The 56918-nt window shown below is 58.7% G+C and carries 53 protein-coding genes, 1 pseudogene and 1 riboswitch (2 of these 55 running past the window's edge); of the genes and pseudogenes, 23 read left to right on the forward strand and 31 right to left on the reverse strand.

What is annotated here, in order from left to right; genetic code table 11:
- Positions 1 to 73, forward strand: a riboswitch (molybdenum cofactor riboswitch); it begins 66 nt to the left of the window's first position.
- The 6 genes from moaA to ABLU50_RS02215 all read left to right on the forward strand — a co-directional run bounded on the left by moaA (position 61) and on the right by ABLU50_RS02215 (position 3523).
- A complete protein-coding gene (moaA, locus tag ABLU50_RS02190; protein WP_004886137.1) occupies positions 61 to 1050 on the forward strand; it encodes a GTP 3',8-cyclase MoaA in 990 nt (329 codons plus the stop codon). It overlaps the preceding riboswitch by 13 nt.
- Before the next feature lie 23 nt (positions 1051 to 1073).
- Positions 1074 to 1586 carry a molybdenum cofactor biosynthesis protein B gene (moaB, locus tag ABLU50_RS02195; protein WP_004886139.1) on the forward strand — a complete coding sequence of 171 codons (513 nt, stop codon included), beginning with the start codon at positions 1074 to 1076 and terminating at the stop codon, positions 1584 to 1586.
- A 3-nt stretch (positions 1587 to 1589) separates the two neighbouring features.
- Positions 1590 to 2078: a cyclic pyranopterin monophosphate synthase MoaC gene (gene moaC, locus ABLU50_RS02200; RefSeq protein WP_004886142.1), complete on the forward strand. Its 489-nt coding sequence runs from the start codon at positions 1590 to 1592 to the stop codon at positions 2076 to 2078.
- Complete coding sequence (gene moaD, locus ABLU50_RS02205; protein WP_004886145.1) at positions 2071 to 2319, forward strand: molybdopterin synthase sulfur carrier subunit; 249 nt, start codon at positions 2071 to 2073, stop codon at positions 2317 to 2319. The genes moaC and moaD overlap by 8 nt, the downstream gene beginning before the upstream one ends.
- Position 2320: 1 nt before the next feature.
- Entirely contained in the window at positions 2321 to 2773 is a 453-nt protein-coding gene (gene moaE / locus ABLU50_RS02210) for a molybdopterin synthase catalytic subunit MoaE (RefSeq protein ID WP_004886150.1), read from the forward strand.
- 45 nt (positions 2774 to 2818) lie between these two features.
- Positions 2819 to 3523, forward strand: a complete 705-nt coding sequence (locus ABLU50_RS02215; RefSeq protein ID WP_087832394.1) for a Bax inhibitor-1/YccA family protein — start codon at positions 2819 to 2821, stop codon at positions 3521 to 3523.
- Positions 3524 to 3703: 180 nt separating this feature from the next.
- Here ABLU50_RS02215 and ABLU50_RS02220 read toward each other — a convergent pair whose 3' ends face one another.
- Genes ABLU50_RS02220 through ABLU50_RS02230 form a run of 3 tightly spaced genes read right to left on the reverse strand, consistent with a single transcriptional unit; the run spans position 3704 to position 6668 of the window.
- A complete protein-coding gene (locus tag ABLU50_RS02220; protein WP_017900169.1) occupies positions 3704 to 4669 on the reverse strand; it encodes a YbhN family protein in 966 nt (321 codons plus the stop codon).
- Positions 4666 to 5910, reverse strand: coding sequence for a cardiolipin synthase ClsB (clsB, locus tag ABLU50_RS02225; protein ID WP_004886156.1), 1245 nt, complete (start codon positions 5908 to 5910; stop codon positions 4666 to 4668). Before clsB ends, ABLU50_RS02220 begins: the two co-directional genes overlap by 4 nt.
- Entirely contained in the window at positions 5907 to 6668 is a 762-nt protein-coding gene (locus tag ABLU50_RS02230) for an endonuclease/exonuclease/phosphatase family protein (RefSeq protein WP_087832393.1), read from the reverse strand. The genes clsB and ABLU50_RS02230 overlap by 4 nt, the downstream gene beginning before the upstream one ends.
- Positions 6669 to 6799: 131 nt before the next feature.
- On the opposite strand from ABLU50_RS02230, the gene ABLU50_RS02235 reads away from it, so the two are divergent.
- Entirely contained in the window at positions 6800 to 7210 is a 411-nt protein-coding gene (locus ABLU50_RS02235; protein WP_049153250.1) for a YbhQ family protein, read from the forward strand.
- Here the strand turns inward: ABLU50_RS02235 and ABLU50_RS02240 are convergent.
- From ABLU50_RS02240 to ABLU50_RS02265, 6 genes are all read right to left on the reverse strand, one after another.
- Positions 7172 to 8278 carry an ABC transporter permease gene (locus tag ABLU50_RS02240; RefSeq protein ID WP_087832392.1) on the reverse strand — a complete coding sequence of 369 codons (1107 nt, stop codon included), beginning with the start codon at positions 8276 to 8278 and terminating at the stop codon, positions 7172 to 7174. The two genes, ABLU50_RS02235 and ABLU50_RS02240, sit on opposite strands and share 39 nt — an antisense overlap.
- A gap of 130 nt (positions 8279 to 8408) precedes the next feature.
- Positions 8409 to 9542 carry an ABC transporter permease gene (locus tag ABLU50_RS02245; RefSeq protein ID WP_048294414.1) on the reverse strand — a complete coding sequence of 378 codons (1134 nt, stop codon included), beginning with the start codon at positions 9540 to 9542 and terminating at the stop codon, positions 8409 to 8411.
- Positions 9532 to 11271 carry an ATP-binding cassette domain-containing protein gene (locus ABLU50_RS02250; RefSeq protein WP_032455747.1) on the reverse strand — a complete coding sequence of 580 codons (1740 nt, stop codon included), beginning with the start codon at positions 11269 to 11271 and terminating at the stop codon, positions 9532 to 9534. Before ABLU50_RS02250 ends, ABLU50_RS02245 begins: the two co-directional genes overlap by 11 nt.
- Complete coding sequence (gene hlyD / locus ABLU50_RS02255; RefSeq protein WP_087832391.1) at positions 11264 to 12259, reverse strand: secretion protein HlyD; 996 nt, start codon at positions 12257 to 12259, stop codon at positions 11264 to 11266. The genes ABLU50_RS02250 and hlyD overlap by 8 nt, the downstream gene beginning before the upstream one ends.
- Positions 12259 to 12933: a transcriptional regulator CecR gene (gene cecR / locus ABLU50_RS02260; RefSeq protein ID WP_085956527.1), complete on the reverse strand. Its 675-nt coding sequence runs from the start codon at positions 12931 to 12933 to the stop codon at positions 12259 to 12261. The genes hlyD and cecR overlap by 1 nt, the downstream gene beginning before the upstream one ends.
- 57 nt (positions 12934 to 12990) lie before the next feature.
- Positions 12991 to 13914: a LysR substrate-binding domain-containing protein gene (locus ABLU50_RS02265; protein WP_064183020.1), complete on the reverse strand. Its 924-nt coding sequence runs from the start codon at positions 13912 to 13914 to the stop codon at positions 12991 to 12993.
- Between ABLU50_RS02265 and ABLU50_RS02270 the strand changes: the two genes are divergently transcribed.
- The 8 genes from ABLU50_RS02270 (at position 13906) to ybiB (ending at position 23242) form a co-directional block, all read left to right on the forward strand.
- The gene (locus ABLU50_RS02270; protein ID WP_032431308.1) at positions 13906 to 14043 is read left to right on the forward strand and encodes a hypothetical protein; all 138 of its coding nucleotides are present in this window, start codon (positions 13906 to 13908) and stop codon (positions 14041 to 14043) included. The genes ABLU50_RS02265 and ABLU50_RS02270 overlap by 9 nt on opposite strands.
- A 288-nt stretch (positions 14044 to 14331) precedes the next feature.
- Positions 14332 to 15666 carry an MFS transporter gene (locus ABLU50_RS02275; protein ID WP_087832390.1) on the forward strand — a complete coding sequence of 445 codons (1335 nt, stop codon included), beginning with the start codon at positions 14332 to 14334 and terminating at the stop codon, positions 15664 to 15666.
- Between the two features lie 50 nt (positions 15667 to 15716).
- A complete protein-coding gene (locus ABLU50_RS02280) occupies positions 15717 to 16466 on the forward strand; it encodes a glucose 1-dehydrogenase (RefSeq protein ID WP_348864513.1) in 750 nt (249 codons plus the stop codon).
- A gap of 13 nt (positions 16467 to 16479) precedes the next feature.
- Positions 16480 to 17325, forward strand: coding sequence for a transketolase (locus ABLU50_RS02285; protein WP_062914585.1), 846 nt, complete (start codon positions 16480 to 16482; stop codon positions 17323 to 17325).
- Entirely contained in the window at positions 17325 to 18317 is a 993-nt protein-coding gene (locus ABLU50_RS02290) for a transketolase C-terminal domain-containing protein (protein WP_323083960.1), read from the forward strand. The genes ABLU50_RS02285 and ABLU50_RS02290 overlap by 1 nt, the downstream gene beginning before the upstream one ends.
- A 215-nt stretch (positions 18318 to 18532) precedes the next feature.
- Positions 18533 to 19888, forward strand: coding sequence for an ATP-dependent RNA helicase RhlE (gene rhlE / locus ABLU50_RS02295; protein WP_004886179.1), 1356 nt, complete (start codon positions 18533 to 18535; stop codon positions 19886 to 19888).
- Positions 19889 to 20080: 192 nt separating this feature from the next.
- On the forward strand, positions 20081 to 22249 hold the full coding sequence (gene dinG, locus ABLU50_RS02300; protein WP_060656365.1) for an ATP-dependent DNA helicase DinG: 2169 nt from the start codon (positions 20081 to 20083) through the stop codon (positions 22247 to 22249).
- Positions 22250 to 22276: 27 nt separating this feature from the next.
- Positions 22277 to 23242 carry a DNA-binding protein YbiB gene (ybiB, locus tag ABLU50_RS02305; protein ID WP_004886183.1) on the forward strand — a complete coding sequence of 322 codons (966 nt, stop codon included), beginning with the start codon at positions 22277 to 22279 and terminating at the stop codon, positions 23240 to 23242.
- 109 nt (positions 23243 to 23351) lie between these two features.
- Here ybiB and ybiJ read toward each other — a convergent pair whose 3' ends face one another.
- The 4 genes from ybiJ to ABLU50_RS02325 all read right to left on the reverse strand — a co-directional run bounded on the left by ybiJ (position 23352) and on the right by ABLU50_RS02325 (position 25200).
- Positions 23352 to 23612: a DUF1471 family protein YbiJ gene (ybiJ, locus tag ABLU50_RS02310; RefSeq protein WP_004176772.1), complete on the reverse strand. Its 261-nt coding sequence runs from the start codon at positions 23610 to 23612 to the stop codon at positions 23352 to 23354.
- 285 nt (positions 23613 to 23897) lie between these two features.
- Complete coding sequence (locus tag ABLU50_RS02315; RefSeq protein WP_002895824.1) at positions 23898 to 24164, reverse strand: DksA/TraR family C4-type zinc finger protein; 267 nt, start codon at positions 24162 to 24164, stop codon at positions 23898 to 23900.
- A 20-nt stretch (positions 24165 to 24184) separates the two neighbouring features.
- A complete protein-coding gene (locus ABLU50_RS02320) occupies positions 24185 to 24445 on the reverse strand; it encodes a DUF1471 domain-containing protein (RefSeq protein WP_129550446.1) in 261 nt (86 codons plus the stop codon).
- 140 nt (positions 24446 to 24585) lie between these two features.
- The gene (locus ABLU50_RS02325) at positions 24586 to 25200 is read right to left on the reverse strand and encodes a flavin reductase family protein (RefSeq protein WP_023320023.1); all 615 of its coding nucleotides are present in this window, start codon (positions 25198 to 25200) and stop codon (positions 24586 to 24588) included.
- Between the two features lie 96 nt (positions 25201 to 25296).
- On the opposite strand from ABLU50_RS02325, the gene rlmF reads away from it, so the two are divergent.
- Entirely contained in the window at positions 25297 to 26211 is a 915-nt protein-coding gene (rlmF, locus tag ABLU50_RS02330; RefSeq protein ID WP_087832386.1) for a 23S rRNA (adenine(1618)-N(6))-methyltransferase RlmF, read from the forward strand.
- On the opposite strand, the gene ybiO is transcribed toward rlmF, so the two are convergent.
- The 6 genes from ybiO to rhtA form a co-directional block, all read right to left on the reverse strand.
- Positions 26212 to 28407 (reverse strand): mechanosensitive channel protein, encoded by a 2196-nt coding sequence (ybiO, locus tag ABLU50_RS02335; protein ID WP_087832385.1) that lies wholly within the window; start codon positions 28405 to 28407, stop codon positions 26212 to 26214.
- A gap of 110 nt (positions 28408 to 28517) precedes the next feature.
- Positions 28518 to 29240, reverse strand: a complete 723-nt coding sequence (gene glnQ, locus ABLU50_RS02340) for a glutamine ABC transporter ATP-binding protein GlnQ (RefSeq protein ID WP_004212183.1) — start codon at positions 29238 to 29240, stop codon at positions 28518 to 28520.
- Positions 29237 to 29896 carry a glutamine ABC transporter permease GlnP gene (gene glnP, locus ABLU50_RS02345; RefSeq protein WP_002895837.1) on the reverse strand — a complete coding sequence of 220 codons (660 nt, stop codon included), beginning with the start codon at positions 29894 to 29896 and terminating at the stop codon, positions 29237 to 29239. Before glnP ends, glnQ begins: the two co-directional genes overlap by 4 nt.
- Positions 29897 to 30021: 125 nt before the next feature.
- Positions 30022 to 30768 (reverse strand): glutamine ABC transporter substrate-binding protein GlnH, encoded by a 747-nt coding sequence (gene glnH / locus ABLU50_RS02350; RefSeq protein ID WP_004886198.1) that lies wholly within the window; start codon positions 30766 to 30768, stop codon positions 30022 to 30024.
- 415 nt (positions 30769 to 31183) lie between these two features.
- A complete protein-coding gene (dps, locus tag ABLU50_RS02355) occupies positions 31184 to 31687 on the reverse strand; it encodes a DNA starvation/stationary phase protection protein Dps (RefSeq protein WP_004886200.1) in 504 nt (167 codons plus the stop codon).
- A 237-nt stretch (positions 31688 to 31924) separates the two neighbouring features.
- Complete coding sequence (gene rhtA, locus ABLU50_RS02360; protein WP_087832383.1) at positions 31925 to 32818, reverse strand: threonine/homoserine exporter RhtA; 894 nt, start codon at positions 32816 to 32818, stop codon at positions 31925 to 31927.
- Between the two features lie 351 nt (positions 32819 to 33169).
- Here rhtA and ompX point away from each other — a divergent pair, with 351 nt between their 5' ends.
- Positions 33170 to 33682, forward strand: coding sequence for an outer membrane protein OmpX (ompX, locus tag ABLU50_RS02365; RefSeq protein WP_004886207.1), 513 nt, complete (start codon positions 33170 to 33172; stop codon positions 33680 to 33682).
- 96 nt (positions 33683 to 33778) lie between these two features.
- Here ompX and ABLU50_RS02370 read toward each other — a convergent pair whose 3' ends face one another.
- Positions 33779 to 35359 carry a phosphoethanolamine transferase gene (locus tag ABLU50_RS02370; RefSeq protein ID WP_087832382.1) on the reverse strand — a complete coding sequence of 527 codons (1581 nt, stop codon included), beginning with the start codon at positions 35357 to 35359 and terminating at the stop codon, positions 33779 to 33781.
- Between the two features lie 268 nt (positions 35360 to 35627).
- Positions 35628 to 35753, reverse strand: coding sequence for a manganase accumulation protein MntS (mntS, locus tag ABLU50_RS02375; RefSeq protein ID WP_004886214.1), 126 nt, complete (start codon positions 35751 to 35753; stop codon positions 35628 to 35630).
- A gap of 185 nt (positions 35754 to 35938) precedes the next feature.
- On the opposite strand from mntS, the gene mntR reads away from it, so the two are divergent.
- The 4 genes from mntR (at position 35939) to ABLU50_RS02395 (ending at position 39852) form a co-directional block, all read left to right on the forward strand.
- Positions 35939 to 36412 carry a manganese-binding transcriptional regulator MntR gene (gene mntR / locus ABLU50_RS02380; protein WP_004886216.1) on the forward strand — a complete coding sequence of 158 codons (474 nt, stop codon included), beginning with the start codon at positions 35939 to 35941 and terminating at the stop codon, positions 36410 to 36412.
- Entirely contained in the window at positions 36409 to 37521 is a 1113-nt protein-coding gene (locus tag ABLU50_RS02385; protein WP_004886219.1) for an anion transporter, read from the forward strand. The genes mntR and ABLU50_RS02385 overlap by 4 nt, the downstream gene beginning before the upstream one ends.
- Before the next feature lie 170 nt (positions 37522 to 37691).
- A complete protein-coding gene (locus ABLU50_RS02390; RefSeq protein WP_004886222.1) occupies positions 37692 to 39068 on the forward strand; it encodes a glycoside hydrolase family 1 protein in 1377 nt (458 codons plus the stop codon).
- Between the two features lie 67 nt (positions 39069 to 39135).
- Positions 39136 to 39852, forward strand: coding sequence for a GntR family transcriptional regulator (locus ABLU50_RS02395; RefSeq protein ID WP_065802257.1), 717 nt, complete (start codon positions 39136 to 39138; stop codon positions 39850 to 39852).
- A gap of 131 nt (positions 39853 to 39983) precedes the next feature.
- On the opposite strand, the gene ldtB is transcribed toward ABLU50_RS02395, so the two are convergent.
- Positions 39984 to 40898 carry a L,D-transpeptidase gene (gene ldtB / locus ABLU50_RS02400; protein ID WP_004886230.1) on the reverse strand — a complete coding sequence of 305 codons (915 nt, stop codon included), beginning with the start codon at positions 40896 to 40898 and terminating at the stop codon, positions 39984 to 39986.
- Positions 40899 to 41075: 177 nt separating this feature from the next.
- Positions 41076 to 41991, reverse strand: a pseudogene (locus tag ABLU50_RS02405) (tyrosine-protein phosphatase).
- A 48-nt stretch (positions 41992 to 42039) separates the two neighbouring features.
- Here ABLU50_RS02405 and ABLU50_RS02410 point away from each other — a divergent pair.
- On the forward strand, positions 42040 to 43632 hold the full coding sequence (locus ABLU50_RS02410) for an ABC-F family ATPase (RefSeq protein WP_004886235.1): 1593 nt from the start codon (positions 42040 to 42042) through the stop codon (positions 43630 to 43632).
- Between the two features lie 375 nt (positions 43633 to 44007).
- On the opposite strand, the gene ABLU50_RS02415 is transcribed toward ABLU50_RS02410, so the two are convergent.
- Together ABLU50_RS02415 and ABLU50_RS02420 are read right to left on the reverse strand one after the other, a co-directional pair.
- A complete protein-coding gene (locus ABLU50_RS02415) occupies positions 44008 to 46371 on the reverse strand; it encodes a glycoside hydrolase family 31 protein (protein WP_087832381.1) in 2364 nt (787 codons plus the stop codon).
- A 15-nt stretch (positions 46372 to 46386) separates the two neighbouring features.
- Positions 46387 to 47688: an MFS transporter gene (locus ABLU50_RS02420; RefSeq protein WP_004886240.1), complete on the reverse strand. Its 1302-nt coding sequence runs from the start codon at positions 47686 to 47688 to the stop codon at positions 46387 to 46389.
- 300 nt (positions 47689 to 47988) lie between these two features.
- On the opposite strand from ABLU50_RS02420, the gene ABLU50_RS02425 reads away from it, so the two are divergent.
- On the forward strand, positions 47989 to 49062 hold the full coding sequence (locus ABLU50_RS02425; protein ID WP_004886244.1) for a LacI family DNA-binding transcriptional regulator: 1074 nt from the start codon (positions 47989 to 47991) through the stop codon (positions 49060 to 49062).
- On the opposite strand, the gene ABLU50_RS02430 is transcribed toward ABLU50_RS02425, so the two are convergent.
- From ABLU50_RS02430 to moeA, 6 genes are all read right to left on the reverse strand, one after another.
- Positions 49059 to 50324, reverse strand: a complete 1266-nt coding sequence (locus tag ABLU50_RS02430) for a DUF1479 domain-containing protein (protein ID WP_087832380.1) — start codon at positions 50322 to 50324, stop codon at positions 49059 to 49061. The genes ABLU50_RS02425 and ABLU50_RS02430 overlap by 4 nt on opposite strands.
- Positions 50325 to 50464: 140 nt before the next feature.
- Positions 50465 to 51280 (reverse strand): Cof-type HAD-IIB family hydrolase, encoded by an 816-nt coding sequence (locus tag ABLU50_RS02435; RefSeq protein ID WP_023320030.1) that lies wholly within the window; start codon positions 51278 to 51280, stop codon positions 50465 to 50467.
- Between the two features lie 179 nt (positions 51281 to 51459).
- Complete coding sequence (locus ABLU50_RS02440) at positions 51460 to 53892, reverse strand: formate C-acetyltransferase/glycerol dehydratase family glycyl radical enzyme (RefSeq protein ID WP_348864520.1); 2433 nt, start codon at positions 53890 to 53892, stop codon at positions 51460 to 51462.
- 4 nt (positions 53893 to 53896) lie between these two features.
- The gene (locus tag ABLU50_RS02445) at positions 53897 to 54796 is read right to left on the reverse strand and encodes a glycyl-radical enzyme activating protein (RefSeq protein ID WP_004886257.1); all 900 of its coding nucleotides are present in this window, start codon (positions 54794 to 54796) and stop codon (positions 53897 to 53899) included.
- A gap of 154 nt (positions 54797 to 54950) precedes the next feature.
- Positions 54951 to 55706 (reverse strand): molybdopterin-synthase adenylyltransferase MoeB, encoded by a 756-nt coding sequence (moeB, locus tag ABLU50_RS02450; protein WP_064178099.1) that lies wholly within the window; start codon positions 55704 to 55706, stop codon positions 54951 to 54953.
- Positions 55706 to 56918 carry the 3' portion of a molybdopterin molybdotransferase MoeA gene (gene moeA / locus ABLU50_RS02455; protein ID WP_087832379.1) on the reverse strand. The gene runs 23 nt beyond the window's last position, so 1213 of the gene's 1236 nt are visible here — the last part of the coding sequence; its start codon lies off the right edge, out of view; the stop codon is at positions 55706 to 55708. The genes moeB and moeA overlap by 1 nt, the downstream gene beginning before the upstream one ends.

The raw sequence follows: 56918 nt of genomic DNA on the forward strand, positions 1-56918 counted from the left end.
CCGGTTGTCGCCAGGGCGTGGGAAGAAATGACCGCGTCTCCCGTATTTGGAAAGGTGTATATGGCCTCACAGCTTACCGATGCATTCGCGCGTAAGTTTTATTACCTGCGTCTGTCGATTACCGATGTGTGCAATTTCCGTTGCACCTACTGCCTGCCGGATGGCTACAAGCCCGGCGCCGTCAATAACAACGGCTTTCTTAGCGTAGACGAAGTGCGCCGGGTCACGCGCGCTTTCTCCGCGCTGGGCACTGAAAAAGTTCGCCTCACCGGTGGGGAACCCTCCCTGCGCCGTGACTTCACCGAGATCATCGCCGCCGTGCGTGAAAACCCGGCGATCCGTCAGATTGCCGTCACCACTAACGGTTATCGCCTGGCGCGCGATGTCGAACGCTGGCGCGATGCCGGGCTGACGGCGATCAACGTCAGCGTCGATAGCCTCGACGCCCGCCAGTTCCATGCCATCACCGGCCAGGATAAATTCCACCAGGTGATGGACGGGATTGACGCCGCCTTCGCCGCGGGCTTTGACAAGGTGAAGGTGAATACCGTACTGATGCGCGATGTTAATCATCACCAGCTTGATACCTTCCTCGCCTGGATCCAGCCGCGTCGTATTCAGCTGCGTTTTATTGAGCTGATGGAAACCGGCGAGGGCAGCGACCTGTTCCGCCGTCACCATCTCTCCGGCATGGTGTTGCGCGACGAGCTGCTGCGTCGCGGCTGGATCCACCAGATCCGCCAGCGCAGCGATGGTCCGGCGCAGGTCTTTTGTCATCCGGACTACGCCGGCGAGATCGGCCTCATCATGCCGTACGAAAAAGACTTCTGCACCACCTGCAACCGTCTGCGCGTCTCCTCCGTCGGCAAATTGCACCTGTGCCTGTTTGGCGAAGGCGGCGTCGACCTGCGCGACCTGATGGCCGATGATCGGCAGCAGGCCGCGCTGGAAGCGCGGATCGCCGAAGCCTTAACCCATAAAAAGCAGACCCATTTCCTGCATCAGGGCAACACCGGTATTACGCAGAACCTGTCCTATATTGGCGGATAATCGTTTTCGAAAGGAGCATTCAGATGAGCCAGGCTAGCGCTGAGTTTATTCCGACCCGTATTGCTATTCTTACCGTTTCCAGTCGTCGCGGTGAAGCGGACGACACTTCCGGCCACTGGCTGCGTGAGGCGGCGCAGGAGGCCGGGCACCATGTCGTCGATAAGGCGATAGTCAAAGAGAACCGCTACGCCATCCGCGCCCAGGTATCGGTGTGGATCGCCAGCGATGAGGTACAGGTGGTGCTGATCACCGGCGGGACCGGGTTCACCGAAGGGGACCAGGCGCCGGAAGCGCTGCTGCCGCTGTTTGACCGTGAGGTGGAAGGTTTTGGCGAAGTGTTCCGCATGCTGTCGTTCGAAGAGATCGGCACCTCGACGCTGCAGTCCCGGGCCGTGGCCGGCGTCGCTAACCACACGCTGATCTTCGCTATGCCGGGCTCGACGAAAGCCTGCCGCACGGCGTGGGACAACATCATTGCCCCGCAGCTGGATGCCCGCACCCGTCCTTGTAATTTTATTCCTCACCTGAAGAAATAATGTATGTCACAACTGACCCATATTAACGCCGCGGGCGAAGCCCATATGGTGGATGTCTCCGGCAAAGCGGAAACGGTACGCGAAGCGCGCGCCGAGGCTTATGTCGAGATGCAGGCGACAACCCTGGCGATGATTATCGACGGCAGCCATCATAAAGGCGACGTTTTCGCCACGGCGCGGATCGCCGGGATCCAGGCGGCCAAGCGCACCTGGGAGCTGATCCCGCTGTGCCATCCGCTGATGCTCAGCAAAGTGGAAGTCAATTTGCAGGCGCAGCCGGAACATAACCGGGTGCGCATCGAATCGCTCTGCCGCCTGACCGGCAAAACCGGCGTCGAGATGGAAGCCCTTACCGCCGCCTCGGTTGCCGCGCTGACCATTTACGATATGTGCAAGGCGGTGCAGAAGGATATGGTGATTGGCCCGGTGCGCCTGCTGGCGAAAAGCGGCGGCAAGTCCGGCGATTTTAAGGTGGACGAACGCCATGATTAAGGTTCTGTTTTTTGCCCAGGTGCGCGAGCTGGTGGGGACTGATTCGCTGACTCTCGACGCCAGCGAGCTGGCCACCGTTGAGGCTGTGCGTCAGCAGCTTGCCGCTCGCGGCGATCGCTGGGCGCTGGCCCTGGAGGAGGGCAAGCTGCTGGCGGCGGTTAACCAGACGCTGACCGCCTTTGACCATCCTGTCGCCAGCGGGGATGAAGTGGCGTTCTTCCCACCGGTCACCGGAGGCTGATATGACGCAAACTCGTATCGTCGTTAGCCCGGCGCGCTTTAGCGTTGGCGAGGAGTATCTCTGGCTGGCCGAACGCGATGAAGACGGCGCGGTGGTTACCTTCACCGGCAAAGTGCGCAATCACAACCTCGGCGACAGCGTGAAAGCGCTGACTCTTGAGCACTATCCGGGTATGACCGAGAAATCGCTGGCGGAGATTGTCGACCAGGCGCGCGAGCGCTGGCCGCTGGGCCGGGTGACCATTATCCATCGCATCGGCGAAATGTGGCCGGGGGAAGAGATTGTGTTTGTCGGCGTCACCAGCGCCCACCGTGGCAGCGCCTTCGCCGCCGGCGAGTTTATGATGGACTACCTGAAAACCCGCGCGCCGTTCTGGAAACGCGAGGCGACACCGGAGGGCGAGCGCTGGGTCGATGCCCGCGACAGCGATCGTCAGGCGGCAGAGCGCTGGTAGTGTGATACGCTTACAGAGTGAAACTTTGTTAATCAGGAGAGAGTCATGGACAGATATCCGCGTTCCGATTCAATAGTGCAGGGCCGCAGCGGCCTGCAGACTTATATGGCGCAGGTGTACGGCTGGATGACGGTCGGCCTGCTGCTGACGGCGTTTATCGCGTGGTTTGCGGCGAATACCCCGGCGGTGATGATGTTCGTCTTTTCGAGCAAAATCACCTTTTTCGGGCTGATCATCGCCCAGCTGGCGCTGGTGTTTGTGCTGTCGGGGATGGTGCAGCGGCTGAGCGCCGGGATGGCGACCACCCTGTTTATGCTCTATTCGGCGCTCACCGGGTTGACGCTGTCGAGCATTTTTATCGCCTACACCTACTCCTCCATCGCCAGCACCTTTGTGGTCACCGGCGGGATGTTCGGGGCGATGAGTCTGTACGGCTACACCACCAAGCGCGACCTGAGCGGCTTCGGCAGCATGCTGTTTATGGGGCTGATTGGCATCGTGTTGGCGTCGCTGGTTAACCTGTGGCTGAAGAGCGAGGCGCTGATGTGGGCCGTGACCTACATCGGGGTGGTGCTGTTTGTCGGCCTGACCGCCTACGATACCCAGAAGCTGAAAAACATCGGCGAGCAGATTGATATCCGCGACAGCGCCAATCTGCGTAAATACTCGATCCTCGGCGCCTTAACGCTGTATCTGGATTTCATCAACCTGTTCCTGATGCTGCTGCGTATTATGGGCAACCGCCGCTAACCTATTTATATCAAAAGGTTGCATCCCCGATCGCCCGGCAAGCGCAGCGCCGCCGGGCGAGATGTCAGGCACGGTACCCGTGGTATCGCCGGATGGCGGTTGCGCCTTACCCGGCCTACAGGATCCTCTCGCAGGCTCACACCCAGTAGGCCCGCGCAAGCGCAGCGCCGCCGGGCGATTTCATTCGCGGGCCAGCTTGCGCTGGTTCTTTTGCCGCAACTTTTTCGCCCGACTCTCCAGCAGCAAATAGGCCACCGTCGCCAGCAGCAGCGGCAGAAAGTAATAGAGCGCGCGCCAGGCGAGGAGAGCGGCGATGATCGCTCCCTTCGAAATCTCTTCCCCGGAGAGCATGGCGATGAACACCGCCTCCAGCACGCCAATCCCGGCCGGAATGTGGATAATCACCCCGGCGATACTGCTCACCAGCAGTACCCCCAATACAAGGAAATAGTTAATCTCGCTGCCCAACAGCAGCCAGATGATCGCCCCCATCGCCATCCAGTTCGCCGCCGAGACCCCCATCTGCAGCAGCGCGAATCGCCAGGAGGGCAGCACCAGCCGCTGACCTTTGATCGTCAGGTGACGGCGTTTGGCGAAGGCGCAGCCAAACAGATAGCACAGCGTGAGAAACAGCATCACTCCGCCGATAATGCGCAGGGTGGTCTGGCTGATGTACCAGTGCGGCGGCAGCTTCACCAGATCCGCCGTAAATATCACCCCACCGAGCAGGATATAGCCCAGCCAGTTGGTGGTGATGCTTAAGGAAAAAATACGGGTGATGGTGCCGCCGTTGAGCCCCAGCCGCGAGTACAGCCGGTAGCGCATGCCGATGCCGCCGACCCAGGTGCTGAGGGTCAGGTTGAAGGCATAGCAGATAAACGACACTAGCATCACCTGGCGTTTCGCCAGCTTATGCCCACAATAGGCCCGGCCAAGCAGATCGTAGCAGCCGTAGATCAGATAGCTGACGATGACCAGCGCAATGGCGCTGAACAAGGCCAGCCGATCGTAACCGCGGATCACCTTCCATACTTCCTGCCAGTCGACCTTCTGCGCGTAAATCACCAGCAGGACGATCACGGCGATAAAAAAGAGTACGGTCAGCACTCTTTTTGCCATCCGCCAGCGAGGGTGCGATTTGCTCATAGTGGATTATCCCTGGTAGGTGACTCGACGCGATCCTGAGTTTCAATCTCCGGCTGCACCGGCGGGCTGACCCTGGCCAGCCGCGGAGTATGGGCCGGCAGCCAGCCGACCCACGCCGGAAAGTGGCGCAGAAAGTGGAAGGCCATCACGCTCACCCCCAGCCGCCACCAGTTGCGTTTCGGCAGCATCGTTTTATCGATCCGCTGACAATCCCGGGCGATAAGCCCGTTAAGATTATCGCGCAGCGTCTGGTTAAACACCCGGTCGTGGATGATCAGATTGGCTTCCAGATTCAACGACAGGCTGAGCGGATCGAGGTTGCTCGACCCGACGGTGGCCCAGTGGTCGTCCGCGAGGGCGACTTTGCCATGCAGCGGACGGCGGCGATATTCGTAGATCTGCACGCCGCCTTTGACGAGGTAGTGGTAGAGCAGGTGGGCGCCAAACTTCACAATCGGAATATCCGGTTCGCCCTGGACGATCAGCTTCACCCGCACCCCGCGCCGCGCGGCATTGCGCATCGCATGCAGCAGACGGTAGCCGGGGAAAAAATAGGCGTTCGCGATTATCACCTCCCGGCGGGCGCTGGTCAGCATCTTCAGGTAGTGGCGTTCGATATCGTCGCGGTGATCCTGGTTATCGCGCCAGACGAACAGCGCCTGCGCCTCGCCGGGGGTCTGGTTGATCTCCGGCTGATGGCGACGACGGCGCCACCAGCGGCGGGCGGTTTCGCTGTTGGGCAGATTCTCCAGTTCGAACTGCAGAATATCGAGCACCACCGGCCCCTCGACCTGCACCGTGTAATCCTGTTTGGCCTCCGGTCCATAGTCGCTCATATGTTCGGCGGAGTAGTTGATGCCGCCGACAAAGGCGGTGGTGTCGTCGATCACCACGATTTTACGGTGCATGCGACGGAAAAGGTTGGTACGCATTCCCATCAGCTTAGGGCGCGGGTCGTAATAGCGGAAAATCACCCCGGCGGCGGTCAGTTCACCGACAAACTCATCGCTAAGATCCGGCGAGCCGTAGCCGTCAAGCAGCACTTCCACCTGGATGCCGCGGCGGGCTGCCTTCAGCAGAACCGCGTGCAGCCGCCAGCCGACCTCATCTTCAAACCAGATAAAGGATTCGAGGATCACCCGCCGGCTGGCGCGACCGATGGCCGCAAACAGCGCCGGATAGTACTGGTCGCCGTTCTCCAGTAGCGTAATGCGGTTGCCTTCCTGCCAACGACATTTCACAAATGAATCTCCACGCTAAGGGGTGCATGATCGGACAGATGCCGCCACTGTTTGAGGGCCAGCGCCTTCGGGCGGCTGGCGTGGGCGTTCTTGACGTAAATGCGATCGAGGCGCAGCAGCGGAAAACTGACCGGAAAGGTGCGCGCCGGCCGTCCGCGGGCGCGGGTAAAGATCTCTTCCAGCCCTGCCTGGGCCTTTAACGGCTGGTTAGCCTGCTGACGCCAGTCGTTAAAATCTCCGGCCACCACCACCGGCTCGCCGGCGGGTAGGGTATTGACCCACTCCGCCAGCATCGCCAGCTGCGCCTGCCGCTGGTTGGCACGCAGTCCGAGATGGACGCAAATGACGTGAATCGTAACGCCGCTCTGCGGCGGTACGATGCGGCAGTACAGCAGGCCGCGTTTCTCCCCGTTGCCGACCGAGATATCGCGATTTTCATAGTATTCAATCGGGAAGCGCGACAGCACGGCATTCCCGTGGTGACCTTCCGGATAGACCGCGTTGCGCCCATAGGCGTAGTCGCTCCACATGGTATCGGCAAGAAATTCGTAATGGGTCTTATCTGGCCAGTTTTCGATATGCAGCGGGTGAACTTCGTGAGCGCCCATCACTTCCTGCAGGCAAACTATGTCAGCGCTGACGCTGCGAACGGCTTCGCGCAGCTCGGGCAAAATAAAACGCCGATTAAACGCCGTAAAGCCTTTATGGGTGTTAATTGTCAGCACGTTCAACGAAAATCCCGACGTTGGCTCAGCCATAATTCTCCAGTAAATGTCACTTTCCTGAATAAAATAGTGTAGTAGACGTCACAAAAAGATGCGGTGATACGGAATTTTCCGTAAAGTGCGGTACTCTGAGTAGCAGAGAAAAATCCTTCAGGAGAGAAGCCATGAAGTGGCAACAACGTGTACGCGTCGCAACAGGTCTTAGTTGCTGGCAGATTATGTTGCATCTACTGGTCGTGGCAGTGCTGGTGATGGGATGGATGAGCGGCGCGCTGGTGCGCGTCGGATTAGGGCTGTGCGTCCTCTACAGCGTCACGCTGCTGGCGATGCTGTTTCTGCAGCGTCACCATGAGGCGCGCTGGCGCGATGTGGGAGACTTCCTTGAGGAGCTCACCACCACCTGGTACTTCGGCGCCGCCATGATAGCGCTGTGGTTGCTGTCGCGCGTGCTGCACAACAACCTGCTGCTGACCCTCGCCGGGCTGGTGATACTGGCAGGCCCGGCGGTGGTCTCGCTGCTGGCGAAAGATAAAAAATTACGCAATCTTTCTTCGGAACATCGCATACGCCGCTGAGCCGGTGGTGGCCGCTATGACCAGTAGCGGCCACAAACTTCCCCACACAATCTCCAGACTCGCATCCTTCAAATAAATTTGCTTGGTGATATCGGTAAAGTGGCGGATCGGGTTTATCCACGTCAGATCCTGCAGCCACTGCGGCATGTTTTCCACCGGTGAAACATAGCCGGAGAGAAGAATCGCCGGCATCATAAAGACGAACACGCCAATAAACGCCTGCTGTTGCGTTGAACATAGCGATGAGATCAATAAGCCAAATCCCACCAGCGACAGACCGTAAATCACCATGGTGAAATAGAACAGCAGCAGCGAGCCGGCAAACGGGATCTGATAGGCCCAGATACCAATCGCCAGCACGATAGTCGCCTGCAGGGTGGCGACGATCAGCGCCGGTACCGCTTTACCGACAAAGATTTGCCAGGTGGCGAGGGGCGAGACCAGCAGCTGATCGAGGGTGCCCTGCTCGCGCTCGCGGGCCACCGACAGCGAGGTGACGATCATCACTCCGATGGTGGTGATCATGGCGATGAGCGACGGCACCACGAACCATTTGTAGTCGAGATTCGGGTTATACCAGTTGCGCACCACCAGTTCGCTGTTGTTCGGCTTCGCTTTGTCCTCCAGCAGTTCCTGCTGATAATTTCTCACGACCTGTTGCAGATAGTTGGCGGCGATTTGCGCGCTGTTGGAGTTGCGCCCGTCGAGCAGAAGCTGCAGCGGGGCGGTTTGATAGTTGTCGAGGTTGCGAGAGAAATCCGCCGGGAAGCGCACCACCAGTAGGGCTTTTTGTTCATCGATGGTCGGCTGGATCGCCTGCGGGCTTTTCAGCAGCAGGACATGGGTAAAGGCTTTGGCGCGGGCGAAGCGCTGAGTGAGCTCCACCGCGTGGCGACCGCTGTCTTCGTTGTAGATGGCGATGGTGGCGTTGGTCACCTCCAGCGTCGCGGCAAAGGGAAACAGCAGCACCTGAATCAGCACCGGCATGATTAAAATTGCCCGCGTCTGTGGTTCGCGCAGCAGCGACTGCAGCTCTTTGCGGATCAATGTCCATAAACGGTGAAACATAATAGCTCCTTTGGCCCATTCAACAACGCCGGGCGGCACTGCGTTTGCCCGGCCTGGGGGGATCGGCGAACCGTATAATCGATGTTGGTCAAACCGTAGGTCCGGTCAGCGCAGCGCCACCGGGCAAAACCTAATCCAGACGCCGCTTGGTTTTCAACCATGTCAGACCGATAAACATCACCGCCGAAGCAATCAAAAACAGCACATTCACCAGCAGTACCACCGGAATATTGCCCGCCAGAAACAGGCTTTGCAGGGTGTTGACGAAATAGCGCGCCGGGATCACGTAGGTCACGGCGCGGATCACCGCTGGCATACTATCTATCTGGAAAATAAACCCGGACAGCATAATCGACGGTAAAAACGCGGCGTTCAGCGCCACCTGCGCGGCGTTAAACTGGTTGCGGGTAATGGTTGAGATAAGCAGCCCCATCCCCAGGGTGCTGAGCAAAAACAGACTGGTGATGACAAACAGGATCGGCAGCGAACCGCGATAGGGCACGCCGAGAATAAATACTGACACCAGCATACACAGCAGCATCGCCAGCATGCCGAGGAAGTAGTAGGGAATGAGCTTGCACAGCAGCAGTTCGGCGCGGGTGATCTCCGTCGACAGTAGCGCCTCCATAGTGCCGCGCTCCCATTCCCGCGCCACCACCAGCGAGGTCAGTATCGCGCCGACTACGGTCATGATAATGGTGATCGCCCCGGGGATAATAAAGTGCTGGCTGATAGCCGCCGGGTTAAACCAGTAGCGCATCTGCACGTCGATCAGCGGTTCAAAGGTCTCGCCGCGATCTTCCGCCCGCTGCTGCTGCCAGATCTGCCAGATCCCCTCCACGTAGCCCTGGGCGAAGTTAGCGGTATTGGGCTCGCTGCCGTCGGTGATGAGCTGGAGCGGCGCGCTGGCGCCGGGGCGGGCCATCTGGCGGTCGAAGTCCACCGGAATGACCACCATGGCGCGGATGCGACCGGCCTGCATCAGCTGAATTAACTGCTGGCGATTATCGCTGACGGTGGCGTCGATGTAGGGTGAGCCGGTCATGGTATGGACGAAATCCAGCGCCTCTTCGCTCTGCTGCTCCAGCAGAACCCCCACCCGCAGCTTGCTGGAGTCGAGGTTAATGCCGTAGCCGAAGATAAACAGCAGCAATAGCGGGATCACCACCGCAATCAGCCAGCTGCTGGGATCGCGGACGATCTGCCGGGTCTCTTTCACGCACAGGGCGCGGACCCGTCGCCACGAGAGAATGCTATTGCTCATGGCCATTCTCCTTATCCCAACGGTTAATCAGGGTAATAAACGCCTGCTCCATGGTCGGGTCCGTCTGGTTGTCATCCGCCGCCTGGGCCTTCAGCGCGTCCGGGGTGCCGCTGGCGATAAGCTTGCCGTGATAGACCAGCCCAATGCGGTCGCAATACTCCGCCTCATCCATGAAGTGAGTGGTAACCATCACCGTCACCCCTTTATCCACCATGCTGTTGATATGCAGCCAGAACTCGCGACGAGTGAGGGGATCGACCCCGGAGGTGGGTTCGTCGAGAAACAGAATGTCTGGCTCATGCATCAGCGAGCAGGCCAACGCCAGCCGCTGCTTATAGCCGAGCGGCAGCTCGTCGGCGGCGTGGCGGGCAATGCTGTTCAGACCGAAGGCATCGCTCATGCGGGCGATTTTGTCATTTTGCGCCCGGCCGCGCAGGCCGTACACGCCGGAGAAAAAGCGCAGGTTCTGCTCGACGCTGAGGTTGCCGTACAGCGAAAATTTTTGCGCCATATAGCCCAGATGCTGACGCGCCTTGCCGGAGCTGACCTTAAGATCCATCCCCAGCACCAGCGCTTTGCCGGAGGTGGGCACCAGCAGGCCGCACATCATTTTGAAGGTGGTGGATTTCCCGGCGCCGTTGGGGCCGAGCAGGCCGAAGATCTCGCCGCGCTTGACCTGGAAATCGACGTGGTCGGTGGCGGCGAAATCGCCAAATTTTTTCGTCAGCGACTGCGCCTCAATCACCGTTTCGTCTTTACTGCCGTCAACGCGATGGATAATCGCCCCCAGCGGCGATTCGGCGGTGCCGGCGCCGCCAAGCAGGTCGATAAAGGCGTCTTCAAAGCGCGGCGCGGTGTCGGCCACCTGCAGCGGCGGCATATCGTCATGTTCCTGAACCTCATCGATGCGGGCCTCCTTTTTCAGGATCAGACGCACCGATTTGCCCTGAATCACGCCGTCGCTAACCTGCGGCAGCTTCAGCGCCCGCTGCAGCAGGCGGCGGTTGTTCTCCTGCGGGCTGGAGACCAGAAAGCTGCGCCCGGCCATAGTTTGCGTCAGGGCCGTCGGCTCTCCTTGATAAAGCAATTTGCCTTCGTTCATCAGCAGCACATCGCGACACTGCTCGGCTTCATCGAGATAAGAGGTGCTCCACAGGATCAACATGCCGTCGCCGGCCAGCTCGTGCACCATCTGCCATAGCTCGCGGCGGGAGATCGGGTCGACGCCGACGCCGGGTTCATCCAGCAGCAGCACCTTCGGGTCACCCACAAGGGTACAGGCGAGCCCCAGTTTTTGCTTCATACCGCCGGAGAGCTTGCCCGCCAGCCGTTCGGTGAACGGGCCAAGGGCGGTAAAATCCAGCAGGCGGTCGAAAATTTTCTTCCGTGCCTCGCCGGTGACGCTGCGCAGGTCGGCGTACAGGGTCAGGTTTTCCATCACCGTCAGATCTTCATACAGGCCGAACTTCTGCGGCATATAGCCGAGCACCGCGTGCAGAGCGCTGTCGTCTTTTAGCGGATCAAAGCCGATCACCCTGGCGCTGCCCTCATCAGGCTTGAGCAACCCGGCGAGCATCCGCATCAGGGTGGTTTTCCCTGCGCCGTCGGGGCCCACCAGCCCGGTGACGTAGCCGGCGCGGATCGTACAGGTCAGCGGCGCCACCGCTGGCCTGTCCATCCCGGGGAAACGGCGGCTCAGGCCGTTTAAGGCGATGACGGCCTCACTCATGTCCGTTCCCGTGGTTAAAGGAGACGGTCACCGGCATCCCCTGGCGCAGGGCGCCGTCGGCATCGGTCACCACAATACGCAGACGATAAACGAGGTCGGTACGCAGATCCGGCGTTTCAACGGTCTTCGGCGTGAACTCAGCGCTTGGCGAGACAAAGCCGATTTTGCCGTGATAGGGCTTATCCGGCCGGCTGTCGGTATAGATCAGCACCTCTTGTCCCGGCTGCGCCTGGCCGAGGTTTGTCTCATCAACGTAGGCCCGGACCCATACCGGATGGGTTAATGACAGCGTCAGCACCGTGCTGCCGGCGTTGAGCATGGTGCCGGGCTCGACGGCGCGGGTCATCAGCGTGCCGTCGGAAGGGGCGGTCAGCACCGTATCGTGCAGGTCCAGTTTGGCCTGCGCCAGCGCTGCCTGCGCCTGTTCGAGGCTGGCTTTGGCCTGGGCTATCTCCTGCGGACGGTTGCCGGCGCGGTATTGACGCAGTTTATCCTGCGCTGACTTCAGCGTTGCCTGCGCCTGGTCGCGCGAGGAGCGGGCGTTCTCCAGATCGTTGGCGGAAATGGCGCTGCTGGCGCGTAAACCCAGCTGGCGCTGATAAAAGTTTTGCGCGTAGTCGTAAGCGGCCTGCGCCTGGTTTACCGCCGCCGCGGCCTGGGCAATCTCTTCCGAGCGGTAGCCGGCCATCATCAGGTCATACTGCGCCTGGGCGGTGGAGACGTTGGCCTGCGCCTGCAGCAGGGCGTTTTCATAGGGAGCTCGGTCAAGCGCGCCGAGGGTTTGCCCGGCGCGGATGCTGTCGCCTTCGTCGACGGTCAGCGAGGCCAGCCTGCCGCCGACGCGGAAGCTCATATTGACGGTGCGGATATCGACATTGCCATACAGGGTCAGCGGCTGCAGCCGGCTGCTCTGGTACCACCACCAGCCGCCGCCCAGCGCGGCGAGAAGAATCACGATCAGCAGAATGACGACGACGGATTTTTTCATCAGCCCAAACTCCTTTGCGATAACCCATGCAGGATGAAATCGATATGACAGGTAATGACCTCAAAAATCTGTTCGGTTTTTTGCGCGTCAAACTGCGTCCAGCCGGTGCGCAGCAGGATAGTTTCACGCCCGAGACGGAAAGCGAGCACCTCGCCCAGCAGGGCGTGGGTATGAAGGATCATTTGCGTATCACCGGCATCGCGGCCGGTCCAGGCGGCGATTAGCCGGGTGAGATAGTGGTGCAGGGGGGCGATCACCTGCTGGTGGATCAGATGGTACGCGGCGGTGGGCGCCAGCTGTTCCCGGGAAATAAATTTGCTCAAGTTGACCGTATCCTCCTGGGTCAGCAGCAGGATCATGTTATGGCAGGCGCTGAGGATAAGGGCGCGGATCGCCTGGCGATCCGGCGACTCTCCGGCGAGCAGGGCCTCCGCCGCTTCGGCGTGCGGGCGAAAATTGTCACCGATAAAATCGGCGATCCACTGGCCGCAGGCGAGATACAGGTCGTCTTTCGAGCCAAAATAGTAGGTGATAGCGGCGATATTCTGCCCGGCCTGGGCGGCGATGTCGCGGGTGGTGGCGTGCTGGCCGTACTCGCCAAACTGGGCGATAGCGGCCGCGATAAGCTGACTTTTTGCCTGTTCGCCTTTACTGGTCATCGCGCTCTTAAAAATTAATCAATCGATTGATTAACTTTAGGCGTCGACTGGCGCTTTGTCCACCCGCCAGGGCTAAATATGAAAGCCGTCTTCCTCTAGCTCACCGGCGACCCAGGCGAAGAAGCGCTGGACCTTCTCCTTCTGTTCATTAGCGTGGGGAAGGACGAAGTGGTGCGCGCCGACCGGCATGCTCCGCTCGTCGGCAAACACCGGCGTCAGCTGTCCCTGGCGCACATGGCCGCCGGCCAGCAGATTGCTTTCCAGGATCACCCCCATCCCCATCCGGGCCGCCTCGATGCTCATGTACGACCGGTCGAAATTAAAGATAAAGTTTTTGTGCCAGCCGCGGACCTTGTGCCACGACAGCCAGTTGCTCCAGTTAATTAAGGTGCTGTCGGAATGGATCAGATCGCAGGCCAGCAGATCTTCCGGGGCGCGAACCGCATGGCGGGTTAAATAAGAGGCGGCGCTGTAGGGCAGGACGCACTCATTTTTAATGGTTCTGACCAGCAGCGTCGGCCACTGCGACAGCCCGTGGCGAATATCGATATCAATATTATCCCGGGAAAACTGGATGCTTTCGTAAGAGCAGGTGAGGCTGATTTTTAACTCCGGCCACGCCTGACGGAATTTATCCAGCCGCGGCATTAGCCACAGCAGGCCGAAGCTCGGCGCCGAGTGAATGCGTAAATAATCCTGATGAATATCGTTAATCACCTGGCTGGTGGCCTGGCCAATCATATTCAGCGCTCCGGAGACCTCTTTGAGATATTTTTCTCCCACCGTGGTTAACATCACGCCTTTGCTGCTGCGGGAGAACAGTTTTTTTCCCAGCAAGTGCTCCAGACTGGCTATCTGATGGCTGACCGCCGAGGCGGTAATGTTGAGATTCTCTGCCGCCAGGTTGAGGCTGCCGGTCGCGGCGACTTCAATAAAAGCCTGGATATTGCGTAAAGAGGGCATCGGCAGATTTTTATTAGGCAGTGGTTGACTCATGGCGGCATCCTGCGCGGGGCGCGAATAAAAGAAAATGGCGAACAGCGTGGCGCAGCCGTGATGAACAGCCCAGGGAAAAGCGAAAAAACCATTTTAATTTGTGATGGGCTTAACAATTTATCTCGTTAAAAGCACGCCTCTCAGTAAACGCTAAAAATTTGCGGGGAGTCACTAACTCAATTTTTCTCAATCATAATTGAGCTTTTTTGAATACCTTTTCATTTTTGGGTTGTTATATTCCCCTCACAGGCCTGATCACAAACTGCGATGCGCTTGGATCGCAATAATAAAACACCTAACCACCTGTTTCGCTGTGCAAAAAGACATGTCTCTCTTGTTGCGCCGGGGCGCGTGAAACGCGGCGACCCAGACGGCAACCTACGGCGAAGTGGATGAGGTATAAGATGAGGAAACCCTATGTCACGTATAGATACGCTGGTCTGTACTGACGCCAGGAAAACAAAATATCGTTTTGTGGTTTTGACGATGATTTTCCTGGTGTATGCCATCAATTACGCCGACAGAACGAATATCGGCGCGGTACTGCCGTTTATCATTGATGAATTTCATATCAATAATTTTGAGGCCGGGGCGATTGCCAGTATGTTTTTCCTCGGCTATGCGGTCAGCCAGATCCCGGCCGGCTTTTTCATCGCCAGACGCGGCACCCGGGGGCTGGTTTCACTATCCATTTTCGGCTTTTCCGCTTTTACCTGGCTGATGGGCACGGTGAGCTCCGTGTTTGGCCTGAAGCTGGTGCGGCTGGGCTTGGGGCTGAGCGAAGGTCCCTGCCCGGTGGGGCTGGCGTCGACGATAAATAACTGGTTTCCGCCGAAAGAGAAAGCCACAGCAACCGGCGTTTACATCGCGGCGACCATGTTTGCGCCGATTATCGTGCCGCCGCTGGCGGTGTGGATTGCGGTGACCTGGGGCTGGCGGTGGGTCTTTTTCTCCTTTGCCATTCCCGGGATCGTGGCGGCGATAGCGTGGTACCTGTTGGTCAAGTCAAAGCCCGCGGAGAGCGGATTTGTATCTCAAAGCGAACTGGCAGAGATTAACGCCGGGCGCGACAGCCATCATAACGACGGTGTACGCGAAAATATATTAATCGCCGATCGCTTCACCTGGCTGGATAAAATTATTCGGGTGAAAAAAATGGCGCCTGTGAATACGGCGAAGGGCTTATTTACCTCAAAAAATATTCTCGGAGACTGCCTGGCCTATTTTATGATGGTCAGCGTGTTATATGGGTTATTAACCTGGATTCCGCTGTATTTAGTGAAAGAGCGCGGTTTCGATGTGATGAGTATGGGCTTCGTGGCCAGTATGCCGTGCATTGGCGGCTTTATTGGCGCGATTGGCGGCGGATGGATTTCGGATAAATTATTAGGCCGCCGGCGAAAACCAACCATGATATTCACAGCGGTATCAACCGTAGTCATGATGTTAATTATGCTAAATATACCGGCAAGCACCCTGGCGGTCTGTATTGGTTTATTCTTTGTCGGTTTCTGTTTGAATATCGGCTGGCCGGCTTTTACCGCCTACGGTATGGCGGTTTCGGATACGAAAACTTATCCCATTGCCTCTTCTATTATAAATAGCGGCGGTAACCTCGGCGGATTTGTAGCGCCGATGATGGCCGGTTTCTTACTGGATAAGACGGGGAGCTTTAATTCTGTATTTACCTATTTTGGTATCTGCGCCGCATTGGGTTTGGTGGTGATTCTTTTCCTCGATGAGCCACAATAACGAAAATAGATCCTGTTAATTAATATGACGTAATGTTATGGAGTGAAACTATGTTATTAAAAGATAAAGTCGCCATTATTACTGGCGCGGCCTCCGCACGCGGTTTGGGTTTTGCGACTGCAAAATTATTCGCCGAAAACGGCGCGAAAGTGGTCATTATCGACCTCAATGTCGAAGCCAGTAAAACCGCAGCGGCGGGACTGGGCGAAGGCCATTTCGGCCTGGCGGCGAACGTCGCCGACGAAGTGCAGGTGCAGGCGGCCATCGAACAAATTTTGGCGAAATACGGCCGGGTCGATGTGCTGGTCAATAACGCCGGGATCACCCAGCCGCTGAAGCTGATGGACATCAAACGCGCCAACTATGACGCGGTGCTCGATGTCAGCCTGCGCGGCACGCTGCTGATGTCGCAGGCGGTGATCCCCACGATGCGGGCGCAAAAATCCGGCAGCATCGTCTGCATCTCGTCCGTTTCCGCCCAGCGCGGCGGCGGTATCTTCGGCGGTCCGCACTACAGCGCGGCAAAAGCTGGCGTGCTCGGCCTGGCGCGAGCGATGGCGCGCGAACTTGGCCCGGATAACGTCCGCGTTAACTGCATTACCCCAGGGCTGATTCAGACCGACATCACCGCCGGCAAGCTGACGGACGACATGACGGCCAATATTCTTGCCGGCATTCCGATGAACCGCCTCGGCGACGCGGTGGACATCGCCCGCGCCGCGCTGTTCCTCGGCAGCGACCTCTCTTCCTACTCCACCGGTATCACCCTGGACGTTAACGGCGGCATGTTAATTCACTAAGCGAGGCACAGAGATGAAGATCACCGAATCACAAAAAGTCGCTGCGGCGGCGTGGCGTATCCGCCGCTACGCCCTGCAAATGGGGGAAGTGCAGGGGCAGGGCTATATTGGCCAGGCGCTGGGGTATGCCGATGTGCTGGCTACCGCCTTCAGCCACGCCATGACCTATCGCCCGGAAGATCCTGAGTGGGAGGGGCGCGATCGGTTCCTGCTTTCTCATGGCCATTACGCTATCGCTTATTATGCCGCGCTGCTGGAGGCGGGCATTATTCCGGAAGCGGAACTGGAAACCTACGGCTCCGACGACAGCCGCCTGCCGATGTCTGGCATGGCGACCTACACCCCGGGGATGGAGATGTCCGGCGGCTCGCTGGGGCAGGGGCTGTCTATCGCCGTCGGCATGGCGCTTGGCCTGCGGCAGAAACAGAGCAAGGCCTGGGTCTACAACTCGATGTCCGATGGGGAGCTGGACGAAGGTTCGACCTGGGAAGCGGCGATGTCGGCGGCTCACTATGGCCTGACCAATCTGATTAACCTTGTCGACGTCAACAAACAGCAGGCCGACGGCGATTCCCGCAAAATCCTCGGCTTTGAGCCGCTGCAGGATAAATGGGCCGCCTTCGGCTGGTACGTACAGCGCGTAGACGGTAACGATCTGCCGGCGGTGATGGCCGCCTTTGACAACGCGAAAAGTTATTCCGGCAACCAGCCGCGGGTCATTTTATGCGACACGCTGATGGGCAAAGGGGTGCCGTTCCTCGAAACCCGCGATAAGAACCATTTTATTCGCGTCGATGCCGACGAATGGCAAAAAGCGATTGCGGTGCTGGACGCTAACAAACCGGAAGGAGTGCTGTAATGAGCCAGAGTAAACCCCGTTTAAAAACGTCGGCGATGATTGCTTCGATTGCCGATGAAGGCCAGGCGACCATCTCTGCGCCCTTTGGCGTCGCGCTGTCGAAACTGGCGGCGCAGCGCCCTGAAATCGTCGGTATGACCGCGGACCTGTCAAAATATACTGACCTGCATATTTTCGCCCAGGCCTTCCCGGATCGTTTTTTCCAGATGGGCATGGCGGAGCAGCTGCTGATGGCGGCGGCGGGAGGCATGGCGAAGGAGGGATTTATTCCCTTCGCCACCACCTATGCCGCCTTTGCGACCCGTCGCGCCTATGGTTTTATTCATCAGGTGATCGCTGAAGAACATCTGAACGTCAAGATCTGCGCGGCGCTGCCGGGCCTGACGACCGGCTATGGCCCCAGCCATCAGGCCACCGAAGATCTGGCGATCATGCGCGGTATCCCTGGCATGGTCATCGTCGATCCCTGCGATGCTCTGGAGATTGAGCAGGCGGTACCGGCCATTGCCGATCACCAGGGTCCGGTGTATATGCGTCTGCTGCGCGGGAAGGTGCCACTGGTGCTGGATAAATACGACTATCAGTTCGAACTGGGCAAAGCGAAGCTGCTGGAGGACGGCAACGACGTGCTGATTATCTCCTCCGGGCTGATGACCATGCGCGCCCTGGAGGCGGTTGAAAAGCTGCGGGCCGATAATATCAGCGTGGCGGTCCTGCACGTGCCGACCATCAAACCGCTGGATGAAAAAGCGATTATTGAACAGGCGTCGAAGCCGGGTCGGCTGGTGGTCACCGCCGAAAACCACACCGCTGTCGGCGGGTTAGGGGAGGCGGTGGCCGCCCTGCTGATGCGCAAGGGGGTTCGCTGCGAGATGGATACCGTTGGTCTGCCTGACGCGTTTCTGTTGGCCGGCGCGCTGCCGACCCTCCACGATCGCTACGGCATCTCCACCGCGAAGATCGTCGAAAAGATTAAGTATCGTCTGCGTTAACCGCGCTGCGGCGACGCGCCTGGCCGCTGAGCACTCTCAGCGGCCTTCTTCCTCCCGCTAGCCAGGCGCGGCATTCTTTTACAGATTTTATGCGGCCTGTCACAAAATCTGCTAGACTGCGCCCCTTCATGGCATTGTGGTTTTTGCCATCTCTTATCGCAATAATCTCCCTGAAAACTACGCCCTTCACCGGGCCGGGGCGGTTCGGAGTTGTTATGTCTTTTGATTCCCTTGGCCTGAATCCCGATATCCTGCGCGCTGTCGCTGAGCAGGGCTACGTTGAGCCGACCCCTATCCAGCAGCAGGCGATCCCGGCGGTACTGCAGGGCCGCGACCTGATGGCCAGCGCCCAGACCGGCACCGGTAAAACGGCGGGCTTTACTCTGCCGCTGCTGCAGCGCCTGATCCAGAACGAGCCGCATGCGAAGGGCCGTCGTCCGGTGCGCGCGCTGATCCTGACCCCGACCCGCGAGCTGGCGGCGCAGGTGGGCGAGAACGTGCGGGATTACAGCAAATATCTGAATATTCGCTCGCTGGTGGTGTTCGGCGGCGTGAGTATCAACCCGCAGATGATGAAGCTGCGCGGCGGCGTCGATATCCTCGTCGCCACCCCGGGCCGTCTGCTGGACCTCGAACATCAGAACGCCGTCAGCCTCGATAAAGTGGAAATCCTCGTACTGGATGAAGCGGACCGCATGCTGGATATGGGCTTTATCCATGACATCCGCCGCGTACTGGCGAAACTGCCGCCGCGTCGGCAGAACCTGCTGTTCTCGGCGACCTTCTCCGACGAGATCAAAGGCCTGGCGGAGAAACTGCTGCACAACCCGCTGGAAGTGGAAGTGGCGCGTCGCAACACCGCCTCCGAGCAGATCACCCAGCACGTCCATTTTGTTGATAAGAACCGCAAGCGCGAACTGCTGTCGCAGCTTATCGGCGAAGGCAACTGGCAGCAGGTGCTGGTCTTTACCCGCACCAAGCATGGCGCCAACCACCTCGCGGAGCAGCTCAACAAAGACGGCATCCGCAGCGCGGCGATCCATGGCAACAAGAGCCAGGGGGCGCGTACCCGCGCGCTGGCCGACTTTAAATCCGGCGGCATTCGCGTGCTGGTGGCGACCGATATCGCCGCCCGCGGACTGGATATCGAAGAGCTGCCGCACGTGGTGAACTACGAGCTGCCGAACGTGCCGGAAGATTATGTCCACCGTATTGGGCGTACCGGTCGCGCGGCGGCCACCGGCGAAGCCTTGTCGCTGGTGTGCGTCGATGAGCACAAGCTGCTGCGCGATATCGAGCGCCTGCTGAAAAAAGAGATTCCGCGCATCGCGATTGCCGGCTATGAGCCGGACCCGTCGATTAAAGCCGAACCTATCCAGAACGGTCGCCAGCAGCGCGGAGGCGGTCGTGGTCAGGGTCAGGGACGCGGCGGCCAGGGGCAGGGGCGCAGCGGACAGCCGCGCAGCCAGAGCAGCGCCCCGCGTCGTCAGGACGGCGAGGCGCCGAAAGCGCGCACTCAGGACGGCAAACCGCCGCGCCGCCGTCGCCCGCGTAAACCGGCTGGCGAATAACAGGCTGATGCCCGGGCCGCGATAACGCGGTTAAGCACGGCTCAGGCCCGTCTGTCCGCTACGCGGCGGCGGGCCTTTTTCTTTCCATTACACTATTTGTCGAGCACGCTTCCACACACAGCAGAAAGCAATACCTCCGGACGGGTAAAAATGGCACAATAGTGGCTGTTTATACAGTATTCAGGTTTTCTCATGGCTTTGACCGCTGCGCTGAAAGCGCAAATCGCCGCCTGGTATAAGGCGCTTCAGGAACAGATCCCGGACTTTATTCCCCGCCCCCCGCAGCGGCAAATGATCGCTGATGTGGCGAAAACCCTCGCCGGGGATGAGGGCAGGCATCTGGCTATCGAAGCGCCGACCGGCGTCGGTAAAACGCTGTCATACCTTATCCCTGGCATTGCCATCGCCCGTGAGGAACAAAAAACGCTGGTGGTCAGCACCGCCAACGTCGCCCTGCAGGATCAAATCTACAGTAAAGACCTGCCGCTGCTGCGCAAGATTATCCCCGACCTGCGCTTCACCGCCGCCTTTGGTCGCGGACGCTACGTCTGCCCGCGCAACCTGGCGGCGCTGGCCAGCACCGAGCCGACGCAGCAGGATCTGCTGGCTTTCCTCGACGACGATCTCACCCCGAACAACCAGGCGGAGCAGAAACTGTGCGCGACGCTGAAGCAGGACCTTGACAGCTATCGCTGGGACGGCCTGCGCGACCATACCGACAAAGCCATCGACGATGGACTATGGAGCCGGCTGAGCACCGATAAGGCCAGCTGCCTGAACCGCAACTGCCACTATTATCGCGAGTGTCCGTTCTTTGTGGCGCGGCGGGAAATTCAGGAGGCGGAAGTGGTGGTAGCCAACCATGCGCTGGTGATGGCGGCGATGGAGAGCGAGGCGGTGCTGCCGGAGCCGAAAAACCTGCTGCTGGTCCTTGATGAAGGCCATCATCTGCCGGACGTCGCCCGCGACGCGTTGGAGATGAGCGCCGAGATCACCGCCCCCTGGTTTCGCCTGCAGCTGGATCTGTTCTGCAAGCTGGTGGCTACCTGCATGGAGCAGTTCCGCCCGAAAACTACGCCTCCGCTGGCCAATCCGGAGCGGCTCGCCGGCCATTGCGAAGAGCTGTTCGAGCTGATTGCGTCGTTGAATAATATTCTCAATCTCTACATGCCCGCCGGCCAGGAAGCGGAGCATCGCTTCCCGATGGGCGAACTGCCGCAGGAGGTGATGGAGATCTGCCAGCGGCTGGCGAAGCTCACCGAGACGCTGCGCGGGCTGGCGGAGCTGTTTCTTAACGATCTCAGCGAAAAGACCGGCAGCCATGACGTGGTGCGTCTGCATCGGGTGCTGCTGCAGATGAACCGCGCCCTCGGCATGTTTGAAAGCCAAAGCAAGCTGTGGCGTCTGGCGTCGCTGGCGCAGTCCTCTGGCGCGCCGGTGACCAAATGGGCGACGCGGGTAGTGCGAGACGGCCAGATCCACGTCTGGTTCCACTGCGTCGGCATCCGCGTCAGCGATCAGCTTGAGCGGCTGCTGTGGCGCAGCGTGCCGCATATCGTGGTGACGTCAGCGACGCTGCGCTCTCTTAACAGCTTCTCGCGCCTGCAGGAGATGAGCGGCCTGAAGGAAAAAGCGGGTGACCGCTTCGTGGCGCTGGATTCGCCGTTCAACCACGTGGAGCAGGGGAAAATTATTATTCCTCAAATGCGCTATGAACCGTTGATAGATAACGAAGAGCAGCACATTGCCGAGATGGCGGCCTATTTTCGCCAGCAGGTGGAGAGCAAGAAGCATCTCGGGATGCTGGTGCTGTTTGCCAGTGGGCGAGCGATGAATCGCTTCCTGGAGCATATGACCGACCTGCGTCTGATGCTGCTGGTGCAGGGCGACCAGCCGCGCTATCGGCTGGTGGAGCTGCATCGCAAACGGGTGGAAAGCGGCGAGCGCAGCGTGCTGGTGGGCCTGCAGTCCTTTGCCGAAGGTCTCGATTTAAAGGGCGATCTGTTAAGCCAGGTACATATCCATAAAATCGCCTTTCCGCCCATCGACAGCCCGGTAGTGATCACCGAAGGCGAATGGCTGAAAAGCCTCAATCGTTATCCCTTCGAGGTACAGAGTTTGCCCAGCGCCTCCTTTAATCTTATTCAGCAGGTGGGGCGTTTGATCCGTAGCCATCACTGCTGGGGAGAGGTGGTGATTTACGATAAGCGTCTGTTGACCAAAAACTACGGCGCGCGTCTACTGAACGCGTTACCTGTTTTTCCCATTGAGCAGCCGGGCGTTCCGGAGGTTATAGTAAAACGGAAAGCAAAACAGACAGCAAAACAGACAGCAAAACAGACAGGCCGCAAACGTCGCTGACGACGGCGCGTTGCACCAGGGGGAGCCATGGAGTACAGCAAAATTATAAAAGAGGTGGGCCGCGGTAAGAATCATGCCCGCGACCTGGATGAAGAGACCGCCCGTGCGCTCTACGCGCGGATGCTGAACGGCGAGGTGCCGGAGCTGGAGCTGGGAGGAATATTAATCGCCCTGCGCATCAAAGGCGAAGGCGAAGCGGAGATGAAAGGCTTTTACGCCGCGATGCAGCAGCATACGCTGCGCCTGACCCCGCCGGCAGGCAAGCCGATGCCGATCGTTATCCCCAGCTACAATGGCGCGCGCAAGCAGGCGAACCTGACGCCGCTGCTGGCGATGCTCCTGCATAAGCTGGGGTTTCCGGTCGTGGTTCACGGCGTCAGTCACGATCCGACCCGGGTGCTGACCGAGACCATTTTTACCCTGCTGGACATTCCGGCTACCCGGCATGCCGGTCAGGCGCAGGCGCAGCTGGAGGGGCATGAACCGGTGTATATCCCGGTGGGCGCCTTCTGCCCGCCGCTGGAGAAACAGCTGGCGATGCGCTGGCGGATGGGCGTACGCAACAGCGCCCATACGCTGGCCAAACTGGCCACGCCGTTTGGCGAAGGGGAGGCGCTACGCCTCTCCAGCGTGTCGCATCCGGAATATGTTCCCCGGGTGGCGGGCTTCTTTCGCGAGACCGGTGGCCGCGCGCTGCTGATGCACGGTACCGAAGGCGAAGTGTACGCCAACCCGCAGCGCTGCCCGCAGATCAGCCTGATTGATGACCAGGGCGTGCGGGTGCTGTGCGACCGCCAGACCGAGGCTGCGGCGGAAGTTATTCTGCCGGCCTCGAAAGATCCCGAAGTGACCGCGCGCTGGATCGAGCGCTGCGTCGCCGGCGTCGAACCGGTACCCCACTCGCTGAAGATCCAGCTCGCCTGCTGTCTGCTGGCCTGCGGCGAGGTCTCAACCCTGGAGCAGGGTCTCAGCCGCGTCAACGACTGCTGGTGATCGGATCGGCAGGATAAAAAAAAGCCCGTCCGGTGGCTCGGACGGGCAAGGCAAGGGTATTAAAGGTCTTTTCAGGGTTAATTCAGTGGCTTACAGGGTTGAGTTGCGATTATTTATAGATAACCGCGGTACCGCTCAGTTTGTTGTTGGTGTTAGCGGAAGTGATGCTATAGCCGGTTGCGCCAGCGGCTTCGGCTTTAGCAGCCAGTTTCGCTTCCAGACCATCTAACGTGGTTGCGCCTTGCGCAGACACCACACCGATCTTATTCATGCTTTCAGCCTGAGCGGGGGTAACCGGCTCGGCGGCAAAGGCGCCGAAGGAAAGGGCGGTCAGAGCGATGGCAGCGGCAGCATATTTGATGTTTTTCATAGTTAATCTCTCGCAGGTTGTTCTGTTCAGGGGACGATGTTCCGTCGATGTGATAAGTATCACGCTTTTTTGCGGGAGATAAAATCGAAGGAAATTCACAGTCTTCATCGATTTTTTTGAATGACTAATAATTTACTGATTATTAATAAATTATTTATGATTCTTTTTGTCTGATGGCGGAGCGAGGGAGACCGGCACGCTTAAGGGCACATATTGCGACATTTATCGCCAAAAAGTGTGCGCGAAAAGATAATGCGAAAAGCTGTCATGAACGGTAAAGGAAAGTCAGCGTAGCTGGCTATCCTTGGAGCCACGGCGATTATATCCTGAAAATGTATTGTTATGTAAATCTTTCTCCTGTTGGCACTTCACGCAGTATCTGACGCCAGGAATAGCCTGTCGACGAGCCTCCGGAATCGGTTCTCCGCATTCATCACAAAATTTGTTGCTTTCGCCGCGTGGAAGCTCGCGGCGGGCGCGAGCCACCGCATCGTCAATGGTGCTGTCGATCTGATCCTGAACGGCGCCGTCGCCTGCCCAACCTGATGCCATCGTCTGCCTCCTGTAAAAGGTTATTGATAAATTATAGCTGAACCGTACAGCCGGTTACCGCTGCTGGCGGCATTGACCCGCCAGGCTATCGCCCCACGGCGGTGGGCCTTATCCGCGAGGGCTGCCACCAGGTCGTCAAGGGTACGGGCGCCGGAAGCGGAGACGGTGCCGACAGGGCGCAGCGGCCCGTCATAGGGCAGTTCAGGTGTCAGCGGCAGGGAAGAGGCCGAGTTGGCCTGAGCGGCAAGCGCAGCGGCAAACAGCAGCGAGGTGATTTTCATCAGCATATCCTCATAAACAGCATGGGACATAGCTTAAGTGTAGGCCTTTCCAGACCGCGCAGCAGGGAATTTTTTATGCAAAAACAAGGCGTTTTGCATGCTACCGGCGCAGGGTAGCGATACTCTGGCCGGTAAATTATTTAGCGGGCGTCCGGGCGGATCATGTCAAAACGCAGGCTGTCATCAATACTGTAATAGGCGCTCGGACCTCCGGCGCGCAGGATCGGCTGAGCGCGGGCGGTTTGATAGATGCCGTTATCCAGCAGTGATTCATCGATATGCACGGCGACCACTTCGCCGAGCACCAGCCATGTATCGACAAGATTGCCGTCGGCGGTGGCGAGCTGAATACATTGCGACAGGCGGCACTCAAAGTTCACCGGGCTCTCCGCCACCCGGGGGGCCTTGACCAGGCGGCTGGCGGCGGCGGTGAGCCCGGCGCGCACGAATTCATCCTCATGGTGCGGGATCGAGGCGGAGGTTTCGTTCATCGCTTCGGCCAGCGGGCGCGTCGCCAGGTTCCAGACGAACTCCTTCGTTTCGACGATATTTCGCACGCTGTCTTTCCAGCCGCTGCTGGCGAAACCAATGATCGGCGGACGATAGTTAAAGCAGTTAAAAAAGCTGTATGGCGCCAGATTACGCTGGCCCTCGGCGTCCTGCGAGGCGATCCAGCCTATCGGGCGAGGCCCGATTATCGCGTTCAGCGGGTCATGCGGCAGGCCGTGGCCCTGCGAAGGTTGATAAAAGTACATGCTGCACCTGTCACGGATAAAGGAGATATCCAGACTCCCTTATTTACCGCGCCGCCGTCAACGGGTATCTTACGCGGCTGTTCAAAGGAGATTGTCATGAAAGCCCAGAAACCGGGGTTACACCCGCGTAACCGCCACCATCAACGCTACGACCTGCCCGCGCTCTGCCAGGCACATCCTGACCTGCAGGGATACATTACGCTCAATCCGCGGGGTGAGCAGACCATTGATTTTGCCAATCCGCAGGCGGTTAAGGCGTTGAATAAAGCGCTGCTGGCGCATTTCTACGCGGTCAAATACTGGGACATTCCTGACGGTTTTCTCTGTCCGCCGGTGCCCGGGCGGGCCGATTATATTCATCATCTGGCAGATCTGCTGGCCGGGGACAGCGGCGAAGTGCCGAAGCAAGCCACGATCCTCGATATTGGCACCGGCGCCAACCTCATCTATCCCCTGATCGGCGTTCACGAATATGGCTGGCGCTTTACCGGCAGCGAAATCAGCCCGGAAGCCTTCGCCAGCGCGCAGGCGATTGTCAATGGCAACCCAGGATTGACCCGGCAGATCCGTCTGCGTCGGCAAAAAGAGAGCCAGGCCATCTTCCACGGCGTGATCCACAAAAACGAGACCTATGACGCCACCCTGTGTAATCCGCCGTTCCATGACTCCGCAGAGAGCGCCCGGGCGGGTGGCGAGCGCAAGCGACGCAATCTCGGACTCGGCGCCGACAGTGGGCTTAACTTTGGCGGTCAGCAGCAGGAGCTGTGGTGCGAGGGGGGCGAAGTGGCCTTTATCTCACAGATGATCCGCGAAAGTCAGGCCTTCGCCCGCCAGGTGAAATGGTTTACCTCGCTGGTGTCGCGCGGCGACAATCTGCCGCCGCTCTACCGCCTGCTGACCGAGGTCGGGGCAGTGAAAGTGGTGAAAAAAGAGATGGCCCAGGGGCAAAAGCAGAGCCGCTTTATCGCCTGGAGCTTTATGGACGACGCCAAACGCCGCCGTCCGTTCTAACTACTCCACGGCCGGGCTGTCGGCGCCCGGCATCGGCAATTGCTGCCAGGTCTGTACCGGGGCGCGAACCCCGGCGCGGTCGAAGTGCTTTTTCACCTGGGTATCAAGGGCAAAGCGCACCGTCCACTGCTTCAGCGGCAAGGTGGTGAAGCTGACGCGCAGCGTAAAGGCGGTATTGCTCAACCCCACCAGCCCGGCGAACGACGGTTCGCCAATGATCAGGCCGCGGATCTCCTCCTGGGCCAGCAGATCGTCCACTGCCGCCTTCAGCGCCTGGCTGGCTTTATCCAGATCCTCATGGCGATCGACGTCATAGTTAGCCACCACCGAGCCAATGCCGCGCACGAAGTTGGCAAAGGTGGTGATCGAGGACCAGGGAATAATGTGATAGGCGCCGGTATCCTGGCGCACCCCCACTGAGCGAATCGACATTCGTTCCACCGTGCCGGTCAAAGGCCCGATGGTGACCAGGTCGCCGGTATTCATCCCGTTCTCAAACTGGATAAAAATGCCGGTGATAATGTCTTTAACCAGGGTTTGCGCGCCAAACGAGATGGCCAGCCCTAACGCCCCGGCGCCCGCCAGCAGCGGCGCGATATTGACCCCAATCTCCGAGAGCAAAATCATCACCGTGATGGTGCTGATCACCACCGCCAGCGCGTTGCGAAACAGGGTTAGCAGCGTACGGGCCCGCGCGCTGGGCAGCGGACGGCCATGGATATCCGAGGCCAGACGGTTTTCGATCAGGCTGGCCAGCACCGTCCAGCCGATAGCGGAAAAGAAGAGGATAAGAGCGATACGGATCAGCACATCCACCGTTTTTTGCCCGGCATCGTTGTGCAGCCATTCGCGGAAGTCAAACAGCCCCCAGGCGCTCAGGAGCAGCATAATGGCGACACAGACGGTGAGAATGCGCGCTGCCTTCAGCGAGGCGGAGATCCAGCCGTTCAGCCGCTTTTGCAGCTCAGGATAGTTGCGCTGGGTGGCAGGGGAGAGAGTGATGGTTTTGGCTATCCAGCGCGACAGGATGCCGGACACCAGCGCCGCGCCGCCGATAATCGCCAGGCTGCGCAGGGTGGCGCCCATCATAAATTTCAGGCTGTTGCCTGGGTCGAACAGGGAAAAGAAGAAGAGCACCACAAAGTAGGCGCAGGCCAGCCAGTGCCAAATCAGGGCGAAGGCGCGGATAAACAGGCTAAAAAAGGAGAGCGAGCGGTCAGCCAGATGGATCAGCCCCTGCGTAATCACCGCTTTGTTATGAAAAATCAGATACAGCGCCCACAGCGTAATGCACAGCATGATGATGACGTTAGCCAGCGCGCCGACCTGAACATTCACCTGGTTAGAGATAATCGGCACCGCGACGATCAGGCCGTAGCCGATCAGGCTGCTGAGGGCGCTCAGGCGCAGACTCCAGTAGGAGGCGGCCTCGTCGCTGAGGTTAAAGGGCCTGAGCGCTGGAATGCGCGGGCAGAAAATGAGCCGCAGGATGGCTTTAAAGAACTCGATCAGCGCGAAGGCGTTGAGGAAAAGGCTCTGCTGAAAGGCGATAGTGGGGTTGTTGCCATCCAGACGATCGCTCAACAGCTGACCGACAAACAGGGTCAGCGCCAGCAGCAGCAGATCGATAATAAACGCCCCTGCGATGGTCAACGGCAGCTGGAGCCAGTTTCCGCGATCGCGGTTTTTATGCCGTCCCCATTCGCCCATTTTACGATACAGCGGCAGCGCCGCGAGGCGTACCAGCCACCAGAAGGCAAACACCAGCCCGGCCAGCAGTAAAAAATGCCAGGCGGCGCTGGTAAAGGTTTGTGGATTAAAGGGCTTATGCGGCGAGCCGGTAATATTGCGCCACAGCTGGGAAAAGCGCGATGAGAGCTCATCGCCATATTCCCGGCTGATCTGCGTGACGTTATCCAGCACGGTGGTCTCTTCTTTCACCGCCGGCGGCGTCAGCGTCGGGGTGCTGTCGGGCGGCGGCGTGGCGGCCGCTTTACGCAGCTGGTCAATGAGCTCCTGGCGGGCGGCGTCGTTGGCCAGCACGTCGGCCAGCGCGGCATAGGCCGCTCTTTTCTGTTCTACATCGGGTTCGCTGGCGCTGGTTTTATCGGCGTTAGCGGTCGGCACGCCGGGCAGGGCGGCGGCGGAAAGCGGGGCAGTAAACAGCGCAGCGAGCAAAAGCAGGATCCACGGCATGGGCACCTCCGTTGCAACGTAAACGGGTAAGTATAGAAGCCGCTGGCGGAAGGGGAGGGAAGAGGAATCTGGAAAGCGGCTCTCTCCGCGAGGGAGAGAGCCGTTGTGGGTCAGGCGACGTGCTGCAGGAATTCGCGCAGACGCGGGCTTGGCGGGTTGTTCACCAACTCCTGTGGATTGCCGTCTTCGGCAATTCGTCCTTTGTCGATAAAGATCAGTCGCGAGGCCACTTTTTCGGCAAAGCCGATTTCGTGGGTCACAATCACCATCGTCATACCCTCTTCCGCCAGATCCTGCATCACCTTGAGCACTTCATGGCGCAGTTCCGGGTCGAGCGCGGAGGTGGGCTCATCAAACAGCATCATCTTCGGCTTCACCGCCAGCGCGCGGGCGATGGCCACACGCTGCTGCTGGCCGCCGGAGAGTTCAGACGGATAGTGATGCGCGCGCTCAGCCAGACCGACTTTCGCCAGCAGATCTTTCGCCAGCTTCTCCGCTGCCTGTTTGCTGGCGCCGCGTACCCGCAGCGGGCCAAACATCACGTTTTCCAGCGCCGTCAGGTGCGGGAACAGGTAAAACTGCTGGAACACCATTCCTGCTTCCTGACGAATCAGACGTTCGTCCACCTTTGGATCGTTGACCTTCAGGCCATCGACAATCAGATCGCCGCTGGTGATCTCTTCCAGTTTATTGATACAGCGCAGCATCGTCGATTTACCGGAGCCGGACGGGCCGATGATGACCACCACTTCACCCTGATTGATTTTCAGAGAGATATCGTGCAGCACCTGGGTTGGGCCAAAGTGCTTGGAGACGTTTTTAAATTCAATCACAGGATTTTCATCCTTCTTTCAAGACGACGCAGAATAAAGCTCAGGACCAGGGTGATGATCAGGTAGATCACGGCAACGGCGCTCCAGATTTCCAGCGCGCGGAAGTTGCCGGCGATGATCTCCTGTCCCTGACGGGTCAGTTCGGCGACGCCGATGACGATGAACAGCGAGGTATCCTTGATGCTGATGATCCACTGGTTGCCCAGCGGCGGCAGCATGCGGCGCAGCGCCAGCGGCAGGATCACGTGGCGAATGGTTTCGCGACGCGACAGGCCGAGAGCCAGGCCCGCTTCGCGGAAGCCTTTATGAATGGAGAGCACCGCGCCGCGGGTAATTTCCGCGATATAGGCGCCCGAGTTAATCATGATGGTCACTACCGCCGCGGAGAAGGGGTCAATGCGCAGATCGCTAAAGGCCATCGGCAGCGCAAAGTAGATGAACATAACCTGCACCACAATCGGGGTGCCGCGAATGATTTCAATAAACACCAGCGCGATGTGGTTGGCGATCCAGCCGCCGAAGCAGCGGGCGAAACCGGCCACCAGACCGATGATCAGGCCGCCGGCCAGGCCGAGGACGGAAATCCACAGCGTCATTTTGGCGCCTTCCAGCAAAATCGGAATGGCGGGCCAGATGGCACTCCAGTCAAACTGCATAATACGTTCCTGTTACCGTGTCGAGAGCAGAGGAAAGCCTCCGCCAAAATACGGTCTCCCGCAGCGTCTGTGCCGGAAGACCGTTGTGATGTCGCCGGGCCTGCGCCCGGCGAAGGACATTTTTATTATTTTGGTTCAGTGCCGAACCATTTTTTATAAATTTCGTTGTAGGTGCCGTTCTCGCGCAGCGTTTTCAGCGCACCGTTCACTTTCTCACGCAGCTCGTCGCTGCCTTTCGGGAAGGCGATACCGTAGTTTTGCGCTTCCAGTGATTCACCTACCGCTTTGAATTTGCCGTTGCCCGCAGTTTTGATGAAGTAGAGGATGTTCGGCGTATCGTGCAGGACGGCATCCGCGCGGCCGGTACCCAGCTCCATATAGGCGTTATCGATGTTCGGGAACTGACGCAGATCTTTGGTTTTGATATTAGCTTTCGCGTAGTCAACGGAGCCGGTGCCGCTCTTCACCGCGACCACTTTGCCGTTCAGATCTTTCACATCTTTGATGTCGTTATTATTGGCGTTGACCATCACCAGCAGGCCGCTTTTGTAGTAGCCGTCAGAGAAGTCGATGGCTTTTTTACGCTCGTCGGTAATGGTGATCCCCGCCAACGCCAGATCGATATTTTTGGTTTGCAGCGCCGGGATAATGCCGCTGAAGTCCATCGGCTTCAGGGTGTAGTCGAGCTTCAGCTCTTTGGCGATTGCCGCCCACAGGTCAACGTCAAAACCCACATACTTATCGCCTTGCTTAAATTCGAACGGGACGAACGCCGTATCGGTGGCGACAACCAGGGTCTTATTGGCGGCATGGGAAGAAACCGCAAAAGCCAGGGTCAGTGCAGCCAGTGAAACTTTAAATACAGACTTCATAGCATTTCCTTTTATATCCACGGGACGATCCCCTGCGAGAACGACTAGCCTAATGAAAAAATCGTGCCACTTTTACAACCTGTTGTTTTTAAACAAACGAAGCGGTAGCCGCTGCACAATATCGATCATTTCAGGCAAAGAGTGCACCATAACGGGGCGTTATTTTGGTGCATCCTGAGGTCGCTGAATAACGAGCCCATTTTTAGCGCAAACCCTGATGGGAAAACAATCTCGGTGTAACGATTGTGTGAGGTGATTATTACAATTGTTTTACTTTTGTGCGCATTTTCATCAATTTGACGCCCTGAAATGGTGCAAGGACAGCGGGTGAGGGAAAGGCGGAGGGGAAAAACAGCAAGGGTTGGGATGGGAAAGCAAAGGCGCCGTCGACCGCGCTGCGGCCGACGGCAAAGCCTTACTCGATGTTCGCTTCAATAAACCACAGGAATTTATCCAGGTCGCGGGAAGCGGCGGTGAAGATATCTGCGGTATCTTCGTCTTTGGCTTCACCGATCGCTTTGCGCACATCGTTCGCCACTACCGCGTAACGGTCCGCCAGCGCTTTCAGGTGATCCTGAACATGATGGATATCCAGCGGATAGCTCTGCAGCGGGGTTTTGCTGTTGATCACCTGAGTGGTGCCCAGGGCGACGCCGCCCAGCTGTACGGCGCGCTCCGCCATGGTATCCAGATGCTCAGTGAGCGCGGTACGGAAGCCATCCAGCATTTCGTGCACGGCGATAAAGTTCGCACCGCGCATATTCCAGTGTGCCTGCTTGGTGATAAGGGACAGGTCAATGAACTGGATCACCTGGCGATTCAACAGCTCAATGGTCGCTTTCTTTTCGCTGTCAGCGACATCGTTGCGGGTATAGACCAGATTAGATGCTTTTGATTTAACCAGTTTAGCGGTACTCATCGTTTCATATCCTCTTGATATTGATGCTCGTCACACTTCAAAGCTGAATGATGTGGAGCGTTGTCCCAGGTAACTTCGGGACTAAGTATAGCAAGGGTTTTAAAGTATGAGGCATCGGCAGGCCATATTACTCCGATAGCGTAAAGTGGTTGGCTATTTGAAAAAGCAAGCTAAGTCAGAATGTTAGCGGAGGCTGGCGGGCCCGTAACTCGCGCGGGCCGCCGCCGTAACAGAATGTTAATTGATATCGACTTGCTTAATTTTGCTCTGCCGCTGCATGGTCAGCGTGGCGCCCATTGAGGCGATGATAATAGCGCCCAGCGCCAGGGTCTGGGAGAGATTCAGGGTTTCGCCGAGGAAGACCATACCGGACAGGGCGGCTAGCGCTGGCTCGAGGCTCATCAGTGTGCCGAAGGTGCGCGTCGGCAGGCGCGTCAGGGCCATCATCTCCAGGGAGTAGGGGAGTGCAGTGGAGAGAATGGCAATCCCCAGCCCCAGGGGCAGCAGCGACCATTGCCACAGCGTATCGGTAGCTTGCGCCATGCCTAACGGGACAAAGACCAGCGAGGCGATAAGCGACCCCATCGCCACCGTGGCTGGACCATGCTCCTCGCCCGCGCGCTGGCCGGTCAGAATATAGACCGCCCAACAGGCTCCGGCGCCGAGAGCGAACAGCGCGCCGGTTAAATCCACCTGCGCCACGTTCTGGCCCAGCGGCAGGAGATACCACAGCCCGAGGATCGCCAGCGCCACCCAGACAAAATCCAGCGGGCGACGCGAGCCGAAAAGCGCCACCGCCAGCGGGCCGGTAAACTCGAGGGCTACCGCCACGCCGAGCGGAATACGCTGCAGGGATAAATAAAACAGATAGTTCATCGCCCCGAGCGCCAGGCCGTACAGCAGCAGCGGCACGCGCTGGGCCGGAGAGAAACGCAGCCGCCAGGGCTTGAACACCACCACCAGGATCAGCGTCCCGAGCGCCAGGCGCAGGGCGGTAACCCCCGGGGCGCCGACCACCGGGAACAGCGATTTGGCGAGCGATGCGCCGCTCTGAATCGAGGTCATAGCGATTAAAATCACCACTATCGGCAACCATGCCGCCGCTTTTCGGTTTCGGGATGGACCGGGCATCCTTTCTCCTGTCAGTTTTTGTCAAAAGGGGTAAAAGTTCCAGTGTACTGGAATTAGCTGCTGGCGGTTGAGCTAATGTTGAAAAAAACAGGGGCAAAAACAGTACAATGGCGAACGTTGCTGAGAAATTCACCAAGTGATTAGGATTAATCTGGATGCTTGCGAATTTCTTAATGAGCGTTAAACTGTAAGTTAACGCCAAAAACTGTTGTTTTCCATATTGTTATAGAAATATGGAAACTTTTGGTTACATGAAAAAGTATGTTAGACAATGTAAACTCCAAAGAGTTTCCCAAAAGTTTTTGATATATTTAAGGCTTAGGACTTATTAGAAACACATTTGAGGTGGTTATGAATAAAATTGCACGTCTTTCAGCACTGGCCGTTGTTCTGGCTGCATCCGTAGGTACCACTGCATTTGCTGCAACTTCTACTGTAACCGGCGGTTACGCGCAGAGCGACATGCAGGGTAAAGCGAACAAAGCTGGCGGTTTCAACCTGAAATACCGTTACGAGCAAGATAACAACCCGCTGGGTGTTATCGGTTCCTTCACCTACACCGAGAAGGATAACAACAGCAACGGTACTTACAACAAAGGTCAGTACTACGGCATCACCGCAGGTCCGGCTTACCGTCTGAACGACTGGGCAAGCATCTACGGCGTAGTGGGTGTTGGTTACGGTAAATTCCAGAACAACAACTTCCCTAATAAATCCGATATGAGCGACTACGGTTTCTCCTACGGTGCTGGTCTGCAGTTCAACCCGATCGAAAACGTTGCCCTGGACTTCTCCTACGAGCAGTCTCGTATTCGTAACGTTGACGTCGGCACCTGGATTGCTGGCGTGGGTTACCGCTTCTAATCACTCCGGTGATATAAAAAATCCGCCTCCCGGGGCGGATTTTTTTTGCCTGGCGATCGCCAGCCCGGCCGGTTGGCCGGCGCTGATCGCGTCGTTTTAGTTGATGGTGAACTCATCGCTGCCGAGGTGTGAATAGTCTACCTTCTGCAGCTGGAAGTTGGTGATATACATGGGGCCGGCCTTCTGCTCAGAGATAAACCGATAGCGCGGGGCGATTTCCGCCGCCTTGATTCCTGTCCATTGCGAGAAGAAACTGAGGAAATCATTCGCCGAGCGCTGCGCCTTAATCACTTTATGCGCTTTGTCATCGCTGGAGAGCACCATAAACGGCACCTGGAAGTTCTGCTGGAACTTATCGTCGTGCGCCAGATACTGCACCTCTTTGCCTCGCTCCTTGAACGCCAGACCATGATCGGAAAAGTAGGTCAGGGAAAAGGTGGCGCCGGAATTTTGCAACTGACTGTAGAGCTTAGCCAGCAGGGTATCGGTTTGCGTCATGCTGTAGAGATAGCAGGAGGTCTCTTTCGACTGGACGAAAACCGTGTATTTGCCTTTGGTCCGGTCGCAGGCCTGCGGGTGCGAGCCCATCAGGTGCAGAACAATCAGCTGCGGCTGGGTGCGCTGGGTGGAGAGTACCTGCTCGGTCAACTTGAGTAACTGCTCGTCCTGGGTGTTTTTATTGGCTTCGAAATCGCCGTTTTTCAGGAACTGCACTTCGTCCGCCCGTTTGGCGATACTGGCGATAGCGGTGTCGTACTCGCCGATCTGTCCCTGATTGGAGAACCACCAGGTCTGGAAACCGGCGCGGTTGGCGAGGGTGACAAAGTTATCCTGAAACTGCGGTTTGCCATCGACCACCCGGTTAAGCGTCAGGCCGAGGGATTTTTGCGTCGAGCCGCTGGCGGCGACGTAGTTGTTAAACAGATACCCGTTCACCGAACTGGCAAACGGCGTGTTGTCCCAGTGGCCTCCGAAGGCGCCGAGGGCGTCGCGGCGGGCGCTTTCACCGATCACCACCACATAGAGATGGTACTTCGGCTTCACCGCCAGCACGTGCCAGCTGTCTTTCATGCCGGCCAGCTGCGCCATCCGCGCCTGCTCGTCCAGCACCTCGTTATTATTCACCACCACGTCTTTGACAAAACGGAAGGCCGGGTAACCGGTATCGATCACCTTGAATACCCCGCCCCAGGCGAGATTTTGCACCGGCTGGAGAAAAAAGATCCCGATGCTGAACAGCAGGCCCAGGGTCTCCATTTTTCCCCAGCGGGTCTGCTCGACGATCCTGCGGCGGACCGCAATGATCCCCAGCGCGAAGATAAATACCGCCAGCAGATAGTTGTACCACGGGAAGATGGTGAGAATTTCCGTGGACTCTTCCACGTTGGTGGCGTGCAGCGCCAGCAGGGTATTGAAGTTGGGCGCGCCGTAAGCCTGGCCGAAGGGGTAGTAGAGGGCCGCCAGCAGAGAATAGGCGCCGACCACCCCTTTCTGCACGCGCGGAAAGGCGCGCCACAGAAGATGTAACACGCAGGTAAATGCCACGGTATAGAGCAGGCTAAATTCATAGCCCAGCGCCAGGTTAATCAACAGCGATTGTAAAAAGTAGAATCCTGTCCATGGGTTCAGTGCCAGTCGGCGGGCGACCAGCGTATCTTTCAGGGTGGTGACATTCATAGTAAACAATCAAAAAGAGGCCATGCGCATCCCCTGGCTTCAAGGGGTAAAACCTGCTGGACAGTGCGTGAAGAGGGTCTCTGCGAGCCGCGAATGTGGCAGGGCTGTGCAAAGATAGGGCTTGTAAATGGTAAGGTCAACTAGACATAACAGATTGTTTTGCGAGGGCGCTTACAAAACTTGAAAAAAGGTGGGGGAAACGGGATAAACCGGTCAGTTTAGCGGCGGATGATGACAGAAAAATGAAGCGGCGTACCGCGACGCCGCCTTAGGAATGGGGTTTGTCCTGCTGCGGTTTACCGTTGATCATCTCGCACAGCATACCGAGCAGCATTAAGCGTACTTTAAAGGGGGAATGACTAAACACGTTTAAGCACCTCTTGAATTCATTCATCTGCTCTCCTCCTGCCTGTTCGCTCCATCATTCCCTGATGGATGTTTGCATTATATACAGATATAGCACAGGCTATATTTTATAGCTATGGCTAAAACGTTAAATTTTTGTGCTCTTGGCGCAATCCATTACAATGTGGATCTTTTTATATGATGCTTGACGCGTCACACGAATGAGGAAGCACAATGAACCGTCGCGCAGGTAAGCCAATAACAAAAAAAGTGACGCAGTTAGTAAATGTTGAAGAGCACGTTGAAGGGTTCCGTCAGGTGCGGGAAGCGCATCGACGCGAGCTGATTGACGACTATGTTGAACTGATTTCCGATCTCATCCGCGAGGTGGGCGAGGCGCGTCAGGTGGATATGGCCGCCCGGCTGGGGGTCTCGCAGCCCACCGTCGCCAAGATGCTCAAACGGCTGGCCAGCGTCGGCCTTATCGAACAGATCCCGTGGCGCGGCATATTCTTAACGGCGGAGGGTGAGAAGCTGGCCCAGGAGAGCCGCGAGCGCCATCAAATCGTGGAGAACTTCCTGCTGGCTATCGGCGTCAGCCCGGAGATTGCCCGCCGCGATGCGGAGGGAATGGAGCATCACGTGAGCGAGGAGACGCTGGCGATGTTCCTGAAATTTACCCAAACACAGGGATCTCAGGAAGCATGACTCTTCCCTTCGTCCAGTCGCTGCTGCGCGACCGTTTTCTCCATCTGCTGCTGATTATCGCCTGCGTACTCAGCGTGATGGTGCCGTTTGTCCCGGCAAGCTGGCCGGCGGCCATTGACTGGCATACTATCATCACCCTCAGCGGCCTGATGCTGTTGACCAAGGGGATTGAACTGAGCGGTTATTTTGACGTGCTGGGGCGTAAAATGGCCCGCCGCTTTGTCACCGAACGCCAGCTGGCTATGTTTATGGTGCTGGCGGCGGCGCTGCTATCCACCTTCCTCACCAACGACGTCGCGCTGTTTATCGTGGTGCCCCTGACCCTGACGCTGAAGAAGTGGTGCGCCATCCCGGTGAACCGGCTGATTATTTTCGAAGCGCTGGCGGTGAACGCCGGGTCGCTGCTGACGCCGATCGGCAACCCGCAGAATATCTTACTGTGGGGACGCTCCGGTCTCTCTTTCCCTGGATTCATCGGCCAGATGCTGCCGCTGGCGGCGGCAATGATGCTGACCCTGCTGGCGCTGTGCTGGTTCTGTTTCCCGGCAAACCGGCTCAACTACCAGAGTAGCGATAAGGCGCCATCGTGGCAGCCTAAGCTGGTCTGGAGCTGTCTGGGATTGTATCTGGTGTTCCTGACCGCGCTGGAGATGAATCAGGCGCTGTGGGGGCTGGCGCTGGTGCTGCTGGGCTTCCTGATACTGGCCCGGGCGGTGATCGTCCATGTGGACTGGTCGCTGCTGCTGGTGTTTATGGTGATGTTTATCGACGTCCATCTGCTGACTCAGCTTCCGGCGCTGCACCAGGTGCTGAGCGGGGTCGGGACGCTCTCCGGCGGTGGACTGTGGCTGACCGCCATCGGCCTGTCGCAGGTGATCAGCAATGTGCCCTCGACCATTCTGCTGCTCAACTATGTCCCGCCGTCGATCCTGCTCGCCTGGGCGGTTAACGTGGGCGGCTTTGGTCTGCTGCCGGGCTCGCTGGCCAATATCATCGCGCTGCGCATGGCAGGCGATCGGCGGATCTGGTGGCGTTTCCATCTCTACTCCATTCCCATGCTGCTGTGGGCGGCCCTTACCGGCTATTGGCTCTTCAAACTCTGCGCCTGATTTCCGCAGCGGTACGCCGCCCTCCACGCCGTTCGACAGGATCGCCCCTCGGGGCGATCTTTTTTTTGCCCGGCTCACAGAAAACGATCCCTGGCTTTGCGCATCGGTTCGCTTTTCGGTATATGACTAGTCATGAAATTTAAATGACTAGTCATATACCGAGGCGCAGGATGAAGAACAGACTACCGGCAGATTTCTTATGGGGTAATTCCGTCTCCAGCATGCAGACGGAGGGGGCGTGGAACGAGGGCGGCAAGGGGATGTCGGTGTACGATATCCGGCAACCGGCGGAATTCGCTTCCGACTGGAAGGTGGCGACCGACTCCTATCATCGCTATCGGGAAGATTTCGATCTGATGCAGGATCTGGGCATGAACTGCTACCGTTTTCAGATCGCCTGGAGCCGGGTGTGTCCTGAGGGAGACGGCGAATTTAATGAAGAGGGCATCGCCTTCTACCATCAGTTTATTGATGAACTGATCGCCCGCGGCATCGAGCCGATGATCTGCCTGTACCACTTCGACATGCCGCTCTCGCTGGCGGAGCGCTACAACGGATTCACCGACCGCCGGGTGATGGACGCCTTTATTCGCTATGGCCAGAAGATGATCGCCTGCTATGGCGACAAGGTGAAATACTGGCTCACCTTTAATGAACAGAATCTGTACCATTCGCCGGAAGCGTTTCTGATTTCCGGCTACCTGCAGGGGGAGAAGACCCTGCGCGAGCTGTATCTGATCCAGCATCATGTGATGATGGCGCACGTCCATCTGACCGATCACCTGCATCAGACAAAGCCGCAGTGTCTGATGGGCGGAATGCTGGCCCACGCCCTGGTTTATCCGGCGACCTGCAAACCGCGCGATATCCTGTGCGCCCAGCAGCTGGACGAGTTTTTAAACCAGAACCTGCTGCGGGCTTACGCCGGGGAGGGCTACAGCCCGGAAGTGATGCATTTTGTCGCCGCTGAAGGGTTCGATGATATCTATCGTCCGGAGGATCTGGCGCTGATGGCGACGGTGAAGGTCGATTATCTGGCGTTCAGCTATTACGCCAGCCGGACGCTGAACAGCGACACCATCCCGGCGGGAACGGCGGTTAACAACTATATGCTGTTTGGCAATCAGGATAACCCGTTCCTGAAAGCGACAGAATGGAACTGGCAGATCGATCCGCTGGGCTTCCGGACCATCATCACCCGCTATTATAACGACTGGCGCCTGCCGGTATTCCCGATTGAAAACGGCATCGGGGTGATTGAGTCGTGGGACGGTGAACATCCGGTTGCCGACGATTACCGCATCGCCTACCATCGCGACCATATCAACGCCATGAAAGCGGCCATGTTTGAGGATGGGGCGCAGGTGATCGGCTATCTCGGTTGGGGATTAATCGATATCCTGAGCTCGCAGGGTGATATGCGTAAGCGCTACGGCGTGGTCTACGTCAATCGCGAGAACCATGACCTCAAGGATCTGCGGCGGGTGCCGAAGAAGAGCTATGCGTGGCTGAAGCAGGTGATCCACAGCAACGGCGACGTGATGTAACGATGTTCTGGCGGTCAGGTCAAGTATGCTGCCCGCCAGTCACTCACAGAATGTAAAAGGACCGGGAATGACGGCGAAGTATCTGCAAATTGCGCGGGAAATAAAAAAACGCATCATCAGCCAGCAGTATCCTGCCAGCGCGCCGCTACCCGACCAGTTTGCGCTGGCGGCGGAGTTCAACACCAGCCGGATGACCATCCAGCAGGCGATGCGCCAGTTAATCGTCGAAGGGCTTATCTATACTCGCAAAGGGCAGGGCACCTTTGTGCGGAAAAATTTCCTTCAGCTGTCGCAGTGGGAGCTGCCCGGCAGCGACTATTTCGGCGCCACCAAAACCTGGGAACATCTTGGCGAGGTGCAAAGCGAAGTGGTGCGCTTCGAGGTGCGTTTTCCCACTGAGAAGGAGCAGAGTTCGCTGCTGATCGACGCCGATGCCCCGGTATATGACTTTGTCCGCCTGCGGCTGCTCAACGGCGAGCCGGTGTCGCTGGATTTGACGGTCATGCCGGTGGGGCTGGTGCCGGGGTTAACCAAAAGCCATCTTGAGGGTTCGGTGTTTCGCTACGTGCAGGAGACGCTGGGGCTGAAGCTGATGGGATCTTACCGCGTGGTGCGGGCGATGAAGCCGGACGAACTGGATAAACAGCATCTTCACTGCGAGGCCACCGATCCGGTGCTGGAGGTGGAACAGGTTATCTATCTGGAAGACGGCACGCCGCTGGAGTACGCCCACTGCCACTATCGCTACGACCACGGCGGGATTATTCTGGTGAATAACGGCTAGACCGGGGGACCCTGCCGGCGCAGCGCTCAGCAGGGCCACGGTGTTGTCTGGTTTAGCCAGCCGCAGCCAGAGACAATACAGATAAAAAAACGGCGGGCATCAGGCCCGCCGTTTTTGCTGTCATGCTGAACTTAGTTCAGACGCACCGGCATACCGGAGCGGTTCTGGATAGCCTGCTCAACCACGCTCTGATCGACATCAGACTGGCTGGTGATCGCCTGTACCGGCTGAGTCAGGGTGATCGGCACGATCTCGCCGCCCTGGAACTGGGCTTCGGTGGTCGACAGCGGGTTATGAACCTCGATGTAACGGCTGCCGTCCGGCTCGGTGGTGGCTTTTACCGGCTCATCGATAAACTGCACGCGGGTGCCGACCGGCACGTTCTCAAACAGGAATTTGATGTCATCGTTGCGCAGACGCACGCAGCCGTGGCTCACGCGCAGGCCGATACCGAAGTTAGCGTTGGTACCGTGGATGGCGTACAGGCGGCCGATATACAGCGCGTACAGACCCATCGGGTTATCCGGACCGGCCGGTACGACGGCAGGCAGCGGGTTGCCGGCGGCAGCGTATTCCGCATGCATCTTGGCGGTCGGGGTCCAGGTCGGGCCAGCCTTCTTACGTTCGACTTTGGTGGTCCAGTTGATTGGCGTATCTTTACCCAACTGGCCGATGCCGATCGGCAGAACGATCACGGTATTGGTGCCTTTCGGGTAGTAGTACAGACGCATTTCCGCGCTGTTGATGATGATCCCTTCATGCACGGTATCCGGCAGGATCAGCTGCTGAGGGATGTTCAGGACGCTACCGCCCTTCGGCAGATAGGTATCCACCCCCGGGTTGGCTTCCAGCATGTTTGAAAGCCCCATCTGATATTTGGCCGCGAAGTATTCCAGCGGCTGCTTGTTATCATCCGGAATGGTGATGACCTGGTTCTGACCAACCAAACGGCTGCCATCGGTTGGCAAAGGATAGGTGACAGCAGACGCTGTATTGCAAAAGCCTACGATGGCGAAGGCTGCCGCTAAGAGTGTAGATAATTTCATAGTTTTTAATGTCGTGTGCGAAATCAACGCCACACAGGCCTTTGTTAATGATTGAGACAGTAGATGGGAGCGCATTATATGTGCATTCCGCTGAACAGGTAAATCAGATGTGTACGAAATCACATTTTTTTCCCTGTCGCCTCGGCTGCCGCGCCCTGGCGTTGGGGGCGACAGGGGTTAGTCTTCCAGCAGCCGGGCCTGCAGCGCGACGCGGGCCGGGGCGGTGAGCTGATACTCTTCCGCCAGCCAGGCGTCGACATTGCCATAGCGCTGCTGAATGGCCGACAGCGCGGCGGCGAGATAGGACTCTTTCACCGTCAGGATGTCCGCCAGGCTCTGGCGCCCCTGGGCCGTCAGGTCGTTGCCGAGCATCTCCAGCATCCAGGCCTCCACCTGCGTCAGCATGCCATGGGTGAGGAGATACTCCTCCATCACCGTCTCGCTGTCGCATCCGACGGCGAACAGGGTTAACGCGCAGCCGACGCCGGTGCGATCTTTACCGACCGCGCAGTGTTGCAGCAAGGCGCCGTCGAAAGGGGTCGTCAGCCACGCGGCGAGCTGGCGATAGGCCGGGTTGTTAAACGGCAGCTGGCGATAGAGTTGCAGCATAAACTGCTCGCCGTTCAGCGCATTAAGGGTGGCGGCATTCAGCTCGGTGACCTTCGCATTGACCTCGCCGAGCGGCGGATTGGCCGGCGCGTTGAGATAGTGGGTGAGCGGGCTCAGTTTGTCCGGGGTGCGCTGCACTTCACCGGGGTCGCGGTAGTCGAGCACCCGGCTGAGCGGCAGGGTATCCAGATGGTTGAGATCCTCAGCCGTTAGCCGGTTTAGCGCGCCGGAGCGCAGCAGCTTGCCGCTGCGTACCCGGCGTCCGTCGGCGGTGCGCTGGCCGCCCAGGTCGCGAAAATTGATGCCGCCCTGCAGGGATAAAAAGGCCGGATGTCGCGGTAGGCTGGTGGTCATGGGACTCCTCATCATCACGTACAGAATAACGGTTTGCGCGCAGGTCTCTGGCGCATCTGACAAAGACCATAGCACAAGCGCCGCGGCGGAATTTACCGCAGACCGTGAAAAGTGCGTCATTTACTGGCATAATGTCTGCTGTATCACACCCCTCATACTCTTTTTTCAGGATATCCCCGTGCTAGTATCCAGCAACGTTACCATGCAGTTTGGCAGTAAGCCGCTGTTCGAAAATATCTCCGTTAAATTTGGCGGCGGCAACCGTTATGGTCTGATCGGCGCCAACGGCAGCGGTAAATCGACCTTTATGAAGATCCTCGGCGGCGATCTCGAACCGACGCTGGGCAACGTTTCTCTCGACCCGAACGAGCGCATCGGTAAGCTGCGTCAGGATCAGTTCGCCTTTGAAGCGTTCACCGTGCTGGATACGGTGATCATGGGCCACAGCGAGCTGTGGGAAGTGAAGCAGGAGCGCGATCGCATCTACGCCCTCGCAGAGATGAGCGAAGAAGATGGCTATAAAGTGGCCGACCTGGAAGTTAAATATGGCGAAATGGACGGCTACTCTGCTGAAGCGCGCGCGGGCGAACTGCTGCTGGGCGTGGGTATTCCGGTTGAACAACATTACGGCCCGATGAGCGAAGTCGCCCCGGGCTGGAAGCTGCGCGTCCTGCTGGCGCAGGCGCTGTTCTCTAACCCGGACATTCTGTTGCTCGACGAACCGACCAACAACCTGGACATCGACACCATTCGCTGGCTGGAGCAGACGCTGAACGACCGCGACAGCACGATGATTATCATCTCGCACGACCGTCACTTCCTGAACATGGTCTGTACGCACATGGCGGATCTGGACTACGGCGAGCTGCGCGTCTATCCGGGCAACTACGACGAATACATGACGGCGGCCACCCAGGCGCGTGAGCGTCTGCTGGCGGACAACGCCAAGAAAAAAGCGCAGATTGCTGACCTGCAGTCCTTTGTTAGCCGCTTCAGCGCCAACGCCTCTAAATCGCGTCAGGCCACCTCGCGCGCCCGTCAGATTGACAAGATCAAGCTGGAAGAGGTTAAAGCCTCCAGCCGTCAGAACCCGTTTATCCGCTTCGAGCAGGACAAGAAACTGTTCCGTAACGCGCTGGAAGTGGAAGCCCTCACCAAAGGCTTTGAAGAAGGTCCGCTGTTCAAAAACGTCAACCTGCTGCTGGAAGTGGGCGAGAAGATTGCCATTCTGGGCGCCAACGGTGTGGGTAAATCCACGATGCTGAAAACCCTGGTGGGCGAACTGCAGCCCGATAACGGCACCGTGAAATGGTCTGAAAACGCGCAACTTGGCTACTACGCGCAGGATCATGAATACGAGTTCGAAAACGACCTGACGGTCTTCGAGTGGATGAGCCAGTGGAAACAGGAAGGCGACGACGAGCAGGCGGTGCGCAGTATCCTTGGTCGACTGCTGTTTAGCCAGGATGACATCAAGAAGCCGGCGAAAGTACTGTCCGGTGGTGAGAAGGGGCGGATGCTGTTTGGTAAGCTGATGATGCAGAAGCCAAACATCCTGATCATGGACGAACCGACCAACCACCTGGATATGGAATCCATCGAATCGCTGAACATGGCGCTGGAGATGTATCAGGGTACCCTGATATTCGTCTCCCACGACCGAGAGTTCGTCAGCTCGCTGGCTACCCGCGTGCTGGAGATTACCCCGGAACGGGTGATCGACTTCAGCGGCAACTACGAAGACTACCTGCGCAGCAAAGGTATCGAGTAATCCCTCTTCGTTACCCGGGTAGCGGCTACGCCTTACCCGTGCTACGCCTGGTATGGGATCTGTAGGCCCGTGCAAGCGTAGCGCCGCCGGGCAATAACCGCGGGTAAAGAGCCACTTTCGCGCCGGATGGCGGCTGCGCCTTATCCGGCCTACGGTCGGTGCCATTGTGACCTTAAGGCCCTATCTTGTACCCATGGTTACTGAAACTGTCCGTTACCGGGGCTACCAAACCGCACAGTGCTGTAGCCCCGGTAAGCGGTAGCGCCACCGGGTATTTTGAGGCCACCCGTTTGTAGCCCGGATTAGCGTAGCGCAATCCGGGAACATCATTAAATCCAGGCCGGGCAAGGCGTAAGCCGCCGCCCGGCATATCGCTTAGCGCCTCCACTCCGCTCCTTCAACGCCATTCACCAGCAGTTTGCGTTTTTCTCCCGCCGGTAATGACAGCTTCAGCGCTTTCCACGCCGGGCGATAGTTGCCGCGGGCGTTGACCTTCAGGTTGATGGTGCTGCTGTCGCACGCCATTTCCCACTCCAGCCACAGCGCATCGCCCTGTTTATAGCCCCAGCTTTCGCCGTCATCCTCAAACAGCAGACCCGAAGAGGTCCCGACGCCTTTCAGCGGGAACAGCTGCAGTTCGCGACGATCGTCCTGTTGCGCCGCAACATGACGGATGCGCTCGCTGAGCGGCAGACCGGCCCCGGCGCGCACCAGCAGCGGCAGCTTTTCCAGCGGCGCGTCGAGGGTGACCCACTGGCCGCCGGCGAACCACTGGTGGCTGTAGAAATCGTACCAGCCGGCCTGATTATCCGGCAGCCACACCTCACGCTGGCGGGCGCCAGGCTCGACCACGCTGGCCACCAGCAGGTCGCGCCCCAGCAGGAAGTCATCGCATTCGGCGAAGGTCTGCGCGTCGTGTTGATGATCGAGGAAGGTCGGGCGCAGCATCGGCTCGTCGTCAGCATGCGCCTGCCACAGCAGGGTATACAGATAGGGCAGCAGGCGGTAGCGCAGCTCAATCGCGGAACGAATGGCCGGGGTAACGGCCGGATACATCCAGGCTTCGTTGACCGTCTGGTCGTCATTCCATGAGTGAATGGTAAAGCGCGGGTGCATCACGCCGTTTTGTACCCAGCGCACAAACAGCTCCGGCTCCGGTTTATCGCCGGAGAAACCGCCGACGTCGTGACCGACGTTAAACAGCCCGGAAAGGCTCATGCCCAGCCCCATGCGGATGTTATAGCGCAGCGTATCCCAGTTGGTGCGGTTATCGCCGCTCCAGGTCTGGACGTAGCGCTGCATCCCGGCGCAGCCGGAGCGAGAGATGAGATACGGGCGCTTTTCCGGCGCAAAGCGCTGCTGGGCTTCCATCGAGGCGCGCATCATCAGCAGCGGCATCACCGGGCGAATATGCTTGATGGCGATTTCGCGGCCAAAGCCGTAGCAGCGCGCTTCGCCGTCCCACACCTCATACTCGTTATTATCGTTCCAGGTCGAATCTATGCCCATCTCCAGCAGCTGGCTGGTGACCCCTTCCTGCCACCAGGCCACGGTTTGCGGATTGGTGAAGTCGAGGTGCGATCCTTCATCGTCCCAGAAGCTGGAGCGCTCCGGCGCGTCGGTTTGCGAATCGCGAATAAAAAGACCGCGCTCCACCACTTCGCCATAGCGCGGATGATCCTGCAGCAGGCAGGGTTTGATATTGGCGGCCAGCTTCAGCCCGGCATCATGGAACGACTGGCTCATCACTTTCGGCTGCGGCACCTTGTCGTAGTTCCAGTTAAAGACGTAGCGCTTGCCGTTAATCGAGGTATAGCCGGATGAGAGCTGGAACGAATCGCACGGAATAGCGTGCTCATTGCACAGGCGGATGAAGTTCATCAGCTGATTTTGCGCATCCGGCGCGTCGGTGTAGTGCATGGTCGAGCCGCTGTAGCCGAGGCTCCATTTTGGCCCGAACAGGGTTTTACCGGTCAGACGTACAAAGGCTTTGGTGACATCCAGCACCTGTTTACCGGTGAACAGGTAGTAATCGATATCGCCGGCTTCCGCCTGCCAGCGGCGGTAGGCGGTGTGGTAGTTGTCGATTTCGTTACCCAAATCCAGCCAGCAGCTGCTCAGGTTGTCGTAAAACAGACCATAGCTGACGTCGCTGCGCTGGGTGATGGTGAACGGAATATGTTTATACAGCGGGTCGGTGCTGGCGGCGTTGTAGCCCATGGCGTCGAGGTTGCGCATCTCATAACGCTTACCGGTGCGCTGCAGATCGCCGGCCTTTTCGCCCAGACCATAGAAACGTTCGTCTTTCCGGCGGCTCAGATAGTGGGCGACGCCGTCGCCGTGGGCATTAGCCAGATAGGCGCTGGTGGGGCGGTCGTTAGCAAGCTGCTGCCATTCCCCGGCGTCGTCGCGATAGCTCCACTCCAGCCACAGCGGCTGATGGACGGTGACGCGCAGCTGGCGGGTGGCGATGGTCAGCGTATCGCCCTCCTGTGTCAGCTGCCAGGCCGGGAGACTAAAACCGCTGAGGTCATCCCGGGCGCGGCCTTCCCACGGCACATCCTGCTGCGGAGCGATACTCCAGGTGCGATCCAGCGCCAGCTGGCCCTGGCTTTTCAGCAGCACGCGGAATAAATTCTCTTCCAGTACGTACAGGCACAGGGTGTGCTGGCCATCGACCGTCAGTTCAACGTGATGCTCCAGCTGTTGATGTAAACTCCAGTGTTTCAACGTTTTCATATCTTACATCCACTCTCAGGCGCGCTTAGCGCGACGTTCAGCAATAAATGCCACCAGGAAAACGGCGCCAATCAGGTCAAAGAACCCCATGGCGATGAACAGCGGGTTGAAGCCAATTTTGTCGGCGGTCACCCCGATTAATAACGAAAACAGGAAGCTGGCGATCCACGCCGCGGATCCGCGCATACCGTTTACCGTCGCCATTTGTCCCTTGTCGAACGACTCCACCACCAGCGCGCTGAGCATGCAGGAGATGATCTGATGTCCGAAGCCGCCAATGGAGATCAGGACGATGGTGATATAGGGATCGCGGGTGATAGCGACGAGGGCCAGGGAGATCATCAGAAATGCGCCGGTCACCGAGCTGGCGATCACTGAGTTGACTCGCGTACAGCCGAACCAGCGAACGTACAGGCGGGTGAGGTAGCCGCTGACCACGCTGCCGAGGTCGGCGGCGAGGAAAGGCAGCCAGGCGAACATGGCGATCTGCTTGAGATCCATGCCGTGCTCTTTGGCCAGGTACAGCGGTACCCAGAAGCTCAGCACCGCCCAGGCGGGCTCGGCCATAAACGCGGGAATGGCGATCCCGTAGAAACGTTTATTCTTCGAGACGGTTTTGAGCGCGGTAAAGAAGGGCTGTTTCACCGGTGGCGCTTCGTTATCCTGCTTGATGTACTCCAGCTCGCTTTTGCTGAGGTTGGGGTGCTTTTCCGGGTTCTGATAGAAGGCCCACCACAGCACCACCCACAGCAGGGCCAGCGCGCCGGTAAACATAAACGCCCCCTGCCAGCCGAAGGAAGCGTGGGCGAAGTAGATGATCGGCGGGGCGAGCATTGCGCCGATAGAGAACCCGACGCCAGCCCAGCCGGCGGCGATTGGCCGTTCAGACTTCGGAAACCACTCGCCGATGGTTTTGGCGTTGGCCGGGGTGGCGGCCGCCTCGGCCCCGCCCATAAAGAAGCGCAATATCGCCAGGTGCAGCCAGCTGCCGGCCCCGGCGTGGGCGATACAGGCCAGCGCCCACAAGGTGGCGCAGATCATAAACCCGAGCTTCAGGCCGATGACGTCGATAAGCCAGCCACAGAGCGGCTGGAAAATCGTGTAAGCCAGCTGAAACGCGCCGACGATCCAGGAATATTGTTCGGTGGTAATACCGAGCGTCGCTTTCAGTTCCGGGGCGATAATCCCCAGCGAGTTGCGTGTGATGTAGTTGACGGTGACGCCAAGTAAAAACAGGACCAGCACCCACCAGCGCAGGTTTTTTACCACCCGGCGCGTTTTGCTGACCGCGATATCATTGTTGAGGCCTTGACTCATAGCACACTCCACATGACGTTAGTAGGGGGAAAGTGACGACCTCAATCCTTGAGTGGCCACGTAGTGTTATTAACTATTTGAATAGTCTATTTTTTTATCTCAACATCATTGGTATAACTAGTATGGGAGATGTTGGACCAATTCAGGCTAAGGGAGAAAAAACGGCGGGCAAAGTGCTATTTATGCAAGTTTTTTCATGAAATGACCGGGATCTCAAATTTTGCGCTGTCATTTGCTTACAGGGAGCGCTTTGGCGATTATGAAAATTCTTTCATTTTCCAATCGGAGCTGGATCACAAAATGGATAAAAAGCTGCGCGTCGCCGAAATCGCTGCCCGCACTGGGCTGTCGGCCAGTACCGTTTCGCGCGTCCTGGCCGGAAAGGCGAATACCAGCGACAAGGCGCGCCGGGCGGTGCTGGAGTGCGCCCGCGAGCTGGGGGTCATGCAGGGGCTGGCCGCCGGGCGTCTGCTGCTCAATAATCTGCTGGTGTTTGCCCCGCAGCGCGCCTTCGATGAGCGGTCGGATATCTTCTACTACCGGGTGATCCAGAGCATCAATAACGCGCTGGCGGCGCATGAAGTGCGCCTGCGCTACTGCGCGCTGGACGAAAACGACAGCGACGCCAATCTGTTTCTTGCCCGCATGAACGAAGCGGAAACCCAGGCCGCGGTGCTGCTGGGGATCGACGATCCGCATATTCATGGCCTGGCGGCGGATCTGGGTAAACCCTGCGTCTTGATAAACTGTCGGGATGAAGGGATGCGGTTGCCGTCCATTGCCCCCGATCATCGTTTGATTGGCCAGTGCGCCGCCCGCTATCTGTTTGATATGGGGCATCGGGTGGTGATGAACGTCATGTGTTTGCGCCGCTATACCATGGAGCTGCGGCTGGGGGGGATCGAGGAGGCGTGGCGCGCGCGCAATTTGCGCTTTACCGCCAGCCGGGATCTCATCAGCGTCGCCAACTTTAGCGCCAGAGAGACCGAAGAGCAGGTGGGGGCCTGGCTTGATGGCTTACAGGGCAGGCCGTTGCCCACCGCCTTCCTGGTGGGCGGCGATTTCATGGCCGCCGGCACGGTCAGCGCATTGCAAAAGCGCGGCCTGCGGGTGCCGCAGGATGTCTCGGTGATGAGCATCGACGGGTTTAATCTGGCGGCGATCCAGGAGGTGCCGCTGACCGCGGTGCATGTGCCGCGGGATGAACTGGGCAGCGAGGCGGTGCATCTCCTGCAGCAGCGCCTGTTGCGCCCGGAGGCGCCGCACGGTTCGCTGCTGCTGCACGGCACGCTGGTGGTGCGCGATTCGGTACGGCGGATCCGGCCGGGCAAAGGCCATACCGCCGTGGAGCCGCAGGGGCTGTATGACGATTAAACCGGGATACCCAGCGCCCGCTTGCCGTGGATGTTCAGATCTTCCAGAGTGAAGCGCCCCTGCCAGCTGGCCTCATAGTCCTCGCGCGGGAAATCCCCCGGCGAGGCCCCTTTTTCCAGAGCAATTTTCACTTTCTGCGCGTAGGCGAGGTTCTTTTCGCACATCGGCGCTGCCGGAATGTACATCACATTGCCCCAGCCCTGCTGATTTTCCACCGGCGCCACCGAGTGAATGACGTCGCAGTGCCACCAGACGGAATCGCCAGCGTTCAGCGCCGGAATCGAACTGAGGGCTTTGATCAGCAGCGGGTGCCACTGCTCAGAGATCGGCAGTACTCTGCCCGGCGCGACGCCGCACAGCTCATCTTCCGGCACATCGTCAAGCAGTGGGCGCAGTAGAACATAAGCCATCGCCTCGGGGATCGGCACCACGTGCAGTAGCCCCTGACCCGGGATCATGTCCGACAGCGCGGTCCAGCCCTGGAAAGTGCGGAACACTGAGCATTTGGTGGTGTTGTCGACGGTGTACTCTTCCACTTCCGTACGGTGCGCGGCGTCCCACGGATCGTAAGCGTCGACATGACCGTTAAACACGTTGGCGAAGACCTGCTGGTAGGCGGGGAGCAGCCAGCGCTCCAGCGCACCGGAATCGGTATGCGCGCCCAGCCCCTTCGAGGTGGTTCCCGGCGGACGGCGGCGAATGCGGTCAGGGTAAATGACGCTGACGTCCGGATCGAACCAGCGCTTGCCGTCCTGCTCAAAGCGCCACAGGCGGTTGAGGAAGGACTGCGCCGCGGCCATTTCATCGCTCTGGCGGGCCTGCATTTGCGAGGGCGACCAGTAGATGGGATAGATTTCCGGCCGCGAAGCCTCCAGCGAACCAAAGAAGCTGTCGCCTGGCCCTTTGTAGACCTCGTCGAAATGGTTCAGATCCAGATATTCCAGCATCGCGGTATCCCAGGCCAGCGCCTGTTCGCGCGGAAAGTGGCCTTTGATCACCGCGCAGCCCCGACGCTTAATGGCCGCGCGCTGGGCATCGCTCACGGTTCCCTCGGCGATATCGCGGAACGGAATGGTTGGCCAGACCTCCTGGCCTGCGGCTTTCAGCGTCTCAATCTCCTGCAGGCGCTCGCTGATGCGCGCTGAGAGCTTATCGAACACCGCCTGGACGTCGCAGATTTGCGCCCGCAGCGCCTGCTTCATCTGGCGAATCGCCGCTTTGTGGTCGGCGGGGAGTGTTTCGTGGGTCGGGAGAGCAGCCATAATAACCTCGCTGTATCTTTCATTCGAAAGTATTAAATATTACAAACGTTAATTTAAGTTAAAATGAAGTTAATGCAAGTTTAAAATCTTGCTGCGGCGCACAAAATGGACAAGCCGGGGCGCGCAGCCCCGGAGAGAGGTCAATCGTTGAAGGGAGCGCTGTTATCGAGGACGGCCTGAATGACGTTCAGCGCGCCGTCATGGTTATTATCGTCGGTCGCGTATCCGGCGATAGCCTTAATGCTGTCGGCGGCGTTACCCATGGCGAAAGCGTATTTCACCAGCTTCAGCATTTCGGCGTCGTTGCCGCTGTCGCCGATGGCCACGCACTGCTGCGGCGACAGGTTCCAGCGCTTGAGCAGGCGGCTGATGCCGTTGGCTTTATGCAGGCCGGGAATAATCAAATCGACAAAGCCAAAGCCGCTGGTGACCGGCTTCATAATGCCGTCGAGCGACACGTGCAGTTTATCGATCAGCTGCGGGATCTCGCTGTCCGGCAGGTTCAGAGAGAATTTGAACAGCGTATCGTCGATGGCGTGATAGTCACTTACCCGCTGCAGACGGTGGTAGTGCTTTGACATCAGGTCGACGAAGGCATCCGGGGCGTTATCGCTGACGTAAGCGCTCTCCAGGCCGCAGGCAACGAAGTTTAGCTGCGGATCTTTGAGTAGTTCGCCAATCACCACCTGCGATTCGTGGCGGGTCAGTTCGCCGTGGAACAGCTGCTTACCATGCGCAAAGACCAGCGCGCCGTTTTCGGCGACGAACGAGATCTGCTCGCGGATCTCCGGGAAGAAGGAGATCAGCTGATAGTACTGGTTGCCGCTGGCGACAACGAATTCAATGCCGCGCTGCTGCAGCTGGGCGAATTGCGCCAGAAACCGTGCGCGATCGTAGGTTTTGGCGTCATTGAGAAAAGTTCCGTCCATATCGGTGACGATAACTTTAACGGTCATAAGGGGGTGCTCCTGGCTTAACTTCGACCAGTAACATTCTAATTACAATGTGATGGGGAGCACAAATTTATTTCGAATGAAAGTTCATGCATTCAGAAAATGCCGGGAGGCGGCGTTGCCTTTCCCGGCCTGCAGGACAGGGAAGGCCCGCTAAGCGTCGCGCCAGCGGGCCTGAGGGGTTAGAGCGTATGCTCGGTACGGGCGATGATATCGTCCTGGGTATCCGGCGACAGGGCGGTAAAGAACGCCGAGTACCCGGCGACGCGCACCACCAAATCGCGGTACTGGTCGGGGTGTTTCTTCGCCTCCAGCAGCGTGTCGCGCGAGACAATGTTGTACTGGATATGCCAGCCTTTATGCACCTCGAAGAAGGTGCGCAGCAGCACCATCAGCTTCTGCTTATCGGACTCGTTCTCCAGGGTGGACGGATTCAGCTTCTGGTTAAGCAGCACGCCGCCGAGGATCGCCCCGGTGGGCAGTTTACCCACCGAACTGATGACCGCCGTCGGCCCCAGATGGTCGGTTCCGGAGGCCGGGCTGGCCCCTTCCGCCAGCGGGGTGTGCGCTTTACGGCCATCCGGCGTCGCCATGGTCTGCGCGCCGAACGGCACGTTGGCGGAGATAGACGACGTGCCGGCGTAATAGTTGCCGCCGATCGGGCCGCGGCCATAGCGCGGGTTGTGATACTGCTTCAGCTCGTCGATATAGGTCTGGTAGGCCCGCGCCAGCAACGTGTCCACGCTGTCATCATCGTTACCGTACTTCGGCGCGCCGTTGATCAACCGCTGGCGCAGCTGCTCGTGGGTCAGGCCGTCGAAATCTTCCGCCAGCGCCTTCGCCAGTTCCTGCTGGCCGATAACGCCCTGATCGAAGACCAGCTTTTTCACCGCCGCCAGGCTGTTGCCGAGGTTGGCGATGCCCACCTGCAGGCCGGACACCCAGTCATATTTCGCGCCGCCTTGCTTGATACTCTTCGCCCGTTCGATGCAGTCGTCCACCAGCGCCGAACAGAGAATATCGTGGACGTTCTCTTCCAGCATGGTATCGACCACGTACTCAATCTCAATCGACTTACGGGTGTAGTAGCGGATCTGGCGGTCCCAGTCGGCCAGCACCTCGTCGAAGTTAGCGAAGTTGCCTTTCGACAGGGCGTGCTCCTGCGGCAGAAACACCTGGCCGCTGGTGGCATCGCGGCCGCCTTCCAGCGTCGCCAGCATCACCCGCGCGAAGTTGATAAAGCTCATGCCGGTGCAGCGATAGCCCCATTTGCCGCCGACCGCAGTTTCGATACAGCCGATGGCCGCATAATCGTAGGCGTCCTGCGGCTCAATACCCAGCTTGATAAATTCCGGGATCACGATTTCGTCGTTATTAAACGCTGGCATACCGAAGCCGCAGCGGATCACCTGGACGCAGGCGTCGAGGAAATCGTTGCTCATTCCGGCGTGGTAGCGCACGCTGAGGTTCGGCTGGGTGGAACGCAGACGACCGCAGGATTCCAGGATGGCATACGACAGCGGGTTGACCGCGTCCTGCGGCTGGCCATCCACCAGGTTCTGGCCGCCGATGGTGACGTTCTGATACAGCGGGCTGCCGGCCGAGGCCTTGGAGTGCGAGCCGGAGCGGATCTTGTTAACCTCCAGCAGCTTCAGCCAGCAGCTGTGCAGCAGCTCAATGGCCTGTTCGCGATCCAACGATTGCTGCAGCTCAACGTCGCGGCGGTAGTACGGATAGAGGTACTGGTCCATGCGGCCAAACGAGACCGAGTGGCCATTGGATTCAATCTGCAGGATCAGCTGAATGAAGTAGCACAGCTGCAGCGCCTGCCAGAAGGTCTTCGGCGGCTCATGGGCGATGATGTCGCAGTTTTCGGCAATCGTCAGCAGCTCCTCGCGGCGTGCGTCACGGGATTCTGCCGTCGCCATCTCGCGCGCCAGCGCGGCGAAGCGTTTGCTGTGGTCGCTGACCGCCGCCAGCACAATATCAATCGCTTTCAGGAACTGTTCGCCGTGCAGGTCTTCCAGCACCGTCAGATTGATGCGCGACCGGCGTTCGGCGACTTTTGCACGCAGGCCGTCCAGGCCTTTCTCCAGCAGCAGCGGGTAGTTGACCGCCAGGTGGGCGTCGCCGGAGGTCATATTGCCCTCTGCCTTAATAATGCCGGTGGCGAGCAGCGCTTTCTGCTCATCGGTAAACATGCCGTAGCAGCGGTCCTGTACGGTCTGGCCGCGCCACCACGGGCACACTTCATGCAGCACGCGCTTGTTCTCTTCGCTGACCACGAAGCCGGCGCCGGGGCGGTCGGCGAGATCGTCGATCTCTTTCTCGATCCAGCTGACGGTGTATTCCGGGAAGATCGGCGCGGCGCGCACTTCGCTGGCCTGGTTGCCGACGATCAGCTCATCGTGCTTGATCCAGATGGTGCGCTCGGCAAGGTGATGCGCCAGCGCCAGGGCACGACGCACCGGGATTGGCTTATCAAGATGCTGCTGATACATCTCGGTGTAGTGGCGGGCGCGTTCGGTACAGACCGGCGGCTTGACGATATGCACCAGCGCCATTTTATGGGCCTGGATGCGGGCGCTGAGGGTGTTGAGTTTCAGGGTAGTCATAGGGTTATCCTCGTAAGATCGCCGTTAGCCCCTTGCTCCGCGCATAATCCTGCGCAAAGGCGAGCAGCTCGGGAGCATCCAGCGGTTTATCCGGTGCGGTGTAGGGCTGACTGAGTAACTGGTATTTATTCATTCCCAGCGTGTGGTAGGGCAGGAAATGGATTTCGCTGACCCGCAGGCGGTCGGCGGCAAAATCAGTGATGGCGGTGATGTCGGCTTCGCTGGCGTTGAATCCCTGGATTAACGGCACGCGAATGATCATGTTTTTCCCCGCCTGCGCCAGACGCTGCAGGTTGTCCAGCACCCGGCGGGCGCTGCCGTCGGTCCACTGCCGGAAAACGGCCTCGTCGACATGCTTCAGGTCGGCGAGAAACAGGTCGACGAAGGGTAAAGCCGGTTCAATGTATTTCCAGGGGACGTGCAGGCAGGTTTCCACAGCAGTATGGATCCCTGCCTGATGGCTGGCCTCGAACAGCGCCCGCGCCAGGCCCGGATTCATAAAGGGTTCGCCGCCGGAAAGGGTGATGCCGCCGCCACTGCGATCGTAAAAGGGTTTATCGCGCAGCACCGTCGCCATGATCTCCTCGACGCTCTTCTCTTCGCCGCACACCGTGAGCGCGGTGGTGGGGCAGCAGTCGCGCAGCGCGGCGATATGGCTGTCGTTAACGTGTTGCCGGTGAATGATCAGGCCATCGAGGGTGCGGGTGATAACCGCCGGCGCCGCCTGCTGGCACAGCTCGCAGCCGGCAAGGCACAGGCGCGGGTCATACAGCAGGTCTTCGCTGCGGGCGCGGCTCTCCGGATTCTGGCACCAGCGGCAGCCCAGCGAGCAGCCTTTCAGGAAGACGACGGTGCGGATCCCTGGGCCGTCATGGGTGGAATAGCGCTGGATATTGAAGATCATGGCTTACCCTCTTGTTTGCGTATGAACATAAAAACACTTTCGAATGAAAGTTATATTGACGCAAATCAACAAGCGGGATGGGGATAAGTCAGAGGGGAGAAAATAACGAGAGCGGTCACAAAACCACCGGCGACTCTCGTCGCCGGTAGGGGGATTAGTGCGAGCCGCATACCTCGCACTGCGGGTGGCGCATCAGCTTCATTTCACGAAACTGGCAGGTCATGGCGTCGTACATCACGATTTTTCCGCTGGCGGGCGTGCCGTAGCCAGTCAGCAGCTTAATGGCCTCCATCGCCTGCAGAGAACCGATAGTGCCCACCAGCGGGGCCATCACGCCGGCTTCGACGCAGGTGAGGGCATTTTCGCCAAACAGGCGGCTCAGGCAGCGGTAGCAGGGTTCGCCCTGCTGATAGGTGAAGACGCTGATCTGCCCCTCCATGCGGATCGCCGCCCCGGAAACCAGCGGGGTTTGGTGGCGGAAGCAGCCGGCGTTGAGCTGGTTACGGATGTCGACGTTGTCGGTGCAGTCGAGCACCAGATCGTGCCCGGCAATCTGCGCCGCCAGCGCCGGTTCGTCCAGTAAGGCATTGAGCGGCACCAGATGAACGTGCGGATTAATGCGCGCCAGCGCCTCGCGGGCGGAATCCACCTTAGGCTGGCCGAGGGTGGCATCGCTGTGCAGCGTCTGGCGCTGCAGATTGGAGAGCGAGACGGTGTCGAAATCGAGCAGGGTGAGCTGCCCCACCCCGGCGGCGGCCAGATACTGCGCGGCGGCGCAGCCAAGCCCGCCGAGGCCGACCACCAGCACCCGAGCGGCCTTTAGCCGCTCCTGGCCGTCAAAATCAAAACCGCGCAAAACAATCTGCCGGTTATAGCGCAGCATCTCTTCATCGCTCAGCTCCACGGCCATTACAGCCCCCCAAACAGATGGCTGAACGGTTCGACGTCGACCCATTCGCCCGCTTCAACGTGGCCGCGCTCGCGCTCCAGCACGATAAAGCAGTTGCCGAGGCTGAAAGAGCTGAAAATGTGCGAGCCCTGATGGCCGGTGGTGGTCACCACCAGCTCGCCGTCCGGGTTGCGCTGCAGAATACCGCGTTGAAAATCGAGGCGGCCCGGCGACTTTTTCAGTCGTGTGGCGGCGCGTACCCGCAGGCGGGTTGCCTGAAGCGGGCCGTACTTGCCCGAGAGCTTCGCCAGCAGCGGCTGCACCAGCTGACAGAAGGTGACGGTGGCGGAAACCGGGTTGCCCGGCAGGCCGCAGAACCAGCTGCTGCTGAGCTTGCCGAAGGCGAAGGGTTTGCCCGGCTTGATCGCCAGCTTCCAGAAGCCGATCTCCCCCACCTCTTCAAGAATGGTTTTGGTGTAGTCGGCTTCGCCCACCGAGACGCCCCCGGAGCTGATGACCACGTCGGCCTGCTGGTCGGCGGCGATAAAGGCCTCACGCAGTTGCGCCGGATCGTCAGGAATAATACCGAGATTAATGACCTCGCAGCCCAGCTGTTCGAGCATCAGATGCACCGCCAGGCGGTTGGTATCGTAAATCTGGCCGTCGCCGAGCGGTTGACCCGGCAGCTGCAGCTCATCGCCGGTCGAGAAGACCGCGACGCGAATCTTGCGCACCACCTCGACATCGGCAATGCCCAGCGAGGCCAGCACCGGCAGCTCGGCTACCGTCAGCGGCGTTCCCTCCGGGAAGACCACCGCGCCGTGGGCGATATCTTCTCCGCGGCGGCGAATATGCTGCCCGGCTTTCACCGGCGCGGTAAAGCGCACGCCGGCGTCGGTCTGTTCAGTCTCTTCCTGCATGACTACCGCGTCGCAGCCTGCAGGCACCGGCGCGCCGGTCATAATGCGGATACAGGTGCCGGTGGGCCAGGCGTCGTGAAACGGCTGGCCGGCGAAGGCCTTCCCGGCGACCGGCAGGGCCGCGCCGTCGCGAAGGTCGCTCAACCGGACGGCATAGCCATCCATCGCCGCGTTATCAAAGCCGGGGACATCCAGCGGGGAGATAATGTCATGGGCGGTAACGCGCGCGAAGGCCTGCAACAGCGGTACAGTTTCCGTGGCGCTCAGCGGCGTAATACGATCGAGCATCTGGGTGAGGGCTGTGTCGAGCGGC

Origin of the sequence: Klebsiella sp. GG_Kp173, from assembly GCF_040062415.1 — a bacterium.
Classification (GTDB): Bacteria; Pseudomonadota; Gammaproteobacteria; order Enterobacterales; family Enterobacteriaceae; genus Klebsiella; species Klebsiella quasipneumoniae.

Coding starts and splice junctions, on each gene's coding strand:
- rhtA (WP_087832383.1), bottom strand. CDS start 32,818: ATGCCCGGTCCATCCCGAAACCGAAAAGCGGCGGCATGGTTGCCGATA.
- ABLU50_RS02285 (WP_062914585.1), top strand. CDS start 16,480: ATGAAGATCACCGAATCACAAAAAGTCGCTGCGGCGGCGTGGCGTATC.
- ABLU50_RS02395 (WP_065802257.1), top strand. CDS start 39,136: ATGACGGCGAAGTATCTGCAAATTGCGCGGGAAATAAAAAAACGCATC.
- ompX (WP_004886207.1), top strand. CDS start 33,170: ATGAATAAAATTGCACGTCTTTCAGCACTGGCCGTTGTTCTGGCTGCA.
- ABLU50_RS02240 (WP_087832392.1), bottom strand. CDS start 8,278: ATGTTTCACCGTTTATGGACATTGATCCGCAAAGAGCTGCAGTCGCTG.
- ybiO (WP_087832385.1), bottom strand. CDS start 28,407: ATGCCGTGGATCCTGCTTTTGCTCGCTGCGCTGTTTACTGCCCCGCTT.
- ABLU50_RS02290 (WP_323083960.1), top strand. CDS start 17,325: ATGAGCCAGAGTAAACCCCGTTTAAAAACGTCGGCGATGATTGCTTCG.
- ABLU50_RS02390 (WP_004886222.1), top strand. CDS start 37,692: ATGAAGAACAGACTACCGGCAGATTTCTTATGGGGTAATTCCGTCTCC.
- ABLU50_RS02315 (WP_002895824.1), bottom strand. CDS start 24,164: ATGGCATCAGGTTGGGCAGGCGACGGCGCCGTTCAGGATCAGATCGAC.
- moaD (WP_004886145.1), top strand. CDS start 2,071: ATGATTAAGGTTCTGTTTTTTGCCCAGGTGCGCGAGCTGGTGGGGACT.
- ABLU50_RS02430 (WP_087832380.1), bottom strand. CDS start 50,324: ATGGCTGCTCTCCCGACCCACGAAACACTCCCCGCCGACCACAAAGCG.
- ABLU50_RS02415 (WP_087832381.1), bottom strand. CDS start 46,371: ATGAAAACGTTGAAACACTGGAGTTTACATCAACAGCTGGAGCATCAC.
- ybiB (WP_004886183.1), top strand. CDS start 22,277: ATGGAGTACAGCAAAATTATAAAAGAGGTGGGCCGCGGTAAGAATCAT.
- dps (WP_004886200.1), bottom strand. CDS start 31,687: ATGAGTACCGCTAAACTGGTTAAATCAAAAGCATCTAATCTGGTCTAT.
- ABLU50_RS02215 (WP_087832394.1), top strand. CDS start 2,819: ATGGACAGATATCCGCGTTCCGATTCAATAGTGCAGGGCCGCAGCGGC.
- ABLU50_RS02425 (WP_004886244.1), top strand. CDS start 47,989: ATGGATAAAAAGCTGCGCGTCGCCGAAATCGCTGCCCGCACTGGGCTG.
- ABLU50_RS02420 (WP_004886240.1), bottom strand. CDS start 47,688: ATGAGTCAAGGCCTCAACAATGATATCGCGGTCAGCAAAACGCGCCGG.
- moaC (WP_004886142.1), top strand. CDS start 1,590: ATGTCACAACTGACCCATATTAACGCCGCGGGCGAAGCCCATATGGTG.
- ldtB (WP_004886230.1), bottom strand. CDS start 40,898: ATGAAATTATCTACACTCTTAGCGGCAGCCTTCGCCATCGTAGGCTTT.
- ABLU50_RS02245 (WP_048294414.1), bottom strand. CDS start 9,542: ATGAGCAATAGCATTCTCTCGTGGCGACGGGTCCGCGCCCTGTGCGTG.
- ABLU50_RS02320 (WP_129550446.1), bottom strand. CDS start 24,445: ATGAAAATCACCTCGCTGCTGTTTGCCGCTGCGCTTGCCGCTCAGGCC.
- moaA (WP_004886137.1), top strand. CDS start 61: ATGGCCTCACAGCTTACCGATGCATTCGCGCGTAAGTTTTATTACCTG.
- ABLU50_RS02435 (WP_023320030.1), bottom strand. CDS start 51,280: ATGACCGTTAAAGTTATCGTCACCGATATGGACGGAACTTTTCTCAAT.
- dinG (WP_060656365.1), top strand. CDS start 20,081: ATGGCTTTGACCGCTGCGCTGAAAGCGCAAATCGCCGCCTGGTATAAG.
- moaB (WP_004886139.1), top strand. CDS start 1,074: ATGAGCCAGGCTAGCGCTGAGTTTATTCCGACCCGTATTGCTATTCTT.
- mntS (WP_004886214.1), bottom strand. CDS start 35,753: ATGAATGAATTCAAGAGGTGCTTAAACGTGTTTAGTCATTCCCCCTTT.
- ABLU50_RS02250 (WP_032455747.1), bottom strand. CDS start 11,271: ATGAGTGAGGCCGTCATCGCCTTAAACGGCCTGAGCCGCCGTTTCCCC.
- glnP (WP_002895837.1), bottom strand. CDS start 29,896: ATGCAGTTTGACTGGAGTGCCATCTGGCCCGCCATTCCGATTTTGCTG.
- moaE (WP_004886150.1), top strand. CDS start 2,321: ATGACGCAAACTCGTATCGTCGTTAGCCCGGCGCGCTTTAGCGTTGGC.
- rhlE (WP_004886179.1), top strand. CDS start 18,533: ATGTCTTTTGATTCCCTTGGCCTGAATCCCGATATCCTGCGCGCTGTC.
- ABLU50_RS02265 (WP_064183020.1), bottom strand. CDS start 13,914: ATGAGTCAACCACTGCCTAATAAAAATCTGCCGATGCCCTCTTTACGC.
- ABLU50_RS02220 (WP_017900169.1), bottom strand. CDS start 4,669: ATGAGCAAATCGCACCCTCGCTGGCGGATGGCAAAAAGAGTGCTGACC.
- ABLU50_RS02370 (WP_087832382.1), bottom strand. CDS start 35,359: ATGAATGTCACCACCCTGAAAGATACGCTGGTCGCCCGCCGACTGGCA.
- ABLU50_RS02385 (WP_004886219.1), top strand. CDS start 36,409: ATGACTCTTCCCTTCGTCCAGTCGCTGCTGCGCGACCGTTTTCTCCAT.
- glnH (WP_004886198.1), bottom strand. CDS start 30,768: ATGAAGTCTGTATTTAAAGTTTCACTGGCTGCACTGACCCTGGCTTTT.
- ABLU50_RS02325 (WP_023320023.1), bottom strand. CDS start 25,200: ATGTACTTTTATCAACCTTCGCAGGGCCACGGCCTGCCGCATGACCCG.
- rlmF (WP_087832386.1), top strand. CDS start 25,297: ATGAAAGCCCAGAAACCGGGGTTACACCCGCGTAACCGCCACCATCAA.
- ABLU50_RS02445 (WP_004886257.1), bottom strand. CDS start 54,796: ATGATCTTCAATATCCAGCGCTATTCCACCCATGACGGCCCAGGGATC.
- ABLU50_RS02235 (WP_049153250.1), top strand. CDS start 6,800: ATGAAGTGGCAACAACGTGTACGCGTCGCAACAGGTCTTAGTTGCTGG.
- ABLU50_RS02230 (WP_087832393.1), bottom strand. CDS start 6,668: ATGGCTGAGCCAACGTCGGGATTTTCGTTGAACGTGCTGACAATTAAC.
- mntR (WP_004886216.1), top strand. CDS start 35,939: ATGAACCGTCGCGCAGGTAAGCCAATAACAAAAAAAGTGACGCAGTTA.
- ABLU50_RS02440 (WP_348864520.1), bottom strand. CDS start 53,892: ATGACTACCCTGAAACTCAACACCCTCAGCGCCCGCATCCAGGCCCAT.
- moeB (WP_064178099.1), bottom strand. CDS start 55,706: ATGGCCGTGGAGCTGAGCGATGAAGAGATGCTGCGCTATAACCGGCAG.
- hlyD (WP_087832391.1), bottom strand. CDS start 12,259: ATGAAAAAATCCGTCGTCGTCATTCTGCTGATCGTGATTCTTCTCGCC.
- ABLU50_RS02275 (WP_087832390.1), top strand. CDS start 14,332: ATGTCACGTATAGATACGCTGGTCTGTACTGACGCCAGGAAAACAAAA.
- ABLU50_RS02280 (WP_348864513.1), top strand. CDS start 15,717: ATGTTATTAAAAGATAAAGTCGCCATTATTACTGGCGCGGCCTCCGCA.
- ybiJ (WP_004176772.1), bottom strand. CDS start 23,612: ATGAAAAACATCAAATATGCTGCCGCTGCCATCGCTCTGACCGCCCTT.